The organism is Planctomicrobium aquicomposti, assembly GCF_051466325.1.
In the GTDB taxonomy this organism is placed as follows: Bacteria; Planctomycetota; Planctomycetia; order Planctomycetales; family Planctomycetaceae; genus Planctomicrobium.
In genome coordinates, this window is record NZ_CP195792.1 from 4,337,672 (window position 1) to 4,395,342 (window position 57,671).

38 protein-coding genes and 1 CRISPR repeat array (2 of these 39 running past the window's edge) are annotated in these 57,671 nt (G+C 59.1%); of the genes, 23 read left to right on the top strand and 15 right to left on the bottom strand.

The features are described 5' to 3' along the window. The 3 genes from SH664x_RS16780 to SH664x_RS16790 all read left to right on the top strand — a co-directional run. A protein-coding gene (locus tag SH664x_RS16780) for an MFS transporter (RefSeq protein WP_437202830.1) crosses the window boundary here: on the top strand, positions 1-1,116 show its 3' portion. The gene continues 150 nt to the left of window position 1, outside the view; only the last 1,116 of its 1,266 coding nucleotides appear in the window; its start codon lies off the left edge, out of view; it ends in the stop codon at positions 1,114-1,116. A gap of 77 nt (positions 1,117-1,193) precedes the next feature. Continuing rightward, complete coding sequence (locus SH664x_RS16785) at positions 1,194-2,291, top strand: sialidase family protein (protein ID WP_437202831.1); 1,098 nt, start codon at positions 1,194-1,196, stop codon at positions 2,289-2,291. A gap of 75 nt (positions 2,292-2,366) precedes the next feature. Then, a complete protein-coding gene (locus SH664x_RS16790; RefSeq protein WP_437202833.1) occupies positions 2,367-4,349 on the top strand; it encodes an FG-GAP repeat domain-containing protein in 1,983 nt (660 codons plus the stop codon). Between the two features lie 54 nt (positions 4,350-4,403). Here SH664x_RS16790 and tmk read toward each other — a convergent pair whose 3' ends face one another. From tmk to SH664x_RS16810, 4 genes are all read right to left on the bottom strand, one after another. After that, positions 4,404-5,099, bottom strand: a complete 696-nt coding sequence (tmk, locus tag SH664x_RS16795) for a dTMP kinase (RefSeq protein WP_437202835.1) — start codon at positions 5,097-5,099, stop codon at positions 4,404-4,406. A gap of 125 nt (positions 5,100-5,224) precedes the next feature. Next, positions 5,225-5,596: an STAS domain-containing protein gene (locus SH664x_RS16800; protein WP_437202837.1), complete on the bottom strand. Its 372-nt coding sequence runs from the start codon at positions 5,594-5,596 to the stop codon at positions 5,225-5,227. After that, a complete protein-coding gene (gene mtaB, locus SH664x_RS16805; protein ID WP_437202839.1) occupies positions 5,593-6,957 on the bottom strand; it encodes a tRNA (N(6)-L-threonylcarbamoyladenosine(37)-C(2))-methylthiotransferase MtaB in 1,365 nt (454 codons plus the stop codon). The genes SH664x_RS16800 and mtaB overlap by 4 nt, the downstream gene beginning before the upstream one ends. Before the next feature lie 10 nt (positions 6,958-6,967). Then, complete coding sequence (locus SH664x_RS16810; protein WP_437202841.1) at positions 6,968-8,272, bottom strand: leucine-rich repeat domain-containing protein; 1,305 nt, start codon at positions 8,270-8,272, stop codon at positions 6,968-6,970. A 237-nt stretch (positions 8,273-8,509) separates the two neighbouring features. Here SH664x_RS16810 and SH664x_RS16815 point away from each other — a divergent pair, with 237 nt between their 5' ends. The 4 genes from SH664x_RS16815 (at position 8,510) to thiO (ending at position 14,691) form a co-directional block, all read left to right on the top strand. Further along, on the top strand, positions 8,510-9,067 hold the full coding sequence (locus SH664x_RS16815) for a DUF1802 family protein (protein WP_437202843.1): 558 nt from the start codon (positions 8,510-8,512) through the stop codon (positions 9,065-9,067). A 261-nt stretch (positions 9,068-9,328) separates the two neighbouring features. After that, the gene (speA, locus tag SH664x_RS16820; RefSeq protein ID WP_437202845.1) at positions 9,329-11,248 is read left to right on the top strand and encodes a biosynthetic arginine decarboxylase; all 1,920 of its coding nucleotides are present in this window, start codon (positions 9,329-9,331) and stop codon (positions 11,246-11,248) included. A gap of 510 nt (positions 11,249-11,758) precedes the next feature. After that, positions 11,759-13,597 (top strand): c-type cytochrome domain-containing protein, encoded by a 1,839-nt coding sequence (locus tag SH664x_RS16825; protein WP_437202847.1) that lies wholly within the window; start codon positions 11,759-11,761, stop codon positions 13,595-13,597. Beyond that, positions 13,594-14,691: a glycine oxidase ThiO gene (gene thiO / locus SH664x_RS16830; protein WP_437202849.1), complete on the top strand. Its 1,098-nt coding sequence runs from the start codon at positions 13,594-13,596 to the stop codon at positions 14,689-14,691. The genes SH664x_RS16825 and thiO overlap by 4 nt, the downstream gene beginning before the upstream one ends. Here thiO and msrA read toward each other — a convergent pair. From msrA to SH664x_RS16855, 5 genes are all read right to left on the bottom strand, one after another. Then, positions 14,654-15,307: a peptide-methionine (S)-S-oxide reductase MsrA gene (gene msrA / locus SH664x_RS16835; protein ID WP_437202851.1), complete on the bottom strand. Its 654-nt coding sequence runs from the start codon at positions 15,305-15,307 to the stop codon at positions 14,654-14,656. The genes thiO and msrA overlap by 38 nt on opposite strands. Before the next feature lie 199 nt (positions 15,308-15,506). Continuing rightward, positions 15,507-16,958: a type I 3-dehydroquinate dehydratase gene (locus tag SH664x_RS16840; protein WP_437202853.1), complete on the bottom strand. Its 1,452-nt coding sequence runs from the start codon at positions 16,956-16,958 to the stop codon at positions 15,507-15,509. A 218-nt stretch (positions 16,959-17,176) separates the two neighbouring features. Next, positions 17,177-18,349 (bottom strand): MlaD family protein, encoded by a 1,173-nt coding sequence (locus tag SH664x_RS16845; RefSeq protein ID WP_437202855.1) that lies wholly within the window; start codon positions 18,347-18,349, stop codon positions 17,177-17,179. A gap of 68 nt (positions 18,350-18,417) precedes the next feature. After that, entirely contained in the window at positions 18,418-19,212 is a 795-nt protein-coding gene (locus tag SH664x_RS16850; RefSeq protein WP_437202857.1) for an ABC transporter ATP-binding protein, read from the bottom strand. Between the two features lie 62 nt (positions 19,213-19,274). Next, a complete protein-coding gene (locus SH664x_RS16855) occupies positions 19,275-20,111 on the bottom strand; it encodes an MlaE family ABC transporter permease (RefSeq protein WP_437202859.1) in 837 nt (278 codons plus the stop codon). Positions 20,112-20,364: 253 nt separating this feature from the next. On the opposite strand from SH664x_RS16855, the gene glgP reads away from it, so the two are divergent. Continuing rightward, complete coding sequence (gene glgP / locus SH664x_RS16860; RefSeq protein WP_437202861.1) at positions 20,365-22,512, top strand: alpha-glucan family phosphorylase; 2,148 nt, start codon at positions 20,365-20,367, stop codon at positions 22,510-22,512. A gap of 207 nt (positions 22,513-22,719) precedes the next feature. Here the strand turns inward: glgP and sppA are convergent, their stop codons facing one another. Further along, the gene (gene sppA / locus SH664x_RS16865; protein WP_437202863.1) at positions 22,720-24,591 is read right to left on the bottom strand and encodes a signal peptide peptidase SppA; all 1,872 of its coding nucleotides are present in this window, start codon (positions 24,589-24,591) and stop codon (positions 22,720-22,722) included. Positions 24,592-24,819: 228 nt separating this feature from the next. On the opposite strand from sppA, the gene SH664x_RS16870 reads away from it, so the two are divergent. From SH664x_RS16870 to ycaC, 5 genes are all read left to right on the top strand, one after another. Then, positions 24,820-26,676: a chloride channel protein gene (locus SH664x_RS16870; RefSeq protein WP_437202865.1), complete on the top strand. Its 1,857-nt coding sequence runs from the start codon at positions 24,820-24,822 to the stop codon at positions 26,674-26,676. A 187-nt stretch (positions 26,677-26,863) separates the two neighbouring features. Further along, positions 26,864-27,235, top strand: a complete 372-nt coding sequence (gene aroH, locus SH664x_RS16875) for a chorismate mutase (RefSeq protein ID WP_437202867.1) — start codon at positions 26,864-26,866, stop codon at positions 27,233-27,235. Positions 27,236-27,511: 276 nt separating this feature from the next. Then, positions 27,512-28,441 carry a CPBP family intramembrane glutamic endopeptidase gene (locus SH664x_RS16880; RefSeq protein ID WP_437202869.1) on the top strand — a complete coding sequence of 310 codons (930 nt, stop codon included), beginning with the start codon at positions 27,512-27,514 and terminating at the stop codon, positions 28,439-28,441. A 99-nt stretch (positions 28,442-28,540) separates the two neighbouring features. Next, positions 28,541-29,221 (top strand): hypothetical protein, encoded by a 681-nt coding sequence (locus SH664x_RS16885; RefSeq protein ID WP_437202871.1) that lies wholly within the window; start codon positions 28,541-28,543, stop codon positions 29,219-29,221. Positions 29,222-29,358: 137 nt separating this feature from the next. After that, complete coding sequence (ycaC, locus tag SH664x_RS16890; RefSeq protein ID WP_437202873.1) at positions 29,359-29,979, top strand: isochorismate family cysteine hydrolase YcaC; 621 nt, start codon at positions 29,359-29,361, stop codon at positions 29,977-29,979. Positions 29,980-30,140: 161 nt separating this feature from the next. Here ycaC and mqnE read toward each other — a convergent pair whose 3' ends face one another. Together mqnE and SH664x_RS16900 are read right to left on the bottom strand one after the other, a co-directional pair. Then, positions 30,141-31,295 carry an aminofutalosine synthase MqnE gene (mqnE, locus tag SH664x_RS16895; RefSeq protein WP_437202875.1) on the bottom strand — a complete coding sequence of 385 codons (1,155 nt, stop codon included), beginning with the start codon at positions 31,293-31,295 and terminating at the stop codon, positions 30,141-30,143. Positions 31,296-31,537: 242 nt separating this feature from the next. Then, on the bottom strand, positions 31,538-32,839 hold the full coding sequence (locus SH664x_RS16900) for a tetratricopeptide repeat protein (RefSeq protein WP_437202877.1): 1,302 nt from the start codon (positions 32,837-32,839) through the stop codon (positions 31,538-31,540). A gap of 489 nt (positions 32,840-33,328) precedes the next feature. Between SH664x_RS16900 and SH664x_RS16905 the strand changes: the two genes are divergently transcribed. The 7 genes from SH664x_RS16905 to SH664x_RS16935 all read left to right on the top strand — a co-directional run bounded on the left by SH664x_RS16905 (position 33,329) and on the right by SH664x_RS16935 (position 43,697). Then, on the top strand, positions 33,329-34,102 hold the full coding sequence (locus SH664x_RS16905; protein WP_437202879.1) for a hypothetical protein: 774 nt from the start codon (positions 33,329-33,331) through the stop codon (positions 34,100-34,102). Between the two features lie 171 nt (positions 34,103-34,273). Then, positions 34,274-35,959, top strand: coding sequence for a response regulator (locus SH664x_RS16910; protein WP_437202881.1), 1,686 nt, complete (start codon positions 34,274-34,276; stop codon positions 35,957-35,959). Between the two features lie 127 nt (positions 35,960-36,086). Further along, positions 36,087-37,004, top strand: coding sequence for a hypothetical protein (locus SH664x_RS16915; RefSeq protein WP_437202883.1), 918 nt, complete (start codon positions 36,087-36,089; stop codon positions 37,002-37,004). 475 nt (positions 37,005-37,479) lie between these two features. Next, positions 37,480-39,030, top strand: a complete 1,551-nt coding sequence (locus tag SH664x_RS16920) for an FAD-dependent oxidoreductase (RefSeq protein WP_437202885.1) — start codon at positions 37,480-37,482, stop codon at positions 39,028-39,030. A 63-nt stretch (positions 39,031-39,093) separates the two neighbouring features. After that, entirely contained in the window at positions 39,094-39,954 is an 861-nt protein-coding gene (locus SH664x_RS16925) for a Ku protein (protein ID WP_437202887.1), read from the top strand. Between the two features lie 212 nt (positions 39,955-40,166). Then, positions 40,167-42,812: a DNA ligase D gene (gene ligD, locus SH664x_RS16930; RefSeq protein WP_437202889.1), complete on the top strand. Its 2,646-nt coding sequence runs from the start codon at positions 40,167-40,169 to the stop codon at positions 42,810-42,812. A gap of 99 nt (positions 42,813-42,911) precedes the next feature. Then, positions 42,912-43,697 carry an SDR family oxidoreductase gene (locus SH664x_RS16935; RefSeq protein WP_437202891.1) on the top strand — a complete coding sequence of 262 codons (786 nt, stop codon included), beginning with the start codon at positions 42,912-42,914 and terminating at the stop codon, positions 43,695-43,697. A gap of 312 nt (positions 43,698-44,009) precedes the next feature. Here SH664x_RS16935 and SH664x_RS16940 read toward each other — a convergent pair whose 3' ends face one another. Further along, entirely contained in the window at positions 44,010-44,519 is a 510-nt protein-coding gene (locus SH664x_RS16940; RefSeq protein WP_437202893.1) for a ferritin-like domain-containing protein, read from the bottom strand. A gap of 267 nt (positions 44,520-44,786) precedes the next feature. On the opposite strand from SH664x_RS16940, the gene SH664x_RS16945 reads away from it, so the two are divergent. Next, the gene (locus SH664x_RS16945; protein WP_437202895.1) at positions 44,787-44,921 is read left to right on the top strand and encodes a hypothetical protein; all 135 of its coding nucleotides are present in this window, start codon (positions 44,787-44,789) and stop codon (positions 44,919-44,921) included. A 514-nt stretch (positions 44,922-45,435) separates the two neighbouring features. On the opposite strand, the gene SH664x_RS16950 is transcribed toward SH664x_RS16945, so the two are convergent. Continuing rightward, the gene (locus SH664x_RS16950) at positions 45,436-46,938 is read right to left on the bottom strand and encodes an FG-GAP repeat domain-containing protein (protein WP_437202897.1); all 1,503 of its coding nucleotides are present in this window, start codon (positions 46,936-46,938) and stop codon (positions 45,436-45,438) included. 287 nt (positions 46,939-47,225) lie between these two features. After that, positions 47,226-48,209 (bottom strand): DUF1559 family PulG-like putative transporter, encoded by a 984-nt coding sequence (locus tag SH664x_RS16955; protein ID WP_437202899.1) that lies wholly within the window; start codon positions 48,207-48,209, stop codon positions 47,226-47,228. A gap of 421 nt (positions 48,210-48,630) precedes the next feature. On the opposite strand from SH664x_RS16955, the gene SH664x_RS16960 reads away from it, so the two are divergent. Both SH664x_RS16960 and SH664x_RS16965 read left to right on the top strand, forming a co-directional pair. After that, positions 48,631-49,143, top strand: a complete 513-nt coding sequence (locus tag SH664x_RS16960; protein ID WP_437202901.1) for a sigma-70 family RNA polymerase sigma factor — start codon at positions 48,631-48,633, stop codon at positions 49,141-49,143. After that, positions 49,140-50,528 (top strand): FecR domain-containing protein, encoded by a 1,389-nt coding sequence (locus SH664x_RS16965; RefSeq protein ID WP_437202903.1) that lies wholly within the window; start codon positions 49,140-49,142, stop codon positions 50,526-50,528. The genes SH664x_RS16960 and SH664x_RS16965 overlap by 4 nt, the downstream gene beginning before the upstream one ends. 97 nt (positions 50,529-50,625) lie before the next feature. Then, positions 50,626-57,671: a CRISPR direct-repeat array (repeat unit 36 nt; unit sequence GCTTCAATGGGGCCGCGCGTTTTCAGCGCGGAGAAC); it runs 4,240 nt beyond the window's last position.

Here is a 57,671-nt window from a genome sequence, read left to right on the forward strand (position 1 = left end):
CAGGCCAAATGGGGCGTCGTGCTCGGCTCGTTCAAGTGGGTCTATGCGCTGCTGAGTCCGGTTGGCGGTTACCTCGCAGACCGGCTCAGCCGCAGGCATGTGATCGCCGGAAGCCTGTTTGTCTGGTCGGCCGTCACCTGGCTGACGGGACAGGTCCACAGCTATCACGAACTGGTTGCCGCCCGGGCACTGATGGGAATCAGCGAAGCCTTTTACATTCCCGCAGCGCTCGCTTTGATCACCGACTTCCACCCCGGGTCGACCCGCTCGCGGGCAGTCGGTCTGCATCAGCTGGGAATTTTCGCCGGTGTGATCATTGGCGGCTTTGGAGGATATGTCGCGGCGGCCCCGCAACTCGGCTGGCGGTTTGCGTTCGAGTTCTGCGGACTGGTCGGCATTCTGTATTCGCTGCCCCTTTTCTGGATTCTGAAGAACCCGCCACGTGATGTGCATGCACCGGCACATGTCTCTCCTTATGCAGCTCTGCAGCAGCTGTTGACTAACCGGGACTTCCTGCTGCTCGTGCTCTATTTCACACTCCCTGCCCTCGCCGGCTGGGTGGTGCGGGACTGGATGCCTCACATCCTGCTCAAGGAGTTCAACCTCGGACTCGGACAGGCGGGTGTCTCTGCCGTCCTCTACGTTCAGCTCGCCTCGATGGTCGGCGTCGTTCTGGGTGGCTGGCTCGCCGATTCGTGGATGAAGACATCGCTGCGCGGACGGATCCGCGCCAGCGCTCTGGGTACTTTTCTGCTGATCCCCGCGCTGTTCGGAGTGGGCAACGCCACCAGCCTGGGGATGGCCATCGCGTTTCTGATGCTGTTCGGCCTCGGCTGGGGATTCTTCGATTGCAACAACATGCCGATTCTGTGCCAGATCACGCGGCCGCATCTGCGCGCCACCGGCTATGGTCTGATGAATCTGGTCAGCATCAGCTGCGGAGGCTTTGCCGACTGGGGATTTGGTATTCTGAGAGATCGAAACGTCCCCTTGAACGTGATCTTCGGTGCGTTCGGAGCGGTGGCACTCCTCTCGGCAGCCATCGTGCTCATGATCCGCCCCCGCCCTGTCAACGAACTGGAGCAAGTCCCCACGGAGCAGACCGCTTCCGTCTGAACAGGAATGCGGCAACAACAGCGCCAACGAAGTTACCTTCCTGATGTCATCCCCGAGTCTTACCGAGAACCATCGTGATGAAACTCGCTCGTCCTGCTCTCCCACTGATTCTGATCGGGCTCTGCCTGTCTTCCGCTGTCGCTCAGGCGCAGCCAGCTTCTCATCCGGCCGTGGTCCGTTCTGAATTTCTGTATGAGAAGGCCCCGTTCCCCAGCGTGCATGCCTCGACGATCGCAGAAACTTCCGACGGCCAGCTGGTCGCGGCGTTCTTCGGCGGAACCGATGAGGGAGACCCGGACGTCGGCATCTGGCTGACCCGGCTGGTCAACGGTCAGTGGACCGCTCCGGTCGAAGTGGCGAACGGCATTCAGGCAGACGGCACTCGCTATCCCTGCTGGAATCCGGTGCTGTTTCAGCCCCGCACCGGCCCGATGCTGCTGTTCTACAAGGTCGGCCCCAGTCCACGTGAATGGTGGGGAATGCTGCGGCCCGCCGATGCCGACCCCGTCACTGTTGCTTCGACGCGGCTGCCCAATGGGATTCTGGGTCCGATCAAGAACAAGCCGATCCAGTTGCCCAACGGCGACCTGCTCTGCCCCAGCAGCACCGAATACAACGATTCCAATTCCAAAGGGAAAGATGAACGGGTCTGGCAGGTCCACATGGAGCGGAGCAGTGATCTCGGCAAGACATGGGAATCAACCGGTCCTCTGAATGATGGTGTTGAGTTTCAGGCGATTCAGCCGAGTCTGCTCATCCTGCCGGACAACACGTTGCTGGCTGTCGGCCGGACACGCAATCAGAAGACGGTCTTTCAAATCGCCTCGAAAGATCAGGGGAGAACGTGGGGACCGATGTCCGCCACAATGCTCCCCAACCCGAACTCCGGAACGGATGCCGTCACGCTGAAAGATGGTCGGCAGCTGATCGTTTACAACCACACCCGCGATCGGAAGCGAACCCCGCTGAACATCGCCGTCTCTGACGATGGACAGCACTGGCGGTCGGCGCTCGTTCTGGAAGACGAGCCGGGAGAATACAGCTATCCCGCTGTCATTCAGACCGCGGATGGTCTCGTGCACGTGACCTATACCTGGAAACGCGAGAAGGTGAAACATGTCGTCATCGACCCCGCGCGACTGCAGCTGACGGAATTCACTGACACGAAGCCCTGAGTCCTGTACTGATGCGGGCAGCCGAAAGAGGAGGTCTGCACGCTGTTGAGTTCGTTTCTTTTCCAAGGTTGGTCCATGAAGTTCCTCACCTCTCTCTGCTGCCTGTTTCTGCTCCCCGTGGGTGTCGGCGCGCAGGTGCTTGAACCGCTGAGCTATAACAATCCCGGGCTGGTGGTTGATCTGGGTGTGGGACTCTGGGCCTGGCCGGTTCCCTGCGACGCCGATGGCGACGGTGATTTCGATCTGATCGTCTCCTGTCACGACAAACCATCCAACGGCATCTGGCTGTTCGAGAACACGAGCGGTGATACGGCTCAGAACAAATTCCCGGTCTTCAAACCGGCCCGGCGGCTGAGCTCCACCGTCAAGTATGTCACTCCGAGTTACCCCGACGGAGAGCTGAGAGTCCTTTCGCCAGCCGTGGAGTACCTGCGGTTTACGGAAACCGGAACAGAACGGAAGCAGCGGCTCCCGCAAATCAAACGCTATGAGCCCCAGTGGAAGCAGCCGAAGGGGCCGAAGCTGCGGCACGATCAGTGGAGCTATGCCGACTACGATGGCGATGGCCTGCTGGATCTGATCGTTGGCATTGAAGACTGGAGTGACTATGGCTGGGACAATGCCTGGAACGAGCGGGGAGAATGGACCAACGGTCCGCTGCACGGGTTCGTCCTCTGGTATCGCAACACCGGCAGCAACGAGCACCCGCGCTACTCACCGTTTGTCTTTGTCGAAGCAGCGGGACAGCCGGTCGATGTTTATGGCTGTCCTTCTCCGAACTTCGGTGACTTTGACGGAGACGGTGATCTCGATCTCCTTTGCGGATCTTTTCTGGATGGCTTCACCTACTTCGAGAACATCGGGTCGCGGACTGCTCCGAAGTATGCGGCCGGGGAGACATTGAAACTCGCCGACGGCACACCGCTCACGATGGAACTGGAAATGATTGTGCCGGTCGCCTTCGACTGGGATCGGGATGGCGATCTGGACCTGATCGTGGGGGATGAAGATGGCCGCGTGGCGTTCATTGAAAATCTGGGAATGCACCGCACAACCGCAGAGAATCTCACTCCCGGCACGCAGCGCGGGGCTCCGGCCTTCGCTGCTCCCCGTTATTTCCAGCAGGAAGCGGACAAACTCAAATGCGGGGCACTGGCCACTCCCGTTGCTGTCGACTGGGACGGAGACGGAGACTTCGACATCCTCTCCGGCAACACTGCCGGGTTCATCGAGTTCTTCGAGAACCTGAGCGGAGCGGGCACATCCCAGCCGAAGTGGGCGGCCCCACGCAGATTGGAAGTCGAGGGGCGTCCCTTCCGCATCATGGCCGGCCCGAATGGAAGTATTCAGGGCCCTGCCGAAGCCAAATGGGGTTACACCACATTCAGCGTGGCGGACTGGGATGCCGATGGTCTGCCCGATATTGTGTTGAATTCCATTCTCGGCCGGGTGCAATGGCTGAAGAATGTCGGCACCCGACAACAACCTGAACTTGCTCCGCCACAGCCCATCGAAGTCGAATGGACCGGCCCCACTCCGAAGCCGGCGTGGACCTGGTGGGGACCGCAGGGGAAAGAACTGGTCACGCAATGGCGGACCACTCCGGTCGTCCACGACTTCACCGGTGACGGCCTTCCCGATCTGGCTGTGCTGGATGTGGAAGGTTATCTGGTGCTGTTCGAACGGCAACGTGTCGGCGACCGGCTGATGCTCCTCCCCCCGCAGCGGGCATTTACCAACGCAGAGGGTGAGCCGTTGCAGCTGAATCCGTTAACCGCTGGAAAGAGCGGTCGTCGCAAGCTCACTGTCGTCGACTGGGACGGAGACGGCATCTTCGATCTGCTGCTCAATTCCGCCAATGCCGACCTATATCGTGGACTGGGGAAACAGGCGGGGAAGTGGCGATTCGAGCGGGTCGGCTCCCTGGCGAAACAGAACATCGAAGGGCACGATGTCAGTCCGACCACTGTCGACTTCGACGGCAACGGAGTTCCCGATTTTCTGGGCGGAGCCGAAGATGGACGATTCTACTTTCTGACCAATCCCCGCCAGCCGTAGGCATTCACGCGGGGAACAACTCCCCGCGCCAGCGGATGCGAAGAGGTCCTTTGCTCAGCCCCGGGGGAGCAGCGGCTCCGCAGCAGCGCGCACGTCGGCCTGAATCTCCTCCACGGACCGCAGCCCCGCCGCAGTCGCGATGGGAATGACCTTCCAGTTCGGCCGGGAAGCTGCCAGTTCCAGATACACCTCACGGACCGCAGCCAGATAGCCGGTATCCGCTTCCTGCAGGTCGGCCTGTTGATCGGTATAGCTGCGGCGAGCCTTGCGGGCAATCAGCTCCTGAGAATGCTCGACAGGGATATCGAACAGGAACACGAGATCGGGCCGGGGGAGTTCATACAGTCCGTATTCGATGTGCTCAATCCATTGCTGCAACGTTGTGCGTGCGGCTCCCGATTTCTTCGCCGACTGGTGCGCACAGTTCGAGGGGATATAGCGATCACAGATCACGACATCGGAAGACTGCAACGCGGCCTGCAGCCGGGAACGCGATTCAAAGCGGTCGCCTGCGTAGAGTAGTGAAATCAGAAACGGATCGAGGTCGGCCAGAGAACCGAAATCGCCGTTCAGAAACTCCCCGATCCGCGCACCGAAAAATGTCTCCTGATAGCGGGGAAAGCTGAAGAGGGTCGCATTCCGCTGCTGAGCCTGCAGCCAGGAATGGAACAGCGCGGACTGGGTTCCCTTCCCGGCACCGTCTATTCCTTCGAAGACAATCAGCGGGGCCAGCTCGGCAGAACGGGACATTAAAGCAGAACCTGTCGAAAGCAGAAAAATCACATCAAAACGACCGGCAGCAATCCGTTTCGCAGCGCTGAACCGGTCGAGGTCTTCACGATCAACCTGTGCGGGCGAACCGTGACAGATCGATTTCAACTCAGCAAGTCTCTCGCCGACGTTGAAGACGAAGCGACTGTGAAAAAGCTGAGCAGATGACTGGTCTGCAGGATTTTGGCGACGGTCGGCTGCAACCCGCACAGAACCAGTCGACCGTTGACATCCTGCAGCTTGCGATGGAGATCGATCAGCGTGGCCACCGCGATACTGGTCAGATAGCTGACCGAGCTGAGGTCGAGAATCATGCGACGAACGCCGCAGGTTTCGATCAGCGTGTTCCAGTCCTTCTCGAGTTCGACCAGATTCTGCGTCTCCGTCAGTTGGGCCCGGGTCATCAGGACGGTGGCCAGGTCTCCTTCCTGATTGTATCCGAAGAACTGAGACTCGAATTCTGAGGGTTCAGTCATCGTTCCGCCTGCAGGTAATCAGTGAGGGGGAGCTGCCCACGACACGCAATCATCCGGCCGATCTCCTCCGGCGTTCCCGGAAGGACAACCGGCATGTAGTAGCGATCGGTGCCTTGCAGCCAGCCGGGACGTTGGGGGCAATTCCCTTCCACCATCACTTCCAGCGGCTGGCCGACATGCTGCTGATAGTAACGGACCGCCAGTTCCCGTTCCAGAACCGACAGTTCCTGACAGCGGCGCTTACGAACTTCCGGGGGAACCTGCTCCGCGAAGCTGGCTGCGGGAGTGTTCCGCCGGGGACTGAAGGGGAAGATGTGCATCTTCATGAAACGGGCCTGACGGCAGGTTTCCATCGTTTCTGCGAACTCTTCCTCGGTCTCTCCCGGAAAGCCGACGATCACGTCGGTCGAGAAAGCAACCTGCGGAATCACCGCCCGCATCCGCTCCAGCTTTTCGAGAAACCGGCCGGTCCGATAGCGCCGCCGCATCCGTTCCAGCACGCTGTTTGATCCACTCTGCAGCGCGGGATGGAACTGCGGGCAGAGATGTTCGCAATCGGCGGCCGCATGGATGAAGTCATCATCCACCTCGTTGGCTTCAATGCTGGAAAGCCGCATCCGCCAGTTGCCGGGAATGCGATCGAGCCGCCGGAAGAGATGCCACAGCCGAAACGGATCGCGTCCCGATTTCTGGCGGGTTCTTTCCACTCCGTAGTGCCCGACATGAATGCCGGCGATGACAATTTCCTGATAGCCGTTGTCAACCAGCCGACGGACTTCGTCTTCAATTTCTTCCGGCGGTCGGCTTCTGAGACCCGGCCGAACCTGAGGAATAATGCAGTACGTGCAACGTAGGATGCAGCCATCCTGGACTTTGACGAACGCCCGTTTGCGACCTTCGAAATAACTGATCCCGGCGGGAATGTCGTGCACCCCCTGCCGTGCGAGCACATCGGGAAGCTCACGTTTGTCGGTAACCACCTCGAACACGCCCGGCAACTGCCGGACCGCATCGGGATCGCGCGTCGCATAGCAGCCCATCACCAGCGTGCGGGTCCCGGGATTCTGCCGCGCCAGGGCGCGAATGATCTTCCGGGACTTGTAGTCCCCTTCGTTGGTCACCGTACAGGTATTGACGACACACAGGTCGGCCGACTCATCCTCTCCTGCTTCCCGAAAGCCGTTCTGCTCCAGCGCCTCCTTCACCAGCTGCGTCTCGTACTGGTTGACCTTGCACCCCAGCGTCACCAGCCGACAGGTGCGCAGCCCCCCCTCAGAGTCAGGCGCACTGGCTGACGTCGGCTCCGGTTCGCAGGCGCAAGGATCAATCAACTGCAGTCCGGATGAGGAGGAGAGTTGCATAACAGAGGGCCTATTCCACCACTTCGCAGTCCGGGCGGGCTGCGCGGAATTTCTGCAGACCTTTGTCACTGACCTGCGTCTGTGACACGCTGAGGACCTTGAGCGATTTCAGACCGGCCAGCTTCTCCAGACCGTCGTCATCGAAGCCGGTCTCCGCCACATTCAGATTCTTGAGCTTCGTCAGTTTCACAAAAGTGTCGGCGGTGGCGGAGGTCAATTCGGGACAGCCGTGCAGATCCAGTTCGGTGATTTCCGGCAGCTCGGCCAGCTGGGCAACCCCTTCATCGGTCATCGAGCCGTTCCACAGGATCAGCACCTCGAGTTTTTTAAACGGCAGGAGATGCGACAGGCCGTCGTTGTCAATTAGCACTTCGCTCAGATCGAGCCGCGCCAACGTCGGAATCGACTTCTGCAGAGCGTCGAGTCCCGGCCCGCGGACCGCACTCTCCCGCAGCCGCAGATCTTCCAGACTGGAGCCAGCGAGATGAGCCAGCCCTTTGTCGCTGATGTAGGTTCGCATGGCGTTCAGCACCCGAAGTTTGCTCAGACCGGCCAGTGCCGCCATTCCGGGATCGCCCACCCGGCAATCCTCCAGCGACAGTTGTCGCAGGTTCTGCAGCTTGCCGACCGATTCCATTCCGGCATTGGTCACACCGTCGGACCGCAGTTTGAGGTCGACCAGGTCGCTCAGCACTTCTAAATGCTTCAGTCCGGCATCACCGACCTCGGTGCATCCGCGGAGGTCCAGCACCTTCAGTTTCTTCACTCCGGCCAGATGCGCCAGCCCGTCGTCGGTGGTTCGGGTATAGAGCAGGAGCAGACGCTGCAGGTTCGGCTGCGCTTTCAGATGGGCCAGTCCAGCCGCTCCGATCTGGCTGCAGCGGCGAAGACTCAATTCCACCAGCGGAGGAAGGTCTTTGAGGATCTCCAGCCCGGCGTCGGTGATGACTCCATTCTCCAGACTGAGGACCTGCAGACTGGGGAGCCCCTTCAGCAGCGGCAGCTGTGCGTCGGTGATCGCCATTTTCTGACAGTCGATGGCAATCACATTGCCAGCGGCATCTTTCCTGAAGACCGCTCCGGCAGCCGCCAGCGCTTCAACCGCTTGGGGATCATCCTTCAGCGCAGCAGCGGGTGCCTGTGCGACTTCTCCAGCAGGTTGGGTGGCCGGTGCCTGTTCGGTCGTCGGCTTTGCCGGTCCGTCGGCCAGTTTGGGAGGACAGCCACAACATGTCAGCAGGGCTAAGGCAGCCAATACGACCGGGGATTTGGAGGCGGGCATCAATCGGACCTCGTGGAAAGCGGGTTCAGTCATCCAGCTTCCGCATGGTAGAAGATGCCACTCCGGCTGAAAAGAATCGACGCAGTGGGCTCCCCGGTGATTCAGGGTGATTCAGAAGGTGATGTGCCGCGAGCGTTGCCACTCGCCGGAAGGCTGGTCCGGCGACGAATTCACCGACCGGTGACACTCCAGAAGCCGCAGCGACGGAACTGAAGGAATCGGAGGTTTTCAGGGCTGCCACATTGGTGCGGCAGGCACTATCATTCCGGTATGAAAACTTCCAACAACGTTGCGCTGAAAGAATGGGATGTCGTCTGCTCCGCTCTGGCCGCAGGTCAGCAACGCATCTTGTTTCGTAAAGGAGGAATCCACGAGGGCCCCGATGGCTTTCAACCGGAACAGACGGAATTCTGGCTCTACCCGACGGGCTTCCATCAGGCGGAGGAGAAAGTCCGTCCCGAGTTTGCCGCAGCCTCGGCGTCTCTTCCGCAGGCGTTGCCGGAAGGACTGGTTCCGATCCGCCATTACGCGGTCGTGGAAGCGGTCCACTGGATCGACGATGAATTCCGGCTCCCGCTGCTCCGCCCGTTCCACATTTTGACGGACGCGACGGTCTCGGAGCGCTTTCACTACAAAGAACCGGGCGTTTATGTGTTAGTCGTGTCGGTTTCTTCACTGCCGGCACCTGTCCAGCTTCCGCACGATCCCGGCTATGACGGCTGCCGCAGCTGGGTCACCCTGAACGAGGCCATTCCGACTGAGAACCTGAAGGCAGCCCGCAGGAATTCCGACATTACCGACGATGTGGAACGACTGTTGAACAAGTAGGCCAAGGACTGCCCTGCGTAAACAGTTCGCCCCCCGAAAGTCGCGCGGGTGCGAATTCGTGAGAATTTTTGCCCGGAATCCTTTCCGAACGGACTCCGTTCGAGAACAATGCGACGTTTCTGATTCTGCCGCCACTTTGCAATCGGGGCTGACCGGGAAATCCGGCTGAACCACCCGCGAACGTCCATTCGCGATTCTGTCTGTGCGTCGTGACCACAAGTCGATTTCGATTCGTCTCCCTTATTTTCTGCGAAGCGCCCGATGATTGATCCAGTCAACACGTGGAACCTTTCGGATTCTGTCGATCTCTACGAGATTGAACGTTGGGGGAACGGATTTTTCTCAATCGGGGCCAACGGCAATGTCCAGGTGCACCCGGACCGGGATCGTTCCCGCTCGATCGACCTGAAAGATCTCATCGACCGGCTGCAGGCCCGCGGACTCGATCTGCCGATTCTTGTCCGGTTCAACGGAATCCTGCAGGAACGCCTGCGGGAACTGCACGACGTGTTCGCCAAGGCGATCAAGGATCACGACTACAAAGGAAATTACGCCTGCGTTTACCCGATCAAGGTGAACCAGCAGCGGGAAGTCGTGGAAAAAATCATTCAGTACGGCCGTGACTACGGCTTCGGACTGGAAGCAGGGAGCAAGCCGGAACTGCTGGCGGTGGTCGCGATGACCGAACCGCACATGCCGATCATCTGCAACGGCTTCAAGGATGATGAATTCATCGAAATGGCTCTGCTGACCCAGAAAATGGGTCGCACCGTGATCCCGGTGGTGGAGAAGTACACCGAACTGGAACGGATTCTGGTTTTCGCGAACAAACTGGGGGTTCGTCCGCAGATCGGAATGCGGGTCAAGCTCGCAGCCCGTGGAGCGGGGCGCTGGCAGTCGTCGGGGGGCTACCGCTCCAAATTCGGACTGACCGTCGCCGAAATCCTGAAGGCACTCGAGCTGCTCGAAAGCCGCGGCATGGCCGACTGCTTCAAGCTGCTGCATTTCCATCTTGGCAGCCAGATCACCAACATTCGACAGGTCAAAGCGGCCATCAACGAAGCGGTCCGGGTGTACGTCGATCTGAAACGGCGGGGCGCTGGACTGGAATATCTCGACGTCGGAGGCGGACTGGGGGTCGATTACGACGGCTCACAGACCAACTTCCAGTCGAGCATGAACTACACGCTGCAGGAGTACGCCAATGATGTGGTGTATCACATCCTGACCGTCTGCGACGAAGCGGGCGTGCCGCATCCGAACATCATTTCGGAAAGCGGCCGCGCCGTGGTCGCGTTCCACAGCGTGCTGGTGTTCGGCACACTGGGAGTCACTCATCAGGGGGAACTGTCGGAGATCCCGGCGACCATTCCGGATTCCCATGAACAACCGCTCCACGACCTGATGGGCACGTATCAGGGGGTCACGCCGCGCAACGTCCTGGAAAGCTTCCACGATGCTCAGCAGGCCCTCGACATGACGATGAACCTGTTCAGCACCGGCTACCTGCCGCTGGAACAGCGGGTGCTGGCAGAGAATCTGTTCTTCGCCATCTGCCACAAGATCCGCAAGCTGACCGAAGACATGGAATATGTTCCCGACGAGCTGACCGGTCTCGACCGGATGCTCTCGGACCTGTTCTTCTGCAACTTCTCACTGTTCCAGTCGATGCCCGACAGCTGGGCCATTAAGCAGCTGTTCCCGGTGATGCCGATTCATCGGCTGCGAGAACAGCCGACCCGGCACGGGGTGTTGTGCGATATCACCTGCGACTCCGATGGCAAGATCGACACCTTTATCGATCGCCGGGACGTCAAACGGACGCTGCTCCTGCACGACCACAAAGAAAACAGCCCGTACTACCTGGGAGCCTTCTTGATCGGAGCCTATCAGGAAATCCTGGGGGACCTGCACAACCTGTTTGGCGATACGAACACCGTGCATGTCGACCTCAAAGAGGGGGAAGTGGTCCTCGAAGCGATCATCAAGGGAGAAACCGTGTACGAGGTGCTCGACTACGTCCAGTACCGGGTCCGCGACCTGATCGACAAACTCCAGATGCACGTGGAACACGCCGTCCGGCAGGGTCGCATCGGGAACGAAGAGGCGGGACACTTTCTCAAGTTCTACGAGGAAAGCCTGAACGGCTATACTTACCTGGAAGGGGCCCGTGCTCCGTAATGCAGGTGGCGGCTTCCTGTGACAGTTCAGCAAATTTCCATGGTGGGACAGCACGGCCACCACGGCGAGGAGGGCTCGTCCGCCCATCAGGTATTTGCAGCCCACTGTCGGGGAGTTAACAGGGTGCGATCGTCTGTGGAACGGGTGAAGGTTGCTCCGTGAGGAACTTCGGCCGGACGTCTGGCGAGGCTATGGTTCAGCAGCCCCGCAACTTGCGGCATACTGCAGGGTCTCACTGCAAAGATTCCCTGCCGAATTCCCTGCTGCGGGCCTCGACCTGAACGTCGGTCGCGGGGGACTGGAGAACGCGTGATGCTGCAGGAATCTCACTTCTTTCCGGCGAACAGAGTCCGCAGCGGGGAGGTTTGTCTGAAGCAATCGGAGTCGATTCCCCACTGTCCGTCCCCACCTGGAACTCAGCAATTCCCTGATCAGACCGGGGGCGACACGGGAAGTACCGAATTCCCAAGGTTGTCAACGACCGTTTCTTCCCCTTTCGTGGGTGTCGCGATGTCCCGACTGTGGCTGATCATTGCCTGGGGCTGTCTGATTCTGGTGAACACGTTCCCGGCATACGCCGAACTGACGCCGGACCATCGCAAAGAACTGCGCGAGCTGTCGACCCGCTTGCAGCAGGTCCCCGTGCACATCCGCAAAAAGGAGTACACGGAAGCGGACGCATTGCTGAAAGATGTGCAGAAGAAAGTCGACGACATCGTCGCTGCAGCCGGCATCGACTCCAGCGACCGGGCGCTCAAACCACTTCTCACAGCACTCGAACGTCAGAAGATCGCGCTCTCGAAGGCACAGGGAGCGGGCAAGGCAGCAGCCGGAGTCGACTTTGCTGCGGAAGTTGCCCCCATCATCAGCAGTCGTTGCCTCGACTGTCATGGTGCCGACAACCCGCGTGCCGGACTGCGGCTCGATACGTTCGCCAACTGGCGGCGGGGAGGCAAAAGCGGCATCCTCCTTCGTCCCGGCGCAGCGGATCGCAGTCTGCTCATCGCCCGACTGAAAGCCCCTGAAGACCGGGGACGGATGCCGCGCGGCAAACCGGCTCTCAGCGAAGAAGAGATCGACAAGATCGCCGCGTGGATCAATGGAGGGGCCAAGTTCCAGGGAAGCGACACCGCCAACCTCTCCGATCTGGCGTTTGAAGCGGAAAAGAAGACGCTCAATGTCAAACTCCCGGTCGCGACCGGCAATGAGAAGGTCAAGTTCACCCGGGACATCGCGCCGTGGTTCACAACCCTCTGCCTCAACTGCCATAACTCGAATCGCAAGTCGGGAGGACTTTCAGTCGAATCGTATTTCGACATCATGAAGGGGGGAGAAAGCGGCGAAGTCATTATCCCCGGTGATGCGGAAAACAGTCGGCTGTTCCGACTGGTCGGGGGGCTGGAACTCCCTCGCATGCCACAGGGGCAGGCACGCATCACGCGCAAGAACTATGAAGACCTGAAGACCTGGTTTCAGGAAGGGAACACATTCGACGGTCGCGACCCGCGGACCTCGATCCGGACCTTCGAAGCCCCGGCTGTCGATACCGAAGCAGCCAAGGCTCTTGCCCTTAGCGACGACGATTTCCGCAAGGCGCGACTCGACAAGACCCGCGAGCAGTGGCGACGCTGGATGGGCCGCGAAAAAAGCGAAGAGCTCCAGACAGAAGACTTCGCACTGATCGGCAATGTGACGGCACCCCGACTGCAGGAACTCTCGCAGCTGGCCGGTTCGCAATGGGCCGCGATGCGTCAGGCACTCGACGCCCCTGCCCACCCCTGGCGTGGGCGGCTGGCAATTTTTGTCCTGAACACCCGCGACGCCTATCAGACGGTGCATGAAGCCGCTTCTGAGAAGCGTCCGGATCGCGAGCAGCATGGCACGTTCCGGGTGACCGGGGGTCAGGCAGACGCCTTGATCGTCATTGAGGACACTGCGGATGACGAGGTCGGACAGACGCTCCTGCAGCAACTGACCGGCGCCTACCTGTCGCAGTCCGGCAGAACGGCCCCCCGCTGGCTGGTCCAGGGGCTCGCACTGGCGATGGATGACTCGCAGCTGCCCGAGGATCAAAAGCGGAAGATGCTGCAGACGGCGGCTTCGATCATCCCGACCGTCGCCTCTCCCGAAGAAGTTCTGGCAGACTCCTCGTTTTCGGCAGCGACGATGGACGCGGTCGGGTATGCCCTCGTCAAGTTTCTGCTGGCGAACGGGGGCTGGCCCAAACTCAAGCAACTCACCGCCGAGATCAGCGAAGGCAAGCCCCAACTAGAGGCCTTCAAGACCGTCTACGGCAAAGACAGTGTCGCCTTCGCACAGGCCTATCTTGCGAGCCTGAAGCAGAGATGACTCCGGACTTTTTCATTGTCGGCAGCGGTGCCATCGGACTGACGATCGCGTGGGAACTCGCCCGCACGGGAGCGTCCGTCACCGTCATCGACAAGGGGGCACTGGGACGCGAAGCCTCGTGGGCCGGCGCTGGAATGATCCCCCCCGGTGAACTGGGAACCGCTCCCGGCGGCCATCATCTGGCAGCTTACAGTTCCTCCCTTTGGCCCGAATTCACGGCGGAACTTCTGTCGCAATCGGGAATCGACAATGGCTATCGCCGTTGCGGCGGGATCACCATTGGAACCCCTGAAGAGGTCGCCCCGGCAGAAGCTGCCTGGAGCGATTTGCAGATCCCCCTGCAACGAGTGGAGGGACCAGAACTCCGCACGCTGGCCCCGGAACTCAACTCAGATTTTGAGTCCGCTCTCTGGTTTCCGACGTTTGCACAGGTCCGGAACCCCCGACAGCTGCAGGCTCTGACGGCAGCCTGTCGTCAGCTCGGCGTTCGCTTCGTCACCGGGGATGCCGTGCGGGAGTGGCAGCTCTCGGGCGAAACGATCACCGCCGCGATGACGGACAATTCAACGTATCACGCGGGCCGGTTTATCGTGGCGACCGGAGCCTGGACGACCCCACTGCTGCAGCCGCTCGGCTGGACCCCGCGCATCGAACCGGTGCGAGGGCAGATTGTGCTGCTCCGAACACCGTCACCGATCCTGAAGCAGGTGATCGAACGGGGAACCCGCTATCTCGTGCCGCGTGATGATGGTCGCGTACTGATCGGAGCCACAGAGGAACGTGTCGGCTTCGTGAAAGAGAACACGCTCGAGGGGATTCGCCTGCTCCGGGAGTTTGCCTGCAACGTCATCCCCGCGCTGCAGCAGGCGGAAGTGGAAATGACCTGGTCAGGACTGCGTCCATGGTCGGAAAGCAGACACCCCTGGATTGGCCGACATCCGGAAAGGTCCAACCTTTACGTGGCCGCAGGGCACTTTCGCGCAGGGCTGGCCAACTCGGTCGGCACAGCCCGGCTGCTGCGACAATGCATTTTCAATCAGTCGACGGACATTCCGCTCACCGACTTTTCGCCGGCGACGGGCTCTCCGTCTTAAGCTGGTCGTGGAAGACTTTGCGGAACTTGTCGAGCTTCGGCCGAATCACCGCCTGACAGTAGGGCTGGCTCCCGTTCAATGCGAAGTAATCCTGATGGTAGTCTTCCGCCGGATAGAACTCCTGCAGCGGCGAGACTTCAGTCACGATCGGATTCGCAAACGCACCCGCTGCGTTCAGCTTGCGGATGATCTCGTCCGTCGTCTTCTTCTGCTGTTCATTCTCGTAGAACACGACCGACCGGTACTGTGTCCCTTCATCGTGCCCCTGTCGATTCAACGTGGTGGGGTCGTGCGTCGCGAAAAAGACTTCCAGCAGCTTCTCGAACGGAACCACCTCCGGGTGATAGGTGATCTGGATCACTTCGGCATGTCCCGTCTGTCCTGTGCAGACCTGACGGTAGGTCGGATTCTTGACGACACCTCCGGAATAGCCGGAGACGACCTTGTCGACCCCCTTGAGTTCACGAAAGACCGCCTCGGTACACCAGAAGCAGCCTCCGCCAAACGTCGCCTTCGCTGTTTCCTTCGTCGGTTCTGCTGCCATTGCGTTCTCCCCTTCGAAGCTGAGAATCATCGTCGAAACCGCTGCCAGTGCGATTACGCTGAACCACCGCATCGAGAATTCTCCCTGTTGAATCTCTTCTGACAACTCCGGTCGCTGTCCGCTGCCTGATCGCGGAACAAATACCCATGCCAGAAAACATTTTGACTGTTGATTGCCCGTTCTGATGGGCCCATTCCCGTCACGCGGGCGTGGGCCGTTCCTCTTTCGGAGCCCCGCGGACCGGAGACTGGAACGAGCGACCCGTGCTATTCTACTCAGCCAAGCCGGCTGCGAACGCGGATTCCGGCAACTCCTTACCGGTAATCGCTTTAAATTGTGCATTGAGCTGGTCCCGAAAGATGCCGGTGACGTCGATGGTCCGGCAGCCGCGTGAGCGCGCTTCCAGCAACAGACTGCTTTCCACGGGAACATCGCTCAGGTCCAGCACCGTCATGGTCGGACGGAACAACGATGGATTGATCTGCCCATGACGGGTCCCCGCCTCGAGACGGGGATCGGCCAGCACAACGACGTCGGTCAATGTCTCGTACAGCTTCTGGAACGGGACATGACGGCATTCGCAGGCAGCGGCGATGCGCTGGGAGTCCTTGTCATCGGGTCCGACAATGCTGACCAGACCTTTCCGCTGCGTCACGGCATGGACCATCGACTGGGCCAGTCCTCCATTGCCAATCACCATGACATTCTGACGGGCAAGCGGTCGGTCTCCACTCCCTCCTCCCAGTGCCGCTTCCAGCGCTTTCAGCCCACTCCGCCAGAGCGTGTTGTAACCATGCCAGCCGTCGTCGCGTTTCAGCAGCAGGTTGATAAACCCACTGGCGCGATCCTGAGGATCGACGTGCTCGGCCAGTTCCAGAAATTCCCGACCCTGGTCCTGAACGATGATCGCCTTGATTTTCAGGACATCGAGCATCTTCTTCAGCTGCTTGATTTCCCCCAGCTGAATCGGCAGACAACGGACGTTGACATTCAACTGCTTGAAGGCCGCATTGAGAACTCGTGTCACCTTGGTCTGGGCAGGACCGAAACCGGCGATGGCGACAAACACCGTTTTCGAATTGATCTCATGGCAATGGTACGTCTCGTTGAGTTCAAAGACGGTCGCCTGCCCGGGATGGGCCTGCATCCCCTGCTCCAGCGCTGCGTAGATCCAGGGGGAACCATATTTGGTTCCCAGCAGCGAGAAGGTCAGTTCCGCGCGCCCCATGCCCATACCGACGACCGGCAGCCTCCGCTTCTGGCTGACCGCTGCGAGCAAGGGCCACGCTGCATCCAGATTGGGTGTCGGCCAGGTGAACTTCACGACGTCTGCCTTTGCGGCGGCCGCTTCATCGAAAACCGTTTCGAGATCCGACTCGGGGCGGTCGAGCCGCGTGAAACTGATCACTCGCTGTGTCTTCCCGAAGCGTGGCACACCGGGTGCGATGTCGAGATCGAGCTCCACATACGCCGGTCCGGCGACGATCGCCTGCCGCAGCAGAAACAGACGTTCTTCCTCCGTCCCCTGCCACTTTCCGCCATCCTGCGGACGCCGACAGGAAACGATGATCGGCTTGTCGACCGCAGTAACGAGGTCTTTGACATCCGGTTCTTTATGAAAGTGATCGAGACACAGCTCGATGATGTCCCCCATGCGGGCGGCATTGAGTAAATCGGCTTTCGCCAGCGTGCGGGATGTCGGAGTGACGGTAATGCAGATCATGGCTCAACTCCGGGAGCGAACCGAACAGACGGGGGGAAAGGAGCGCGCTGATGATAATCATTTCCACGATGCTTGTCGCGGAGCACATGGCCTGACCGTCAACGCATTTTCTTCCGAGCGCGGTCGCTCCGGTCCGCCTGTGCGGACTTTCAGCAATCGTCCGCGCAAAGTGGCTCACACGGGCAGGTACGCTGGCATCCCCTGCCGCGAGTTGGGAGCTACCGCTGCGGGATGGTGGAATGCCCGGCCGGTTGCACTTCGGGTGCCTCCTTAATGCCTGAGCTTCCTCGCAGGGCGCCGCTGAAGCCCAGCACTTCCGGATGGCGGGCCACTTTATCCGTAAAGACCCGCACGTCACGCAAAATCAGGTCGAGGTTCCCCATCAACACCGACATCGATGCCGCCGAACGGTTGAGATTGCGGTACAGCTCCGGATCTGACGCAAACTTCTGCAGCGAGCCATCGTTGGTGTTTACCGCAGTGGCGAACTTGTTCAGTTCGCGGAGCAGTGACTCGAGCTGAATCAGACTGCCGGAGAGCTTGCGGACAATCACGTCACTTTCCGCAGCCAGCGGCGCAGTCGCCTGCTGAATAACATCAAGATTGCGACCGACGTGTTCGATGGAACCCCGGGCCGCGGCGATCGTCTGGCGGGTTTCATCAGCGATCAGCGGGAGCGCTGCCGCAGTCCGTCGCAGGTCCTGCTGCAACTGGGGATCAGCGATCAGGGCATTGGCGTCAGCCAGGGTCTTGCTGGCCACTTTCAGCGTGTTCCCCGCCTCGGCAAAGGTCGTGGTCGCGGTCTCCATCGTGTGATTGAACTGGTCGAGTGCGAGAGCAGTGCGCTCAATGACTTCATCCAGCGTTCCGCGATTGGTCTCCATCAGGTTGTTCAGATTCCGACCGACCTTCTGCCATTCGCGGCTGGTCTCCTGAAAGGAGGCGAGTGACTGGTTGACGGAGGCCTCCATCCGCTGCACCACTTCCATCGGATCGCTGCCCGCCATTCCTTCCAGCCGCGACTGGGGAGGAATGAATTCCGTTGCTCGGCCCGATGTGAAATCGACCTTGGAGTCACCGAACAGTGAGCGGCTGATATGAGCCCGGCTGTCGACTCGCAGTTTGTGGTCGCCGTGAATCTCGACCACCACGAGCACCCCTCCATCACCATCATCGAGCAGAATCTCCGCCACCCGGCCGATCGTCAGACCGTTCTGCTTGACGGGGCTACCCGGCTGCAAGCCCGGCACTTCCTGAAAGTGAATCGCCAGCTGATATGTTTCTTTCCAGAGATCCTTCAGGTCGCCGAACTGGAGAATCAGCGCTGCCCCGACCCCGAGCGCGAGGACGACAAACAAACCGACCCGGAGTTGAAGTTGTCTTTCATTCATGAGGGGGACACCCATTCTCTCGCTGGCAGTTCTCACAGGGAGTGACCGACCGTGGCTGTTCGCTGCCGTCAGGCGGCGGCCAGTTCCGAAAGTCGCTCACCCGCTTCTCCACGAACAAACTGCGATACTCTGGAATCATCAGAATCGAAGGCAGCCTCGGCAGTGCCATCGTAAATCAACTGGGGTTCATCCGGTTCGAGCCGGGACAACGGATAGAACATCACGACGCGATCGGCGACCTTGCGGACGGTCACCATGTCGTGTGTCACCACAATACTGGTCACCCGTCTCCGCTCGCGCGTGCGGATGATCAGCTCGTTGATCACGTCACTCATAATCGGATCGAGACCCGTGGTTGGCTCGTCATACAGCATCACCTCGGGATCCAGCGCCAGAGCCCGGGCGAGGCCGACTCGCTTCCGCATCCCTCCAGAAAGCTCCGCCGGCATTTTGGGCCCCACAATCCGGGAATCGAGGCCGACATCCCGCAAACGGTCATGCACAATCTGACCGATTTCCGCAGGGGCGAGGCGGGTATTCTGCCGCAGTCCGAAGGCGACATTCTCGAAGACAGTCAGACTGTCAAATAGCGCCGCTCCCTGAAACAGGTAACCGAACTTCAGCCGCTGCTGGATGATTTCCCATTCACTGAGCCGACTGACGGGGCGGCCGGACCAGAGCACCTCACCGCTGCTCGGAGCGAGGAGATTCATCATCAGCTTCATGGTCACGCTTTTGCCACAACCCGATTCGCCGATGATCACCAGTGTCTTGCCCGCTTCCACCTCCAGATCGACATCCCGCAGGATCGGCTGCGAGCCGAACTGTCGCGAGATGTTCCGGAATTCGATGATGGCGGACATGGTCAGAAGGGGCTGGCAACGACAGGGGACGCTGTGACAGGCAACTCGCCGAGGGGTGACAATCAGATTGAAAACGACTTCTTCCAGAGCAGCGAATCGACCTCCATCAGCACCACCCCCAGCAGGAAGTCGAGTGCCAGAATCGCCACGAACGAATAGACAAAGGCCTCCGTCGCCGCCTGACCGACCCCCTCCGCACCGGCCCGGCTGTGAAAGCCGCGATGGCAGGCAATCAGCGAGATGGCCGCTCCGAAAAAGACGCTTTTGATAATCCCGCTGCAGATATCAAAGCCGGTGACGAAATTGCGGGAGTGGTACCAGTAATAAAATGACTCGACATCCAGCACCTGCGTGCTGAACCACCAGCCGGAAAGACAGCCGATGCCATCCGCGAACAGCGTCAGGAGTGGAATCAGGAGGAAACAGGCCAGAAACCGGGGAACCACCAGATAGGCGACCGGGTTCGCCCCCAGTGCCGTCAGGGCGTCGATCTGTTCGGTGACCCGCATTGTTCCCAGTTGGGCCGCCATGGAACTGCCGACCCGTCCCGCGAGCATGACCGCCGCCAGCACCGGTCCGAGCTCCTTCACCAGCGTCACATTCACCACAGTTCCCAGCTGGCTTTCCATGTGCATCAGCGCGAACTGCTCATACGCCTGCACGGCCAGCACCATCCCGATAAAGCCGCCGGTCACCAGAATGACCGGGACACTCTGCACCCCGATCTGGTACATCACCGGCCACAGCACATTGCCGCGGGGCCACCCGGGCAGCAACCAGCGTGCTGTCCGCAAAGAGAACAAGGTCAGGTCTCCCGCCAGCGCAATAAAATCGATGATCATCTTGCCGAGGCAATGAATGATCGTCGGGCTGCGATGCACTGTGGCGCCTGCGGACATAGCAATTCAGATGTTGTTCAGGTCTGTGAAAGCGGCCGATCCCGCGTCAGCTGGAGATCGAACGGGGCGGACTTTAGTCCAAATGCTGAAAATGGGTCGAGACCGATTACAGGCCGCAGGGGCCAGCTCCTCGACAGCGAGAAATATCGCCCTTCTCGCCCCCGGAGAAAAATCTCGACCGATTTCCCCCACCTTGCTTATACTCGCCGCCAACTGACAGAAGTGCATCAATGCCGGAAGGACGAATGCGACGATGGCCCGCCAAAAAACGATTCATGAAAAGCTGATGGAACTTGCGGGGAATCTCTGGTGGAGCTGGCAACCGGACGTGACGTCCATTTACCGCACGATCGATCCGAAACTGTGGTCAAAGCTCGCGCACAACCCCATTCTGCTGCTGCGGGAATATCCCCCGGACAAACTGGAAATCCGCGCGCGGGAGGAGGTGCTGCATTCGCGGATCAATGCTGCCTACCGCGACTGGCAGGAGTACTTGCAGTCGAAGAGCACGTGGGGCGATACGCACGCCGGGGTGCTGGGGTTCCGCCCCGCTGCTTATTTTTCAGCCGAATTCGGGCTCCACGAATCGATCCGCATCTATTCCGGCGGCCTGGGTGTGCTGGCGGGGGATCACCTCAAAAGTGCCTCCGATCTGGGGATTCCGCTGGTCGGAGTCGGTCTCTTCTATCACGAGGGTTACTTCAGCCAGAAGGTCGACGAGAATGGCTGGCAGCAGGAAGAGTATGTCGTCGCCGACCCGGCAGATCTGCCGATCACGGAAGCGACGACCAAAAACGGCACGCCGGTCGTCATCTCGCTGCAGACGCGGACCGGAACCATCCACGCCAAAGTCTGGCAACTGGAAGTGGGGCGGGTCACGCTGTACCTGCTGGACACCGATATTCCCCAAAACTCCGCCGAAGACCGGCGGCTGACTGCGCGTCTGTACGGCGGTGACCAGCGGACGCGGATTCGTCAGGAAATGCTGCTGGGAGTTGGCGGCGTCAAAGCGCTCTCAGCACTCGGCATCAAGCCGCGTGTTGTGCATATGAACGAAGGACACTCGGCATTTGCTCCGCTCGAACTGATCCGGATGCGGATGGAGGACGACGGACTTTCGTTCGACGACGCCCTGCGCGAAACGTCGGCGATGGGGGTGTTCACGACGCATACGCCAGTCCCGGCCGGGCATGACCGCTTCGACGGCGGACTGGTGGAAGAGCATTTCGGCCCGCTGCGGGACTCGTTGGGTCTCGACTACGAAGGCTTCCTCGGGCTGGGACGGGTTGATCCCCACAACCACGGAGAAACGTTCTGCATGACCGTGCTGGCATTCAAGACCAGCCGCCGCGCGAATGCCGTGTCGAATCTGCATGGGGTGGTCAGTCGACGGATGTGGCGGAATCTTTGGCCCTGGCGCAGTGAAGAAGAAATCCCCATCGGGCATATTACCAACGGCGTCCACGTGCCGACATGGCTCGCGCAGCAGATGCGGTTTCTCTATGACCGGATGCTCCCCGCCAACTGGTCGCAGAAAACCGGTGAACCGGAAGTCTGGGCCGAGTTCGAAAAAGTGAAATCGACCGAGTTATGGGAAACGCATCAGTCGTTGAAGAATCGCCTGATTCTGCATGCCCGCATGCTGCTGGCCAAACAGGCCCGGCGTTACGGCATGAAAGACGAAGTGGTCGAGGCGTTTCAGAACGTGCTCGATCCCCAGCACTTGCTGATCGGTTTTGCCCGGCGATTTGCCCCCTACAAACGGGCCGACCTGCTGATGCGGGACCTGGACCAGCTGGAAAGCATTGTCGCCGATACCAAGCATCCCGTGCAGTTCGTCTTCGCTGGCAAGGCCCACCCGGCCGATGATTTCGGCAAGCAGATTATGCAGCGGATCTATCGTCTGTCGCAGGAATCGTCGTTCAAGGGAAAGATCGTCTTTCTGGAAGACTATGACATTAACCTCGGCCGTCATCTGGTGCAGGGAGTCGATGTCTGGCTGAACAATCCGCGTCGGCCGCTCGAAGCGTCGGGAACCAGCGGACAGAAAGTGGTGCTCAACGGCGGGTTGAACCTGTCGGTGCTCGACGGCTGGTGGGCGGAAGCCTACGACGGCCAGAACGGCTTCGCCATCGGCGACGGCCTGATTCATGTGAATCAGGAAATCCAGGATCAGCGCGATGCGGAATCGCTGATGCACGTGCTGCTGAATGAAGTCATTCCGCTTTACTACGACCGCGATCAGGATGACCTGCCGGTCGAATGGATCCGACGAATGAAGCGGGCCGTCCGCACGATGGGCTGGCGATTCAACGCCGACCGGATGGTGATGGACTACGTGCGGGAATGTTACATCCCCGCATCGGGAAGCACCTCGCATGCGATGACGATCATTCCGTGATCCGCTGCTGACGTTGCTGCCGGATTGAATGGTTCTTCAAAATGACACACGCAGCGTCCATTTCTTAAACGGACGCTGCCTGTGGTTGTGATTGGCGATGCGGTTGAGGGCATTTTGACTTTTGATTGCCCCGTTTTCGCCATGCGAAAGTCAGCTTTTCACTAGCCGACCTCACACAGCGCGGGGACCGGGAAAGAGCAACCTGCTCTACCGGTCGTGAATGGAAATGACCGGCATCGTCAGAATGACGTTCTCCTGCTGCAGCAGGTCCAACTGCTGCAATGCGGCCTTCACCGACTTCACCCGCTGCGGGTCCAGCCCCTTCAGCATCGGTTCGATGGCGGACCACATGTCGGTCGACAGGCGGCGATCGTCCAGATCTTTCTTGGTCGCGACGTCTGCAAACAGTTTTTCCAGGAACGTGGTCTCTTCCGGGAAGGTCCGGACGTCATAGTCCTGCTTCAGCTCCGCCTTCTCAGCGGCATAGGCGATTGCATCATCGAGCGTCCCGATCTGGTCGATCAGCCCGAGTGCCAGCGCCTGCTCTCCGGTGTAAACCCGTCCGCCGGCGATCTCATCAATCGGCTTGGTCAGCTTGTCTTTTCGTCCTTCTTCCACATGCTGCTTGAAGACGCTGTATACGTCGTCCATCCACTTCTGCAGCTCCTCTTTGTCACCTGCGGTGAAGGGCAGTGAGGACTTCAGCAGTCCTGCCCGGGCTCCGCGCTGAATCGGATCGAAGGTAATTCCGATCCGCTCCCACATCTGCCGGGTGGCCAATTTGCCGGCGACGACACCGATCGAACCGGTGATCGTGGTTTCATCGGCGAAGATCCGCTCGCCACGGCAGGAGACATAATACCCGCCACTGGCTGCCAGTCCCCCCATCGAGACAATCACCGGCTTCTTCGACTGGACGTTCTCCACAGCACGCAAAATGATTTCACTCGCGGTGGCGGATCCCCCCGGGGAATTCACACGCAGCACCACCGCCCGGATGCGAGGTTCATCCGCGACTTTACCGAGCGCTTTGCGAATCTCCTCACTGAACGCCCCCTCTGCGGTGCCGAAGGCGCTGACCGCCGGCTTCCCCAGCATGATCGGCCCATCCACGTGCACAATCGCCACGGCGTTGCGCGTCGGCTTCGTCGGCTTGGGACCGGAGATCAGTTGTGCCCATAGCTGCAGCGCGGCAAAGGGATTATCCACATCCAAATGGGGACCCGCTTTCTTCCCGTAGCGGCGATCCAGCTTCACCGTGGCGCCATGCGTTTCCTTCACAAAGGCCCACAGCTGTTCGCGCGTCTCGACAGCGTCGGTCAGCCGGGCTTCCTGTGCCGACCGGGCGGAAAACATTCCCTGATCGATCCACTTCCGGACCTGTTCCTCATCCACGCCACGTCCCGAGGCAATCATTTTCTGAATGCTGCTGTACATGCTGTCGAACAGCCATTTGTACATCTCCGCGGATTCAGGGCTGGGCCCTTTCCGCATAAACATTTCCGCAGCGCTCTTGTAGCTGCCGCAGGTGAGAAAGTCGGGCTGCACGCCAAGCATGTCGAGCAGACCCCGCACGAACATCTGTTCGCCATAGATGCCGTTCACCCAGGCATCACCGACCGGCGAAAGACTGATGCGGCTGGCATTCACCACCATCAGATAACTGCCGGTCGTCAACGAATCGGCATGGGCATAGACCGGCTTCTTGTCTTTCAACCGCTTGATGCACTGCTGCAACTCTTCCGACTGGAAGGTGCTCATCGACGGGCTGTCGAGCAACAGCACGACGGCCGCCACGTTGTCATCCTTGCCTGCTTTATCGAGCCGGGAAATCAACGCCCGCAATGATTCTCCCGTCGCGGTCCCGAACAGACCATCATCGGACTTCGGCTGATCGGTGATCGGGCTGTTGAATTCAAAAACCGCCACCGTTCCCGGAGTGGTCGGCTTCTCGTCGGCGGCACGGGCCGTTGCGGCAGATCCGAAGATGAGCCAGGCGAGCGCGATTGCGGTGACCAGGCTGCAGACCCGACCGGTTCGGCGGGCCCAGACGTTCTCCAGTCCGTGATGGCTGCACATGTCACTTTTCTCCATACAAGTTCATTTCCAGACGTGACTTTACTCTACCGCTTCCGGATGTCGACCGCTATCAAATGGAGCAGCTCGCAACTTACCACTGCCCTGTCGGTTCTCCGTCGACTTGGGGAGCGATGCTTCCGCCCGCCCTCTTCGCAGCCCACGGTCGCAGCCTCCGGGAAGCGTTCCATCCAGTTTACGAAATTTCCCCCAACGAAGCGGAACGAATCTGTGAACTCGATTCTGAAGCGATTCACATCCATCGACTGGATGACCGCCGGAAAATGGACCGGACTCTCCGTGCTGGTCGGTTTGATTTCCGGGTTGGGGGCAATTGTCTTTCAGTACTTAGGGCAGTTCGTCACCCACATTTCACTGGCCCGATTCGCCCGGTTTGCCCCCCGTGAGGCGGCGGGGGAACATTCACTTTTTCACAACGGAGAACTCACGGACCCCGATCCCCTCATGATGATTCTGATCATGACGATCGGGGGTCTGCTCTCGGGTCTGCTCGTCTATACGTTTGCGCCCGAAGCCGAAGGACACGGCACTGATGCCGCCATCGACGCGTTCCACAATCGTCGGGGAAGGATTCGCGCCCGCATTCCGTTCGTCAAGACCCTCGCCTCAGCATTGACGCTGGGAACAGGAGGTTCGGGGGGACGCGAAGGCCCGATCGCCCAGATTGGGGCGTCGTTCGGCTCGTATCTGGGGCACCTGCTTGATCTCTCGGCCCGCGACCGGCGCATTCTGCTGGCAGCCGGAATCGGTGCGGGGATCGGCTCCATTTTCCGGGCTCCGCTCGCCGGGGCAATCTTCGCCTCCGAGATTCTCTACAGCGAATCGGACTTCGAGGCGGAGGTCATTATCCCGGCAGCCACCGCTTCGGTGATTGGCTATTCCGTCTATACGCTGGCCTTACCGGCATCGGTCCGCCACCTCCCTCTCTTCGGGACGGCACTGCAGGACTATACCTGGTCTTCGCCGCTGGAACTGCTCCCCTATGCGATCCTCGCCTGTGCACTCGTGCTGGTCGCGGCTTTCTACATCAAAACGTTTTACGGCGTGCAGAAACTGTTCGGGCTCCTCCTGTTCACCAAGAAACTGCGTCCGGCACTGGGGGCTGCTCTCGCCGGAGGGATCGGCCTGGGGCTTTATTTTGCGAGCAATCGCAATCCGCAGTCACTGGCAGTCCTGGCGACCGGCTACGGCACGCTGCAAGATGCCTTGACCGGCGCCGCCGACCTCGGTGTCGGCTTGTTGCTCACGATTGCCGCTGTGAAGATCGTGACCACGTCCCTGACAATTTCTTCTGGCGGTTCGGGCGGTGTGTTCGGTCCGTCGATCGTGATCGGTGGCTGCGTCGGCGCTGCGCTGGGTCTGCTGTTGCAGCAATTCTTTCCAGACCTTGTCAAACAGCCGGAAGCCTATGGACTGGTCGGAATGGCCGGCTTCTTCGCCGCCTGCGCTCACGCCCCCTTCTCCACGATCATTATGGTTTCGGAGATGACCGGCGGCTACGGACTGCTGCTGCCGACGATGTGGGTCTCCACCATTGCCTTTGTGCTCGGGAAGCCGTGGAAGCTCTATTCCCGACAGGTGCCGACCCGACTCGATTCCCCTGCCCACCGGGGAGATTTTCTGATCGACATTCTCCAAGGGATCCGCGTCAACGAGGTCGCCGAACCTCTCGCTTCATTGCAGATCGTTCCGGAATCGATGTCGTTGCGGGAGATCGTTCAACTGATTGCCGGCACCACGCAGAAGTGCTTTCCGGTCGTTGATGCGAACGGAAGCATGATCGGCCTGTTCAACGATCGGGATGTCCGGGCCTATCTGTTCGACCAGTCCCTGTGGGCATTGTCCAACGCCCGGGATGTGATGCACGATCACGTGCCCAGCCTCACGCCCGACGATGACCTGAATGTCGCGATGCGGACGATGGTCGCCACCGGTGCCGAAGAATTGCCCGTGGTCGATGCGCAGAACCGCAGCCGGTTACTGGGAAGCATCCGTCAACAAGCGATCATTGCCGCCTATCATCAGAAACTTTCCGAACTGGAGCAGTCCGTGGCGGAGACCCGGTGACCTGACGCCGGAAATCGTTTCGCCCCTTAACTGCAAACTTCACGGCAGAACAACCGACTTGCGATACAATCGTTCCGGTCTCTCCCCTGTCGGGGAAAGGGGGCCTCCCGGGGCGTGAACCACCGCACCTGATTCTGTACAATTCGTCCTCAGTCCTTTCCTGACTCAGACCAGATTCGGAAGTGATATGCCTGTTCGCGGCGTGCGCGGTGCCATTACAGTTGAAGAAAACAGCACCAGTGAAATTCTTGCAGCAACCCGGGAGTTGCTCGCCGAAGTTCTCGCGCGGAATGAGCTGCACGATTTTTCCGAGATCGTGTCGGCCATTTTCACCACGACCCCCGACCTGAATGCCTGCTTCCCGGCTGAAGCAGCCCGCGAACTGGGAATGTCACAGGTGCCGCTCCTCTGTGCTTCGGAAATTGCGGTACCGACCGGACTGCCGAAGGTGATTCGCGTCCTGCTGCACGTGAACACCGACAAAACCCAGGCGGAACTGCAGCACATTTACCTGCGTGAAGCCCGTCGGCTGCGCAAGGATATCGCCGGGGCCCAGTAATTGGGCACGCCGCATTCCCGGTCCGTAACCCCTCCCGACTCCGCTGAAAGTGGCTTCTCGCATCGCCCTGTGGATTTCCGTGACGGAATTCCGTTTAGGTGAGTGCGAACTGCGTTGTTGACCTGCGAACGCAGCACTTTTAGAGTCAGGAGAGAGTGATTTCCCCCTGCAGCTCCCGAGGAATCCGAATTCCTGCGGCGAAATGCCTCCGCTCCACGTGAAGAGGCGAGGGAGAATCTGGCTCCAACGGCTCCCAGGCAGACCGGAGAGCATCTCATGCGACATCGCTGGCGACAGGCTGTCTCGCGAGCCCTGAAAAGGTCAGGAGCCGGCAGCTGGTCCGAGAACCGGTTCTGCCTGCTGCTCGAAGCGTTCCTGTGGACGATCGGCTACCTCCTGGGGCAGGGATTCATTCTGGTCGGCCTGGTCGCCCTGTTTCTGACAGCCGCTTACGGTCTGCACTGGCCCGACCGCGACTCGATCATCTCACTCATTCTGGAAACGGATCTCGACCGTTCGTTCCTGCTGGTCGGGGCGACCAGCCTGGGGGTGATCCTGCTCCTGATTCCGGCGATTCGACTTCGTGAAGGACGAGAATTCCGCGAACGGATCGGCTGGCGGTACCCCTGCCGGGAAGAGATTGTCTATTCGCTGGCGACCGTGATTCCCATCGCCATGCTGGGCGACCTGATCTACGACGCCAGCAGCGCCTGGTGGCAAGGGGCTCGTCCGGTTTGGCCCTTCGCTGCCGCTCTCCGGGAGTCCTCTCTCGAACACCTTTACAGCACGTTCCAGGGTGTCCCTTATCATGTGTTAATTGTGGCAATGGCACTGGGACCGGCTATCGGTGAAGAACTGGTCTTTCGGGGAATTCTCGGGCGACGGCTGGTGGCCCGGTTCGGCCTCCCGGTGGGAGCCTGCCTCTCAGCGATCTGCTTTGCAGCTGCCCACGGTTCTCCTCCTCACGCAATTGCGACCTTGCCGGTCGGCGTGCTGCTGCAGGTCCTGTACACGCAAACCCGCACGATCTGGGTGCCGATTCTGGTCCACTTCTGCAATAACCTGCTCGCGATTTCACTGGTCCGATTTCAACTCGCGACCGACGCTCCCCAGCATCCGCTGCTGATTATCTCCCTGTCGGTGTATATGACGATGATTCTGCTGCTGATGCGCACACGTCGGAACTCCTGGATCATTGTTCGATAGCGACCCGGAACATTGAACAAGGTCCTGTGCGGCCTGTTCCGTTCGGATGGTTCGTCACCCCTCAACCATTTCATTCCGTTCCCTATCAGCCGTCAGCCAATGAGTGCCAGAAACAAGCTCACGCTGGCGATGCTGCTTGTCGTGGCGACGACACTGGTTGGCTCACTTGTCGCTGCGCTGCGGGAGTTCCGGACCATCACAGCCCAGAAGGAGTCCAGGAACACTCTGGTCCTGTTCAAACTGGCAAAGGATGCGCTGGCTGCTGCGGAATGCCCTGAAGATTACTGGAACGACACGGGAACGACTTCGTGGCGGTATGGGTTCGCCTGTGCGTTGTTCGACAGTGAAAACCGCTTTCGCACCGAATACCCCGAAGCCGTCCAACCGGTCGACGTCTTATTCCCCTATCCCTGTCAGAGGCCGGTCTTCTACGGTCGACAGGGACTCCGCGTGGCGGCAATCCGGCACGTTGATGATGTCCAGACGGCCGCCGATCTTCCTCCCGCACGTCCCTCAATCTTCTATTATGGGAAGATGCCTGCGGTCGACTGGACCACCTGCTGCGATCTGTATTACGACAACCAGAAGGTCTGGTTTGGACAGCCTGATCAGGTCCTTGAACCGGTCGACGGACTCGGAGAATTTCTGGTTCTCACCCCGGACGGGACAATCGATTCCATTGGGGAGCGGCAGCCTGCCCGCCGCCTGATCGAGCTCTTTGAACGTTCTCGCCAGGTCGATGCGCGAAGAGCAACGCCGATCAGGAACCTAGGGAGTTGACGAAGGCGACACGCCTCCCAGCATGACATCGACGTCTCCACGAGTTGCGTCCGGATTGCATCTTGAGATCCGGACAACTTGCGGTACAAGTAGGAGAGACTCGTCTCCCACTCTCTGATCACGGAAAACCAAGAGCTATGAGCCATTTCCAATACCGCCGTCTGGACAAGAAGAACGCCGCCGTGTTGCTGGTCGACCATCAGTCGGGGCTGTGCAACATCGTGGGGGATTTCGGTCCCGACGAATTCAAGAACAATGTGCTCGCGCTGGCTCACGCCGCCAAGTATTTTCAGCTGCCAACGATTCTGACCACCAGCTTTGAACAGGGGCCGAACGGGCCGCTCGTTCCTGAACTGAAAGAACTCTTTCCGGACGCGCCCTACATCGCTCGCCCCGGCCAGATCAACGCCTGGGACAATGACGATTTTGTGAAAGCGGTCAAAGCGACCGGCAAGCGACAGCTGATCATCGCCGGTGTGGTGACGGAGGTCTGCGTCGCCTTCCCGGCGCTCTCCGCACTGGAAGAGGGCTACGAGGTTTTCATCGTGACCGATGCCTCGGGAACGTTTAACCTGACAACGCGGAACGCTGCCTGGGAGCGGATGCAGGCTGCGGGGGCGCAGCTGATCAGCTGGTTCGGCATGGCCTGCGAGCTGCATCGCGACTGGCGGAACGATATCGAAGGGCTCGGGACACTCTTCTCGAACCACCTGCCCGCCTACCGGAATCTGATCACCAGTTACAACGCGAAGAAATAGAGCTGGTGCTCGATCCAGCGCCCGCGCAGCCAGCGTTTTGTATGGTGCAACGCTGGCATCCGCGTGGCGACGACGGGGCAGTCAACAGGCTTGAGCGTTGCCGCGAAACTCTGACGAGCGGGCCCCTGCCCTGGGGCCCGTGACTTCCGGGCTGATCAGATCTACGGGGAAACAGAATTCGCCGTGGCGCTGCGGGTACCGGTCATGGTATCGCCCACGGTCCACTCGGCCCCGTTGCGGATGACCCGACGATACAGCGTGTCCCGTTCCACCGGTTCGCAACCGGCTTCGCGAATCAGGCGATGCAGTTCCGAGACCGTCAGCCCTTCGGGAGTCTTGGCACCGGCATCGTGGTAAATCAGCTCGTGGACCACCGTGCCGTCCAGATCATCAGCCCCAAAGCCGAGCGCGACCTGTGCGGTCTTCTCGCCCAGCATGATCCAGTACGCCTTGATGTGGTCGAAGTTATCGAGCATCAACCGCGACAGGGCGATCATCCGCAGATCCATATGCCCGGTCGGCTTGGGGATGTGGGACAGCCCCGTGTTTTCCGGATGGAATGCCAGGGGAATGAAGGTCTGGAACCCTCCGGTTTCATCCTGCAGGCTGCGCAGCCGGCAGAGGTGATCGATCCGGTGCCGGGCCTCTTCGATATGCCCGTAGAGCATCGTAGCATTGGAGCGCAGCCCCAGTTCATGAGCAGCGCGATGAATCTCAAGCCAGCTGTTGGAATCGGCTTTGTGTTCGCAGATTTTTGAACGGACCTCTTCGTCGAAGATCTCCGCTCCGCCGCCCGGCAGGCTTCCCAGTCCCGCCTCCATCAGCTGTTCCAGAATCCAGCGGTAGGGCTTTTTCGTCAGGTGCGCAAACCAGCTGATCTCCACGCCGGTCCAGGCCTTGATGTGAATCTCCGGCCAGGTGTCACGGATGGTGCGGATGACATCCACATACCAGTCGAACTTTTTCAGGTGGTGAAGGCCGCCGACGACATGAATTTCCGTCGCCCCGTTGGCCTTGGCTTCCAGCACACGGGCCCGGATGGCATCTCCCTCGAAGATGTAGCTCTTTTCTGCTTTCAGGTCAGACCGGAACGCACAAAAGGTACAACGGTAGACGCAGACATTCGTCGGATTGAGATGGACGTTGGTGTTGTAGTACGCCACCTGGCCATGCCGGCGAACCCGGTCCCGATGCGCGAGGGCTCCCAGCGTCATCAGGTCGGCATGCTGATCGAGATACAGGCCGTCATCAAAGGTCAGCCGTTCGCCTGCTTCAAAGCGTCGGGCAATGTCCTGGAGGCGGCGGTCCGTCGTCATGATATCCATGGCAGTCACAGCAATTCAGGGAAGGCGTTACGGCAGAGAAACCGCAATGACCTCATCAGATTAACAGGTTCTCTTTTGATTCAACAGCAGCCCGTCAGGCTCCAACTCACGACCGAGTCAGCATGTCTTCCCGCTGTTGTGTCCCCTCCAGCGGCGACTCGTTAAACGAACAGGCGACCTGACATTCCCGCCAGATCGCCTGCCTCCTGGTCTCGTCGCGGCAAAAAGCGGAATCAGTCGTTCCGCAGCTTGACGCCCATTTCCGCGAGCTTGTCGCGAATTTCGTTCAGCGAGGTGACGCCGAAGTTTTTGGCTGACAGCAGTTCGTCCGGAGTGCGGCTGGCGAGTTCGCCCACGGTGGCAATTCCAAGGCGGGTCATGCACTTGCGACTGCGGACCGAGAGATTGAGCTCGGAGACCGGCAGCGACAGCTTAGCCTGCTCTTCGGGAGACAGGTCGCGAGTGTCGAACGAAGGCTCGCGGGCCTTCTCGTGCATGAACTGACCAATGGTCAGCGAGTGCAGCCGCATCAGCTCCCGCACTTCCGTCAGCGATGTCTCGCCGAAGTTCTTGCCGGAGAGGAGCTCCTGTTCGCTGATGCGGGTCAGGTCGCCCAGGGTTTCGATTCCCATCGTCGCCAGACAGTTCCGGCTGCGAACGGAAAGTTCGAAATCGGTGACCGGGCGGCTGAGCAGCTGTTCCAGCCGCTGCTGCTGCTTCAGCGAGTCTTCATCGTAGTACATGTCGCTCGTGGCTTCGATGTCCTTCATGTACAGCAAGGCACGAGCGTTGGTCGGATCGAACTTCAGAATCCGTTCAAAACAGTATTGTGCGGCCGCATAGTTTTCCCGGTCTTCATAGAGCAGACCCAGATTCAGCAGTGCCCCTTCGTAAAACGGAGGACGGGAGAGGCAGCGTTCGTACAACTGCACGGCTTCTTCATCATCTCCATGCCGGCTGTTCTGCACCGCCAGTGCAAACAGGGCCCGCTGGTGATGTGGATCCATATCGACGGCACGTTCGAAGTATTCAATCGCTCCGAAGGTATCGCCCCGATCGGCCAGAATACACCCCATCTGATAGGAGTATTCCGCGAGCCGCGCCCCTTCCGCACCGGTGCTGCGAATCAGCTTTTCGGCTTCTTCCAGCTGGCCGAGTTTTCGCAGGCTTCCAGCCTTGCGAAGCGTCGACTCTGTCGGGTTATAGCCAGCCTTCGCAGCCGCCTCGAATTCGCGGGCCGCCTCTTCGTACCGCCCTAATGACTGCAAGGACTGTGCGAGATAGAACCGACCGATTCCTTCCTTGCAGCCGGTCAGAGCCTTCTCAGCCTTTTCGGGCTGACCGAGGAAGAAGAGCCCGATCCCGGCACGTGAATTCAGTGAGGGATTGCTTTCCGCTTCCTGGTTGAGCTGCTCGACCGCTCGACGGAATTCCGAAGCCCCTGCACCAATCGCAGCGGAGAGCATGTTACGCATCTCTTCCTGGGAAATATTGGGCGCATCGCGAAGGGTGGCGAGAAAATTATAGTTCTGCATGGGCTGCAAAAGTTCCGTCAATAAAGAATGAAGGCCTCCTGTTGGCAAACAGGAAGCATCCGCGAACCAGCCAGTTTAACAGGAGTTGCGTTCAGATCAAATGACGGGTTTTCAATGTCCGGTGAGAGACCGCACAGAGATCGGCAACTGCCGATGCGACCACTGCGATCTCCACCGCATTTCCCCCCTCAGCGGCGACGAGGCGTTGCATTCGGGAAACAAAGGTTGAGAGAAGAACACATCACCAGTCCACCGGAACTGGACACACCGCCTAGGCCACAGCGGCATCCACAAACAACACAAGGCAATAGACTCTTTAGATTTACAACAGGACTAGGCAGTACATGAACCCTTCTCGAATTCCCCCGTGGCCTCCAAGCGGGCAATCGCGACACCTCGGCACCCGGTTTGCCTTCAGGGTCTCAGTGGGGTCGGCAACCACTGAGGCTGCCCCGGGCCGACTGTTACTTCGTATGGGATACGTTGCAAGTGAACTTACGCGATCTCGCTGATCTCACCATTCTCGTGTGCTGGCATGGTACGGAAGCCTCCAGCCCGCTCCATCACGCCGCTCCCGGCATCGCCACCGAGTTCTGGAAATACTCCAGATTCCTGGAACATTCGTACCATAAGACATTTTCCGCCAGCCACTTACACGCTCGCACCCACACTCCCACAGACCTGATCGAAGAACTCTTCGTGGTCGGAACGTACCTTGAGACCCTTGCCGCCTGCCTGGAGGTCGCCGAGCGGCGTGACCCTCGCACTCCTCTCCCGGAGGGGGAAACCTCACTCCGGGAGCGAATTCAGCAAGCGTGGGGTGGCCTGCTGATCACCTGCCGCCAGCAACTCTTATCCGTACCGACGTTGTTGAAGTTTCAGCGATTGGAGCGCCGATTTGATGAGTGGAAGGGGATGATTGTCGGACGAGTCCTCAATCCCCGGAACGGCACCGTTGCGGAATCAGCCTCGGGGCGGGGGCCGGAAGACGAATTTCAGCGGTCGGCACACTATGAAGGGTTCCTGTTGACCCTGGAGCTGGCGGCCTATCGGCGGATGATTTCGAATCAATCATTGCAGCACCCGGTCCGCGAGGCGGTCTACGCCCAACTGTCGCGGCTGGGGTTGTCACTGATTTCACCTCGAGCGTTTGACGGACAAGGGCTGCTGCGCAGCCGACTCCATCGACGCATCGAGGAAGGATGTGTCGCAGAACGAGCCGCCCGGCCCGGATCGGGGTGCCAACTGATCAAAACGCGTTGAAGCGATGCAGTCCGAAACAGGAGAACGTTCCAGCATTGTCTGGACTCCCCCTGAAAGCGTGGGTACAACCGCAGAAAGCGGACGAACGTTGCGGGGAATTCACGTTGTCCGCCTGGCCGATTCCACCTACGATTTCCAGACGGGGTTGAATCAATAGGGGGTCGCGGGACCGTGGCAGAGCAGCCTGAAGTACTGGTATTTGGCGTCGAGGAGGAGACACTGTCTCCTGTGCTCGCGGGTTTGAAGAGCAGTTGCAAACTGACGCCGGCCGAGTCGCTGGGCGATGCTCTCGAGAAACTCAAGGGGACCTCCCCTCCCGGTCTCTGTCTGGTCGGCAACGACGCTGCCAGCGCCGGCTTTCTCCTCGAAGCGGCGGGAGTGCTGGAAAAGTTTCCCGAAGCGATCGTGCTGATGAACGAGCACGAGGAGATCATCTGGTCGAACGAGATGGCGGAAAAAGTCCTCGGCCTGGCCGACAACTGCGGCTGTCCGAAAATGTTCGATATCTGGGCCGGTGCTGAAATCATCGGCCCCAATTTTTGCCCGTTCAACACCGTGCTCGCCACCAACGCCCAGGTGAAGACCCGCATCCGGGTGAACGACAAAACCTTCTACGACCTGACAGTCAATCCGGTTGCCACGCCGGCTGTGAACGGCGAAACCCTGCTGCTGGCGACCTTGCGGGACACCTCTGAAGAAACGCTGCAGCAGCAGAAGCTGAACGCGATTTATCAGGCCGGGCTGGCGCTGGGAGACCTGCAGCCGGAAGACGTGCTGGACCTCTCCACTCACGACCGGATCGAACTGCTGAAGTCCAAGCTGCAGCATTACACACAGGATCTGCTGGAATTCGAGACCGTCGAAATCCGGATTGTCGATCAGGAGTCGGGCCGCCTCACTCCCTTGCTGGCCATTGGCATGGATCCCACCGCCGAACAGCGGGAACTGCGGGTCAATGCCGAAGGAAACGGAGTCACCGGCTTCGTGGCAGCCACCGGGCGCAGCTACCTCTGTGAAGACACCACCAAAGACCCGCTGTATCTGGTCGGAGCCACCGGAGCACGCAGCTCACTGACCGTACCGCTCACGCGACACGATCAGGTACTCGGCACCTTCAACGTGGAGAGCTTCAAGCCCGGCGCATTTTCACAGACCGACCTCCAGTTCCTCGAACTGTTCTGCCGCGAAGTCGCGGTCGCCCTGAATACGCTCGATCTGCTGATCGCGGAGAAAGCCACCACGGTTGAAGAGAGCACGCAGCGCATGCTCTGCGAAGTCGCCGACCCCGTCGACGACATTCTGAACGACACCTCGTGGATTTACGAAAAGTACGGCGATCAGGATCCGCAGGTCCGAGAACGGCTGAAGCGGATTCTGCAACACACACAGGATATCCGCGAACTGATTCGCCAGTGCGGTTCCTCCATTTACACAGAATCGGGAAGCCAGTTCGTCCGCAAATCGACACACCCCAACATCGCCGGCAAACGGGTGCTGGTGGTCGATCGCGAGCGGGAAATCCGCCATAGCGCCCACGAAATTCTGGAACGGTTCGATGTCGTTGTGGAAACGGCACGCGACGGAGAGCAGGCATTGCGGATGGCCCGCACCTTCCACTACGACGTTGTGATCTGTGACATCAAACCGGCGGATATGAGCGGTTCGGAACTCTACCGTCGACTGCGAGAAACCCACGAGCATGTGCCGATCGTGCTCATGACCGGCTTCGGCTATGACGGCGAGCATACGCTCGTGAAAGCACGCCAGCTCGGACTGAAAACGGTGCTCTATAAACCGTTCATCCTGAACCAGCTGCTGAAAGCCATTGAAGATTCGGTCACACCCACCGCAGCCTGAACGGACCCGACGTCGTGAATCCTGTCGCTGCGGCATCAGAGGCGACGGCCCCTGATCCGGCCCCTGTGCCGATTGGTCACGACGACCTTCTGCTGAACTCTGTTCGCCTGACAGTCGAAAGTTCTCTATGAGCCTTTTGCCCTTCGCACAAAAACTGTTTCAGAGTGCCGAAGAGCCGATTGGAGAATCCGGGAAAGAGCTTCCGTCCCAGACGGTGGTCTGTGCAGAACAACCGTTGTCGAGGGAACTGGAAGAGCTTCTGCAGCAACACGTCCCTCAGTTTCAGCAGTCAGAACGGAAGGTGGCAATTCTCCCCTGTGGTCCGGCAGGTCGGCTGCAGTGGGAACGACTCCCCTGGCCTCTCGCCCGGCTCTGTGCCTCACCGACGCAAGACGCCCTGGTGCTGGTCCAGGCGAAAGTTTGGGAGAGTCTTCCGGCATCTCAGTCGTTGTGGCAGTACGTGCTCCGCCTCCCGGACGCAGAAATTCAGATCCTGTCGGCAGCCCCTCAGGAACTCTCCCAGCCGCGACGCCCCGAGCTGGCCCCTCGCCCCCGCCGTCTTCCCGACTGGCTGCGGAGCAGCATGGAATCGTTCTCTCCCAAGGTATCATCGGCTGTCGAGGAAACAGCCCTCTGGGCCGGGATTTATCAGGTCCACGATCAGCTCGATCGCAGCCACAGCTTTTCCCAGTCCATCGAAGGTGAAGGACTTCACCATGCGGGTGATTACTGGCATGCCATCATGCATCGGCGCGAACCCGATTACAGCAATTCGAAGTACTGGTTCCGTCATGTCGGCCAGCACCCGCAGTTCGCCGAACTCGCGGAACTGGCGTCGGACGTTCTGATGAAATCCAGTGCCGCCGAAGTCCGTGACTGGCAATCGCGGCTCTGCAGACGAACGTGGCAACCCACCGAGTTTGTCGACCTCTGCCAGCAGGCGGCCCGACAGGCAGGATCCCCACTCGCTGCGGCTGCACGGGAAATCCAGTGGCAGGAAATGTTGCTGCTGCTGAAGTCAACCTGGGATGACGCCACAGGCTGACCCCTCGCACCGGTCGCCACGCGGAACAAGACCACTGCCCCGCGCAAATTTCTTGACTCGCTCGGTCCAGAAGATCGTCAGTCGCTCGCTGACTAACGGGGAACGCGCCTCAAGGGTATCGATTTTGCACAGTCGATCTCTGCACTCGCGCGATCGCCAATCAGCTTTGCAGTAGACATGACACGCTGCTCTGCGCATGCGGACTGACGTGATGGGTCGCATCGCAATCCCAGACGCTTGAGCAGACGTGGTGCGTGTTCGGCAAAGTTTTGCAACACGCGTTTAAGAGACGTTGTTAATGTGGAGTGAGAGGCCTATCGAGAGAGTCTTAGCACAACGGCTGATCGTCGGGCGCCCACGCTGATCGTTCAATGCCCAAGAATCCTCCGAAGGCCGCTCACGTGGAAAACTCTCAAGAGACGCTGGCAGGCGAGTCCCACTCGTCCCAGCGCCTGACAAGTAGGGAGCGAAACTGATGAATGTCACATCGCTGGAAAGTCTACCCGTCTGGCTGGATCGTGAACCGACCCATTTCCCAGCCCTCGAGAATCCCGCAAATTATGACGTTGCAATTATCGGCGGTGGGATCACCGGTCTAACCGCTGCCTATCTGATCAAGCAGACGGGAAAGCGGGTGGCGGTCTTTGAGAAGTCAAAGATTTGTCGGGGAGACACAGGGCATACGACCGCGCACCTGGTCTACTTCACCGATCGCCCGATCACGATGTTGGCACAAACGTTCGGCGAAGAAACGGCCAAAACGGTCTGGGAAGGGGGCCGGGCGGCCATTGATCTCATTGAAGAGATTGTTCACCGCGAACAGATTGACTGCGGATTTCAACGGGTGCCGGGCTATTTACATAGCTCGCTCTTCACCCCCCGCGATGATCGCTCCCGACTGCAGGAGGAGGCAGCCCTCGCCAGCAAACTCGGATTCCAGGCGGTCTATCGAGAGCAAATTCCGCTGGGGAATGCCCCCGGCGTGGAGTTCACGAATCAGGGACTGTTCGACCCGGTCGCCTACCTCCGCACGTTGGCGGATCGCGTCTGCGGGGATGGGTCGCAGGTCTACGAACAGAGCGAAATGACCGAAGCGAAGGATGACCGTCCAACGCTGCGGGTCAACGGACATGAAGTTCAGATTAACCATCTGATCATCGCGACACATGTTCCGTTAACAGGACTCAACGGACTGATTTCCGCGATGTCATTACAATCAAAGCTGTTTAGCTATTCCACTTATGCGGTGGGGGGGCCGATTCCCAAAGGGACGTTGCCCTATGGAAGCTATAACGATACCGACGACCCCTACCATTATCTGCGCATCACCCCTCAGAACGGAATGGATTACGCAATCCTGGGGGGAGAAGACCACAAAACCGGAAAGACACGAGATATCGAGACCCGTTATGCACGGCTGGAGCTCAAGCTGAGAAAGCTGATCCCCGATGCAACCATTGATCATCGCTGGTCCGGTCAGGTTGTCGAGACGAACGATGGGTTACCGTATATCGGGCCATCCAATCCCCACCAGTTCATTGCGTCGGGATTCAGCGGAAACGGAATGACTTACGGGACGCTCTCCGCCATGATGGCTCGCGACTGGACCCTGGGAGCGGAGAACCAGTGGGCTTCGATCTTCCGCCTGAGTCGTAAAAAAGTCTGGGGGGGCCTCTGGGACTATTTGAAAGAGAACAAGGATTACCCTTATGAGCTGATTAAGGGATATTGGACCACTCCTGAAGGGGAAGAGCTGGCGGCTCTCGAACCGGGCGAAGGGAAGGTGCTGAAAGTTGACGGCCAGAGGCGAGCGGTGTACCGCGCTCCGGACGGAAAAATCCAGAGCTGCTCAGCCATCTGCACTCATATGGGGTGTGTCGTCAACTGGAACCCGGGGGAACAGACTTGGGATTGCCCCTGCCACGGCTCCCGCTTCAGTACCGACGGTCAGGTCATCGCCGGTCCAGCGGAGACACCTCTCGCCAGGGATGAGAACTCAGAACACCTTTCGCATAACCATTCCTGAGAGATTCGGCGGTCGCGTCTTCTGAAACACCGGCATTCACCCCCAGTCGAGTACGAGGCAATCATGGGACGACCTGTCTGGTCAGGCCAAATCTCCTTTGGGCTCGTGAATATTCCAGTGGCCATTCACGGCGCGGAACGTCGGTCCGACTTGAGCTTTAAGCTGATCGACAGCCGCAACTCCGCGCGGGTCCGCTATGAACGGGTGAATGAAGAGACCGGAAAAGAAGTGCCGTGGAGCTCCATTGTCAAAGGCTTCGAGTACGACAAGGGAAGTTACGTCCTGCTCACGGAGAAAGATCTCGAGTCTGCTGCGGTCGAAATGACGAAGACCATCGAGATTGAAACCTTTGTGGATCCGGAAGAAATCGAGAGCGTTTATTTCGATCGTCCCTATTTCATTATTCCTGGAAAGGGAGCGGAGAAAGGCTATGTCCTGCTGCGGGAAGCGATGGAGAAATCGGGACGTGTCGGTATCGCCAAAGTCGTCATCCGGACACGCCAGTACCTTTCTGCCGTCATCCCGGATGGCAATGCCCTGCTGCTGGAGTTGCTGCGATTTCCGCAGGAAGTTGTCTCTGCCAGTGAGTTCAACTTTCCCGGTCGGGACCTTAAGAAGCTGAAGATCTCTCCGAAAGAAATTGATCTCGCCAGGCAATTGATCGAAGGAATGAGTTCCCCCTGGAATCCGGACGACTATCACGATGAGTACCGTTCGGCCTTAATGGAAATGATCGACCGGCGAATCAAGGCGGGAAAGACGGAGTTGATTGAAGACGAGGAGGAGCCCGAGGAACAGGCGCGGACACCCCGGACGATTAACTTCATGGATGTCCTCAAGCAGAGCGTTGAGAAGACGACTCCCCGCAAAAAGAAGAAAGCAGCTGCCAAACGCCGGCCAGCCAAGCGTAAGCGGGTCAGTTGATTTTCAGACAACGGTGGAGTCCGCACATTCCTTTCCCGCGCAACAGGCTCGATGTCCTCAGCTCCCGGCGAATTCCGAGTACTCGAGCAGGTTGCTGTTTCCTGTGCCTGCGCCACAAGCGCCTCGTGTGATGAGATGCTCATTGCCGCGTGGCGGGGACAGGCTCACTAAAAGTGAAGATGCCTAATGCCTCATTGATCACAGGCGCGTGGATGAATCTCACCTCTTATCGCAAGAAACGAAACTTCCGCAAAACCCCCGAACCCAAAACCGGTCGGGGGGTCGCGCCCAAAGGCCGGCTGCTCTATGTCATTCAGAAGCATGCTGCCAGTCATCTGCATTATGACTTTCGGCTGGAACTGGGAGGCACATTAAAAAGCTGGGCGGTCCCGAAAGGTCCTTCGCTGGACCCGGAGCACAAACAACTGGCTGTGCATGTGGAGGACCATCCTGTCAGCTACGGTGACTTCGAAGGGACAATTCCGCAGGGAGAATATGGCGGCGGAACAGTGATGGTCTGGGATCAGGGAGCCTGGGAACCCCACGGAGACCCGGAGGAGGGTTATCGAAAGGGACACCTCAGCTTCACGCTTCGGGGAACAAAGCTGACCGGCGACTGGAGCCTTGTAGCGATGCATGGCAAGGCGGGTGAGAACCGAAAGAACTGGCTGCTGATCAAGAAAAAGGACGATTCCGCCCGCCCGAAGAAGGAATACAACATCCTTGAGGCAGAGCCGGACAGTGTGTTGACACATCGGGGACTGGAGGAGATCTCGCAGGACTCCGGTCGGGTCTGGAAATCCAGTCGTGTCAGAGCGAAAACAGGAGACACTCCCCCTCGCCCGGCTCCGGTGAAAACGAAGGGGACCCGAAACAAGGGGGCTGTCCCCTTCCCCGGCGAACTGAAAGAGAGCGTGAAACGGAAGCAGCCCCAAGCGCTGCGACCACAGCTGGCCACGCTGGTCTCCTCCGCCCCCAGCGGAGACGATTGGCTGCATGAGATGAAATTCGATGGCTATCGTCTGCTGGCCTTCCTGAGCGGAAACAAGGTTCAGCTCATCACGCGCAACGGGAACGACTGGACCAATCAGTTTCCGTCGGTGCGGGAGGCGCTCCGTCAGCTCGACCTGAAGGAGGGAATTCTCGACGGGGAAGTCGTCCTGCTCCGGGAGAATGGTGTCCCGGACTTTCAACGTCTGCAGAACGCGATCAAATCCGGCCGCGCGGAAGATTTTCACTACTACGTTTTCGACCTTCCCTACTGCGAGGGCTATGACCTGCGAAAAGTTCCGCTTGTGGAGCGCAAGCGCCTTCTGGAACAGATCATTACCCGGCAGTTTCCGGATAATGACGGGGCAATCCGCTATAGCGAACACCTTCTTGGTCAGGGAGCCGAGTTTGCGACGCAGTCCTGTCTCCACGATCTGGAGGGAATCGTCTCCAAAAGAGTCGACAGCCCGTACGAATCCGGACGAACCCGAACATGGGTGAAAACAAAGTGTCATCGGCGACAGGAGTTTGTGATCGGTGGGTTCACCCGGCCCCAGGGATCACGCAGCGGCTTCGGAGCGTTGCTCCTCGGTTACTTTGAGAACGGGAAGCTGAGGTATTGTGGCCGTGTTGGAACCGGTTTCACGCAACAGTCGCTGAAGGATCTGGAGAAGCGATTGTCTGCCCACCGGACGCGACAGTGCCCCTTCACCACTCGTCCCCCCGCGAGCCGGGATGTGGAGTCTTGGGTGGAGCCGGTGCTCGTCGCGGAAGTCGAATTCTCGGAATGGACCGACGAACAACAGCTCCGGCATCCCTCTTTCAAAGGACTCCGGCAGGACAAGCCCGCCACGGCGATCACGAAAGAAGAACCGCAATCGATCGGGACTCAGCGCGAGCGTCCCCGCGCCCGAACAGAACCTGGAAAAAGGACCGGTGATTCCCGCATGTCCTCCAACACCGCATCCCGGGCCCCCGTGCAGGTGGAGGGGGTCACGATTACCCATCCGGAGAGGATTGTTTACCCCTCGACCGAAATCACCAAACAGGATCTGGCGGAGTTTTATTCGGACATCTCAGAGTGGATCCTCCCGCACGTTGTCGGTCGTCCTCTGTCGCTGGTCCGTTGTCCCGGTGGTCAGGCGGAACAGTGCTTCTATCAAAAGCACTTTGATGGAGAACTTCCGGCTGGTCTTCGATCAATCGCCATCAAGGAGAAGTCCAAAACAGAACCCTATGTCATGATCACGAAGTCGAAAGGTCTGATCGCGCTGATTCAGCAGGGAGTGCTGGAGTTTCACCCCTGGGGGGCTCGGGGGGACCAGATTGAGCGTCCCGACCGAATCGTTTTTGACCTCGATCCCGGCGAGGGAACGGAATGGAAACAGATCGTGGAGGGGGTCAAAGAAGTTCGCAGCCGACTTGAGTCGTTGAAACTCACATCGTTCCTCAGAACTTCCGGTGGCAAGGGGCTGCATGTTGTGGTGCCGCTCGTCCGCCGGTCCAGCTGGGAGGACGCCAAGGAGTTTGCTCGTCTGCTCGCCAGTTCGATGGCTCAAGACTCCCCTCGCCTGTACACCGCCGAAATGAGCAAAGCCCGCAGAAAAGGACGCATCTTCGTCGACTATCTTCGCAACGGTCGGGGAGCGACCGCGATTGCATCCTATTCGACCAGAGCGCGACCGGGTGCTCCGGTCGCCACGCCGCTGCGCTGGGATGAACTTGTCGAATCCCTGCGACCCGATGCGTACACGGTGCTCAATCTGCGTCAACGGCTCGCCTCCCTGAAGAGTGACCCGTGGGAAGGTTTCTTCGAGCTGCGGCAGAGCCTGACCCGTCAGATGCTGGAGGGCCACAAACCTTCCTAGATCGCGGAGATTCTGTCACGGAACGCCGGACACCCGTAGCGATTTTCTAACGCACTCCCTCGACAGGGGAGCTGTGGCTTCAATTCAGGAGGACCATGCATGCAAAAGATGTTCGAGGGCCAGGTGGTGTTTATCACCGGGGGAAGTTCCGGGATCGGAAAGGAGACGGCCGCCGCGTTTGCCCAGGCAGGCGCCTGTGTCGCCATTTGCGGACGATCCACGGATGAACTCAATCAAGTCGCTGAAGAACTGGAAGATGACTGCGACCTCCTCACGCTGACCCTGGACGTCAGTCACGAGAACGAGATGCAGGCCGGCGTCGACAAGATCATGAAGCGCTGGGGCCGGCTGGACTTTGTGTTCGCCAATGCCGGGATCAACGGAGTCTGGGCTCCGATTGATGACCTGACCGCCGAAGAATGGGACCAGACTGTGAACGTCAACCTGCGCGGGACGTTCCTGACAATCAGATCTTGTACGCCGCACCTGAGACGCCAGGGAGGAGCGATCACGATTAACGCCTCGGTCAATGGCACCCGCATGTTCAGCAACACGGGAGCCACAGCCTACGCAGCCACAAAAGCGGCCCAGGTCGCCCTGGGCAAGATGCTGGCCGTGGAACTCGCCGGTGACGGAATTCGGGTCAACATCATCTGCCCGGGAGCCATCCAGACAGAGATTGAGGAATCCACCGAACGAAGAAATCTGCAGAAATTTGAACGCCGGGTGGAGTTCCCCGAGGGAGCTGTCCCGTTAACAAACGGGGCTCCCGGAACAGCAGCAGAAGTGGCGGACCTCGTCTTGTTCCTGAGTTCGCCGCGGGCACGGCACATCACCGGGACCGAGATCTGGATCGACGGAGCGCAATCGCTATTACAAGGTTGACCCGAGCCACCTCATTTTAGAAGCGGCGGATCGTCAGCACGATCTCAAGGAAAGAATGTGCGCTCAACACCCGATCGCCAGGAAATGCAAATGGGCTGCAACCCACACCAGCGGAGTAGGCAATAGGTGTTCGCGTCAAACACCTTCCCTGCATATGTGCCCTGTCATGCAGTGTCGGGGGGCATCAAGAATTCCGCCTGCACAGACCGACTCCCCGAAGAGATCGACCGACAATGCCAGCGAGTGCTGCCCTGCGACGAATCGGGCGGGCCTGCTACAGGCCAGCCCGATCCACAACAGGGGCCATCCAGCTCAGACTTGTTCTTCTTCAACCGGAGCCAAAGCAGCCTCGTTCACCGTCACCGAAATTTCAGAGAGCTTTTTATCAGCTGCTTCTTCTTCCCCCATAATCTGCTTCAGCAGCTTCAGGGCCTGCGTATGCCCCAGCGCCCTGGCCCATGTACAAAGGGTTCCATAGGTCGCGATTTCATAGTGCTCGACCTTCTGAGCGGCTGCGATGATCAACGCATCGAGAACTTCAGGGGCAGCGTCTTCCTCCAGAATGGAAGAGCCTTCTTCCAGTATCCCTTCCATGGCCTCGCATTTCTTGGACCTCGGCTTGAGGTCAATCGACTCGAAGACCGCTTCGACCCGCTCCACGTGGGTTTTCGTTTCTTCCAGATGGAATTCGAGTGCCTCCCGCAGCTGATCGCTGGTCGCCCCCTTCGCCATCTTGGGAAGCGCTCTGAGAAGTTGCTTCTCAGCACTCAGGACATCGCGAAGTTCATCAACGAAAGCATCTTCTAAAGAATTTAGAGGCATCGTGGCTTCTCCATTTCAGCAGGTGAAAAGGTGGTGTCAGCATCAACAACTGGGCGATGCATTTTCTGTGCCACGGGAAGAACCTCGAAGACTCGCCGCTGACGGTCTCCTCACGGACTGACATCGAACAAATTTCGCGGAGGCAACTGCGCGACGAATGGCTGATCGCCCGTCAAATCGCAGCGTCGCTCCGTCAGGCGAACTCTGAGCACAGAGCGGGAAGAAGACGCCCACCCCAGGCGGTGTCTGGGACGCAGCCGCAGAGGAATGACCACCAGACTGAACTGCGTGGTGAGTGGTTGGAGACGACTCCTGCATCTGCTTCTGACGGCTGGCCAACGAGGAGATGCTCCTCAGGCACAGGGGCTGCTGAATCAGGGGTCTCCCGGAGCGACCGATTAATCAGTCAACTCGATGTCCTTGACGATCGGCCCGGAATCGGGCGGAATGGAAGCGGTCAATTCACTTGTGCTAGACATGGAATATCGCTTGGGGATCGCCCATTTCCACTGAGATTCAGGTGCTTCGAAGGTCTGATTTCCCTTCAGGGCAAAAATTCGAATCCGGAATTCTCCCGGCACAGCCCCGTCACCTCGGAGAAAGGTGGAGAGCTCATACCGCCCGTCCTGGCTGATGATTCCCACAGCAGGACGGTTAGGATAACCTGGGGCCGGTTGTACCATTTCGAACGTGATGTCACCGTGATCGAGCGGTACGCCATTATATCGCACAATTCCCGTAACGGGGATTGTTGAGGGAGGTTCCTGGCGATTGCAACCGCTCAACAACAATGCGGCCAGCAGTAACGTCGCCCAAGCCGAACATCGCAACATAGGTCTGCCCTTGGACTCCTTAGGAACATCGCCTGTGGAGGTCGTAATCGACAACCCTGCACAAGGCGAGATCTGCCTGACAACTATTTTATCTTCTGCGATTCGAGGTCGACAATCTCAACAAGGATAATCCAGGGGGCCGTCTCGATATAGGCCTCTTCGATGCCATTCTTGTCAATATCATAGCGGCGCACTGGGTTCACAAACTGCCGCATCTCCCATTGCGAGACGCCCCACTGAATCCCGGTTTCGGTCGGGGTATAGAAATTCCAGTACTGCAGCAGTTCTCCATCGCCCCGATAGGCAGCGACGCCGATCGTCAATGCCTGAGCCGTATCGGGCTGCAGTTCGAGCCTGCCCTTCCTCGCGAGTTGCCCTGCTTTGGGGGTCGTGTAGGTGAAGATTTCCGGGACACCATCGCCATTTGCATCATGGGCGGCGCAATTGTACATATCGAGTCCGTTCCAGACTCTCAACGTCGGATCTTCGGGGGCGCCAATGGGAAATCTCAGGTATTCACCAGTCGTTAAATCAAGAAGTCGGAGAATGGACATATTAATTGTCGTGATCGCAAGCTGGCGACCTTTCAGATTCGGGCGAAACTTACCAGTGACGAAGTTCTGCACTTCACTCGCGGGAACGACAGGGACTTCCCGAATCACTTTTCCGGTATCGGCGTCAAGGACGAAGAATTGCCCCTTGGCTCCGTTCATCTGGACGACAACTTCCAAATTCCCGTCGTCGTTCACATCATCGATGCAGATCCAGTCGGAATGTTGCGGAGTGGGGCCGCGCCCTTCAAGACGCCACCGTTCCTCCCCGTCATGATTCAGACAGACCAACCCTCCATTCGAAGAATGAATGACTTCTTCGAGGCCGTCCCCATCCAAGTCGTGCAAGCGGATTTCATGTCCACCGCCAGAGTAGTTCTCACCAGCATGCTTATAATGCCAGACAATTTCACCCTGCGCGTCATAGCACATTACCTGAACGCCGCCTGTCGGATAATAGCTTCCCCCCTGCTTCCCATTCGGCGCATAGCCGTTAGCAATCACAACATTCCATTTGTTCTTGTCCGTACAGTGACCGATGCGATAGGGATTGTCGAGGCGAAACTTTTGCAGTCGTCCTTTCTGATGCCGGGGTTCGATAAAATCATCGTAGATGTTCCGTTGACTCAGAATCTTACCCGTGGCCGCATCGAGGAATGTGAGTGAATTTCCAACAGAAACGACTTCAAATGTGCCGTTGCCGTCGAGATCTTCACACTGCACCCCATTGTTGTCGTGCGTCGAGGCAGGAACCGGTGTTTGCCATCGCACAGTACCATCCGCGTCGCGACACCAGAACATGGAATGGCCCGGCGCGGCATCTCCACCCTCTCCGTAAAGTTCGTAGATGCCATCTCCATCTGCATCCGCCAGAACTGTTTTTCCTCGGATCGCCGGGGATTTCTTCCATGCCGCCTTCACGCCGGGAACCCGGAGCCAGTCTTGCGGAGTTTTGGCTTTATCAAGATTTACAAGCAGGGCTCGGTCTCGGATGACATACAGGCTGTCGCACAATTCTGAACGTGGAATAGCCATGATCGTTTCGGGCGTTGGCCCGGCATCCGCACGTTGCGGGGCAGTCGTTTCCGCAGCTTTTGCGGCGAGCGAGAACATCAACGAGAGAAGTCCAATGCCGGTAGCCCGGTAACAAGTCAACATGAATAATGCCTCGCTTTTCGAAGAGCAGCGCGGATAACCGATATCGATTCCGAGAGCCAGTGACGAGTTGCCGCAGTGATCGCGTGTACCGGCAAATCAACCTGCATTGACGCGGTCGCTGGAGACTGGCCGTCAATACGGCAGAATCTGATTCTGCCGCGTTCCTAGAACTCGCCGACGGTATTCCCGTCAGCTTTGTCACCAAGATTCGTCCAGGTCTTGTAGTCGACTGTTTCGCCCACAAAGCGAACGCTGCCGTCGGCCATCAGCATCTGCACGCCCCCCGCGTGATCGCTTTTGAAACCAGCCATGTAGTAGGTGCAGTTTGTCACCCCACAACGCGCGTTAGATGAACAGGCCTTTGTGCACTGGGTCATCACCTTGTGATAGTTAGGGGGAAGATTCGTAGAAACATTGACCATTGCGTGCGAAATGAAATACATCGACCAAGAGTTATAGACAGGCAGCTGCTCCCCGAGCAGGAAGGTATTGCTGAGACCGTCGGTGCAATCCCGAAATCCATAGACGACACACCCCATCGCAAACATTCCGGGACTGACCGGGTCGGCGCTCAGGCCGTAGATGGCACGGCAATCACCACCTCGCTTGCTGTAACAGGGGCTGGAGTAGCCGCAATAGCCATCCAGGTGACTGATATTTCCGCCGCAGGTGGCATAGGACTGCCCCAACGAGAACGATGGACTGGCGTCGGTGTCCGAGGGGAGGTAGCTAGCCTCCCGGCGATTGGGGAAAAGGCCGGCATCGGCGTCGGAGGGACAGACCAGCATGTTGCTCGTCCACCGATTCAGGGCTGCCGCATTCGTAGCATGGTTCGTCGGCTTGTTGAGGTCCAGCTGGTTGTAAAGCGCTCCCTGATCAATGAATGGGAGGAGCATTTCCAGCCAGACATGGCACCGCGCGTAAGCCTCCTTGGCACAATGAGCCCCCCCCATGAGGGTTCGGTGCGTTTCGTGATAATTGTGCAACCCTAATCCCAACTGCTTGAGATTGTTCTTGCACTGGGAGCGCCTGGCCGCTTCGCGTGCCTGTTGAACCGCCGGCAACAACAGGGAGACGAGGACGCCGATGATGGCGATCACCACCAGCAACTCAATGAGAGTGAATGCCCGACGAAGACGCGGAACCATGCCAAGCCTCCTGATTTGTGCGGCCAATGACGTTGATGGGCAGGCTAGAATACCCGGAAAACTGAGAGAAACAGCCTCCCACAAGTAGCTCAAAGCCCAACGCCGCAATCTTTCCAAATATTTTCACAATTTGATGCGATTGACAAAAGAATCTGCTATCGTCCAAATCAAAGACTGCCTCGGGCTGCACGACCGGTTAAAACGTGAAGGACACTTCTCCAAAAAATCGGTAAGTGTGGCGACAGATTTCCGTTCGACATGCGGAAGATGTTGGCCGGACTTCTGGTGTTCACTCTGTATGGTCTTCATGCAGTATGTGAAGAGCTGTCGGAATCAGTCACTGTCATCCTCATAGACCGTGAACATGAGAGATCTGGCCAAGACTGAGCCTCCTCGTGCGCATCTCCGGTGCGATTGTTCATTGAATGCTGATCAGGTCTTCGTTGAGCAATTCGCTGCCGCCAAGGGCCAATTGCGTGCCTACATCACCTCCCAGGCGACCGGCGCAGACGCGGTGGATGAGATCTATCAGCGAACATCCATAGCCTTGTGGCTGAAGCGGGAACTGTTTGACTTTCAGCGCCCTTTTATCGCCTGGGCGATGGGTTTCGCAAAGATCGAAGTGCAGAATTATTTGCTCGAGCAAAGACGGCAGATGGCAACACTGAGCGCGAGTGCCCTGCAAGCCATCGAAGAATCGTTTAATCGGAACCAGTCGGAAATCGAAGAGCGGATCGCGGCATTGGAACAGTGTGTCACCAAGCTCTCTCCCAGCCAACAGGAACTGCTTCGGAATTGTTATGCGAATAAAATCCAGCTGCAACAGATTGCCCACAGACAAGGGGTGACTCCAAATTCCTTGTACCTTCAACTGAAGCGAATTCGCCACCTGCTCTGGAAATGTGTCACGACCAAGATGGCTGCGGAATCATGACTGAACAGCACTTCTCCTCTCCCAACTCGCAGCTGACAGAACTAATTGATGCGGTTCTGGATGATCGTGCGACATTGGAAGACTGGGACAGGTTAAGTGAGATCATTGCACACAACCCGCAAGCCAGTGACTACTTTGCGATCCAGGCATCTCTGCATGTTCGGCTGCAAGAGTTGGCAGCCACCCTTCCTGCCGGTCGACAGGTCTCGCCGGCGGTTTTTCAGGATGCACTTCAGGAATCGTCCGCGCGCCGAACAGCCACGGGAAGGTCGCGTTGGCTGCGAGGGAGTTCTCTGGTCATAGTGATCATCCCCGTCATTTTTGCTTTGTCTGTCATTTGGCGGCCCCGAGGGACCCCTCCTGGTCAGGGGCATCTCGCCTCGACCGAACCGCAGATCGCAGAACTGCGTTTTCTCAATCCAGAGCGGGACCAACCACTCGAGACGCCGCCGCGTCCGCTGCGTCGAGGCGAGCATCTGTCGCTCAAGGAGGGCCTCGTGGAAGTTCGTTTTGCGAATCGCATCGTGATGCGGTTATCTGCTCCCTGCGAAGCGACACTGGAAGACGGGATGAATTGCATCCTGCATCGGGGGAAAGCGTTTGTCACCGTACCGAATGGGATTTCCGGCTTCCGTGTTCGGGTCGCTGAAACAGACATCACGGACTATGGCACGGAGTTCGGCGTCTCTATCAATGAGGATGCCGTGGCGGAAGTCGCGGTGGTGAAGGGGAAAGTGGGCGTACGGTCGGAGCAAACCCGAGGGGAAACCCAATTGGTGACCGGTCAGGGAGTGACGATTGAAGCAGGGGTGCTGAAGCGTCTCTATCTTGTCACGGATGACAGCTTCCCGTCCAGCCCCGTCCGCGTGCAGCGATCACGAACAATCGTCGACGTGCGTGACAACCTTCGCGATATCGATTCACTCAAGTATTATCGCGTTGTCCCGGGAGCCTTCCGGGAGGATGCAAGAATCTACGTCGACCGACTTCATGAATTCAATGGGATGACGGCAGCTGGTCTCCCAGGCTACTTGCGGGATGCCGACTATTTAATGACTTTCAACGGAGATCGCCAGGAAGACCTCCGGTTGCTCATCACCCTCAGCCAGGCTGCCGATTTGTACGTTCTTTTCGATCATCGGCTGGAAATCCCTGATTGGTTACAGGAATACCAGCGTCTGCCCGAATTTATCGGCGTTGACGAGCAGACCATCTCTCAGGGACCAGAACGTTTAGGAATCGGTGCGGGAGTTTCGGTTGATCGGAAGCTTTCCATCTGGAAGAAGCATGTCGATGCACCAGGAACGGTAGCACTGGGGCCAGTCGGCGCCATCACGGGCTACTCATTAATGTATTCCATTGTCGTCGTACCGCATGAGAAATGACGATTTCCAAGGGGTCCGTCCGCAAATCACTTTCGCAATCAATTGCTAGCACCGATTGGATCCTCTGCGGAACGGCACTGTAAAACAGCCGGCAGCCGCTTCAATGTGGCCGCGCGTTTTCAGCGCGGAGAACCTTCATGATCGCTGCGGGCCGTTCCTGCTTCGCGAGGCTTCAATGTGGCCGCGCGTTTTCAGCGCGGAGAACACGGTCAGGCCGACAAGTGGTCCGACGAGGCCCGTGAGCTTCAATGTGGCCGCGCGTTTTCAGCGCGGAGAACGCCGCAAAGGACGTGTTGGGCAGTGTGGTGGCTGGAGGCTTCAATGTGGCCGCGCGTTTTCAGCGCGGAGAACTTGAATCTCGAATTGGTGGTAGTGACCAGCCGCGTTGCTTCAATGTGGCCGCGCGTTTTCAGCGCGGAGAACGGAATCTGCGGTCCAAATCTCCTTGGGGCCACAACCTGGCTTCAATGTGGCCGCGCGTTTTCAGCGCGGAGAACCACCTGCTGAATTGCGCCGTCCGGCTGAATACGAAGGCTTCAATGGGGCCGCGCGTTTTCAGCGCGGAGAACACGCTCTCTCATGGGGTCAACCCCTCAGCGTTCACGATGGCTTCAATGGGGCCGCGCGTTTTCAGCGCGGAGAACGGTGCGTGCGTAGCTGTAAGCCATCGACCAGTTGAAGACGCTTCAATGGGGCCGCGCGTTTTCAGCGCGGAGAACGGCGTTGGATTGCACAATGTCTGCGACTCTGTCGCCTATGCTTCAATGGGGCCGCGCGTTTTCAGCGCGGAGAACGGCAGGATCTTTTTCCGAGGCGTTATCGCGTTCACCGAGCTTCAATGGGGCCGCGCGTTTTCAGCGCGGAGAACGCTCCATGGCCCAGACGGGAACGTTGAGTCGGTTCCGCTTCAATGGGGCCGCGCGTTTTCAGCGCGGAGAACCATAGAGGAGCTGACGCATTGAACATCCTTAAACTGAGCTTCAATGGGGCCGCGCGTTTTCAGCGCGGAGAACGTCGGAGCAGCGAGAGCAGCGGGAGCAGTCGGAGCAGCGCTTCAATGGGGCCGCGCGTTTTCAGCGCGGAGAACCGGTCTAAGGATTATCGTGAAAGAATAATATGTCACACGCTTCAATGGGGCCGCGCGTTTTCAGCGCGGAGAACGCTGTAACACGACTTACTTCGCCGGATTCAGTTTCGCTTCAATGGGGCCGCGCGTTTTCAGCGCGGAGAACGCCGCTTCATCGATCTGATCGAGCCACTCCTGAATGTCGCTTCAATGGGGCCGCGCGTTTTCAGCGCGGAGAACCGGCCACGGGGGATGAATGAATCACGCGCCGGTCCGGCTTCAATGGGGCCGCGCGTTTTCAGCGCGGAGAACGCCAAGCACAGATTGACGCTGCGACCACAACCACGGGCTTCAATGGGGCCGCGCGTTTTCAGCGCGGAGAACTGTGCAGTTGACCATTGACCTGATTGACGGCACAACGGCTTCAATGGGGCCGCGCGTTTTCAGCGCGGAGAACAGCGCCGGGTTGACTGCGCCGTCGTAGAGGTTGTACCAGCTTCAATGGGGCCGCGCGTTTTCAGCGCGGAGAACCTGCCGTAAAACTCCGGCGTCTCTCGGCATCAAATCGCTTCAATGGGGCCGCGCGTTTTCAGCGCGGAGAACACACCAACGTCTATTCCCGTCGTTGAAGACATCCACAAGCTTCAATGGGGCCGCGCGTTTTCAGCGCGGAGAACTTCCGCCAGCGAGTCCAACGCCTGCTGGTTAACGGCGCTTCAATGGGGCCGCGCGTTTTCAGCGCGGAGAACGGGCGATTAGAAACAAAGTCCACCATAAAACAACAAGCTTCAATGGGGCCGCGCGTTTTCAGCGCGGAGAACCGCATCCGTTGTTCGCACCGCGCGCCGAACCGTTGATTGCTTCAATGGGGCCGCGCGTTTTCAGCGCGGAGAACCATGGAAACGCGCTTCCTTAAGCACCTGGTGAGTGATGCTTCAATGGGGCCGCGCGTTTTCAGCGCGGAGAACGATCGAGCGAAACTCGTGATCAGGCTGGCGAACCAAGCTTCAATGGGGCCGCGCGTTTTCAGCGCGGAGAACAAGTAACTCAGGAACGCCAGGGTGACGCAACTCCCCGCTTCAATGGGGCCGCGCGTTTTCAGCGCGGAGAACTACATCGCGGAAGACTTTGAGAAGAAGTCAGAGGGGCTTCAATGGGGCCGCGCGTTTTCAGCGCGGAGAACGGCAGGAGACACTCCGCGATGAGCTCACGAACACGAGCTTCAATGGGGCCGCGCGTTTTCAGCGCGGAGAACGGCTATTGACGCTGCAGACCGCGATGCGATTTACGCGGCTTCAATGGGGCCGCGCGTTTTCAGCGCGGAGAACCCGCCGGGCGGCTCACACCGCTCCGCACATTTCTGGCTTCAATGGGGCCGCGCGTTTTCAGCGCGGAGAACAGTATCACCGCGACGCCATCGAACGCTTCGACGCGGCTTCAATGGGGCCGCGCGTTTTCAGCGCGGAGAACCCCTGTACGCCACGAAACAATCACTCGGAAACGCTCGGCTTCAATGGGGCCGCGCGTTTTCAGCGCGGAGAACGGAACCGAGCATCTGTTGCTGGCGCTGTTGAAGGCGCTTCAATGGGGCCGCGCGTTTTCAGCGCGGAGAACCCCGCACCAGACGTGGGCCCGCTGGCAGGAAGAGACCGCTTCAATGGGGCCGCGCGTTTTCAGCGCGGAGAACCCCGATTTGGCGATCGAGTTACTTGACGACGGCGAGCTTCAATGGGGCCGCGCGTTTTCAGCGCGGAGAACGCCCGGCCCAGCCCCGCCAATCCCTGCCCTGCCGTGCTTCAATGGGGCCGCGCGTTTTCAGCGCGGAGAACTGAACGCGCTGTTCGAATATCACCGCGACGCCCTTGCTTCAATGGGGCCGCGCGTTTTCAGCGCGGAGAACACTACGTCGTCGCCGAGCTGGGCTCGCCTCCCAACTTGCTTCAATGGGGCCGCGCGTTTTCAGCGCGGAGAACGTCTCGGTGATGATCCGGTATTCCGCCAGGCACTGGCAGCTTCAATGGGGCCGCGCGTTTTCAGCGCGGAGAACCACGAATCGGACGTGACAGGCACAGTGAGAGAGTTAAGCTTCAATGGGGCCGCGCGTTTTCAGCGCGGAGAACCTGAGCGCAACCGGTCAATCTGCTCCCTGTTGACATCGCTTCAATGGGGCCGCGCGTTTTCAGCGCGGAGAACTGGAAGCTGAAGAAAATGGCCGTCAGTTATGCCATCGGCTTCAATGGGGCCGCGCGTTTTCAGCGCGGAGAACATTTTTATTCCAAGCCCTCAATCCCCAACCATCATTTTGCTTCAATGGGGCCGCGCGTTTTCAGCGCGGAGAACTCTGAAACCACTCACGAGGGCATTGCTATGAGCTACGCTTCAATGGGGCCGCGCGTTTTCAGCGCGGAGAACTTGCCGGGCACGTATTCCACGACACGGAGTGCGTGCGGCTTCAATGGGGCCGCGCGTTTTCAGCGCGGAGAACCAGGCGTGCACTGCACATGCAAGCACTCGGGGGAATGCTTCAATGGGGCCGCGCGTTTTCAGCGCGGAGAACGTTGATGCGTGTTGGCGCGTAACGCTCGCGGACGAACTGCTTCAATGGGGCCGCGCGTTTTCAGCGCGGAGAACAAGCCGACACTTGTACTTGCGGAATCTTCACTCATGGCTTCAATGGGGCCGCGCGTTTTCAGCGCGGAGAACTCCGTGCGAGGACTTCATACGGGGAGCCGGCACCGTGAGCTTCAATGGGGCCGCGCGTTTTCAGCGCGGAGAACCAGTCGCCGAAGTTTGCCACGACGGCGCCGATTCCGTCGCTTCAATGGGGCCGCGCGTTTTCAGCGCGGAGAACTGCACCAGCTCGGGCATCGGCGGTTCGTAGATTTCGCTTCAATGGGGCCGCGCGTTTTCAGCGCGGAGAACCCGTCAAGCACTCCCTTGTGGTCGTCGGGGATGCCGCTTCAATGGGGCCGCGCGTTTTCAGCGCGGAGAACGTGCCGCCGTGCCGCCCCCGGATCTGGAGTTGGGCATTGCTTCAATGGGGCCGCGCGTTTTCAGCGCGGAGAACAAGCCTGTGAGTGCATCAAAACTCGCCCCCTCTGTCGCTTCAATGGGGCCGCGCGTTTTCAGCGCGGAGAACCCCCATCGCGGGTGACCTGGTGTGCGATCGCCAGCGCGCTTCAATGGGGCCGCGCGTTTTCAGCGCGGAGAACCGGTCGCGGAACGACTTCCAGGGAGCGCCGAGGAAGCTTCAATGGGGCCGCGCGTTTTCAGCGCGGAGAACGGGAGGTCGACATCGGGCACGCCGGCACTCTCCGCGCCGCTTCAATGGGGCCGCGCGTTTTCAGCGCGGAGAACAACAGGAGCGTAGACCGATGCCACGCACAGGACGCATGCTTCAATGGGGCCGCGCGTTTTCAGCGCGGAGAACCCTATCACCGCGACTCGTACAGTTACCTCCGACTCACGCTTCAATGGGGCCGCGCGTTTTCAGCGCGGAGAACATTGCGAGTGCCAACTCCCCGGTGTTCACAGCCTTGCTTCAATGGGGCCGCGCGTTTTCAGCGCGGAGAACGCCCCGCAGCCGCAGAGCAGCGGCCACGGGGGATGAAGGCTTCAATGGGGCCGCGCGTTTTCAGCGCGGAGAACCCGCCTTTGGCTTCTTTGGGCCCCCAAAGAATCGATCGCTTCAATGGGGCCGCGCGTTTTCAGCGCGGAGAACTTGACCTGCAAGCCCCGCCATCGGAGCGGCGACCGAAGCTTCAATGGGGCCGCGCGTTTTCAGCGCGGAGAACCCGCTGCTCCGACTGCTTTCGCTGCTACAACTGCTCCGCTTCAATGGGGCCGCGCGTTTTCAGCGCGGAGAACCTGATCATGCAGCCGTTGCAGTCGCTCCCAGACTTTGCTTCAATGGGGCCGCGCGTTTTCAGCGCGGAGAACCGCCCCCTTCCGGCATCGGAAGACGGGATAGCAAGCACGCTTCAATGGGGCCGCGCGTTTTCAGCGCGGAGAACTTCTTAGAGAAAATCTCTACGCAATACGCTAGATCAGCTTCAATGGGGCCGCGCGTTTTCAGCGCGGAGAACGCTTTCAAGGCACGTTTCCTTGCTGCCATTACCCCAGGCTTCAATGGGGCCGCGCGTTTTCAGCGCGGAGAACTTGCCCTCCATGCAAAGATGGTCTGGCAACAGGCTGGCTTCAATGGGGCCGCGCGTTTTCAGCGCGGAGAACCGTGGGACCGGCACAGGCTGGGACCAAGCGCACTACGGCTTCAATGGGGCCGCGCGTTTTCAGCGCGGAGAACCTTCATGTCAGCTAAGGCAGCTTCATTGCTGCCGAAGCTTCAATGGGGCCGCGCGTTTTCAGCGCGGAGAACGATCCTGTCGAGCGGCACGCGATTGTTGGCGAGAATGAGCTTCAATGGGGCCGCGCGTTTTCAGCGCGGAGAACGGGAATTTCGTGGCGACGATGGGTGGGCAGCGGAAGCTTCAATGGGGCCGCGCGTTTTCAGCGCGGAGAACAACAGCCTGACACTGGACTCCAAGCACGTGGATTCAGCTTCAATGGGGCCGCGCGTTTTCAGCGCGGAGAACCCCTTCGAGCTATCGCCGGACCTACTGGCACTGATTCCGCTTCAATGGGGCCGCGCGTTTTCAGCGCGGAGAACCACGGCACGACGGGGCTACCGATAAGCACTCATCACGCTTCAATGGGGCCGCGCGTTTTCAGCGCGGAAAACGAGAGAGCGCACGAGGAGCCAGCACAAAGGCTCTACTGCTTCAATGGGGCCGCGCGTTTTCAGCGCGGAGAACGTGGCGGCAACAGAGCGGCACGTCGGCTCATTCTATCGCTTCAATGGGGCCGCGCGTTTTCAGCGCGGAGAACCGCCAGTCTCATTGCGAGTCGGAGATCGGCGTCGGCTCGCTTCAATGGGGCCGCGCGTTTTCAGCGCGGAGAACCGCCAGTCTCATTGCGAGTCGGAGATCGGCGTCGGCTCGCTTCAATGGGGCCGCGCGTTTTCAGCGCGGAGAACCATACGTGGTACGGGACGGCTACCATCGTCGATGGCTTCAATGGGGCCGCGCGTTTTCAGCGCGGAGAACGCAAGTTGTCAAAGATAGATAAGTTTCTGTTGAGAGCTTCAATGGGGCCGCGCGTTTTCAGCGCGGAGAACAGGGCAACATGGCCGAAGAATGGGACGACTGGATCAAGCTTCAATGGGGCCGCGCGTTTTCAGCGCGGAGAACGAACCGCGAAGACCTGGTCCCGGCGGATGGCCATTGCTTCAATGGGGCCGCGCGTTTTCAGCGCGGAGAACACTAATGCCCCGCGCACCCAGAGAATGGACCAAACAAGCTTCAATGGGGCCGCGCGTTTTCAGCGCGGAGAACGACGAAAAGGAGCGGGACAAAGCGCGTCAGCTGGCGCTTCAATGGGGCCGCGCGTTTTCAGCGCGGAGAACACCGCTGAGTACAACGCCGCCGCACTGAAGATCCTGGCTTCAATGGGGCCGCGCGTTTTCAGCGCGGAGAACTCGAGAAGAGCGGTCCATACGTGCTGAGTGCGGCCTGCTTCAATGGGGCCGCGCGTTTTCAGCGCGGAGAACCCGCCCGGCGGCGAACGCACGAGCCAGCGCTCGCACGCTTCAATGGGGCCGCGCGTTTTCAGCGCGGAGAACAGTCCAGTCGGGCGCATTTGCGGCGTAACGAGTTACGTCGCTTCAATGGGGCCGCGCGTTTTCAGCGCGGAGAACACCTTTCTTCTGCGGTCGTGGCACGGCTGGCATTGCTTCAATGGGGCCGCGCGTTTTCAGCGCGGAGAACCAGCTCACCCCTCATCGAGGCATCTGGTTTGCCTGTGCTTCAATGGGGCCGCGCGTTTTCAGCGCGGAGAACGATCTGACCACAGCTACAGGCGTCGACATCATCCTGCTTCAATGGGGCCGCGCGTTTTCAGCGCGGAGAACAAAATCAACGCTTTGCGAAGCCGTTTCTGTAGCAAGCTTCAATGGGGCCGCGCGTTTTCAGCGCGGAGAACCCGGAAGCAAAACGGGCACCATTGCAATCCTCGCATAGCTT

Bases quoted from the DNA above. Each gene is read 5' to 3' on its own strand.
- SH664x_RS16935 (WP_437202891.1), top strand. From the start codon at position 42,912: ATGCAAAAGATGTTCGAGGGCCAGGTGGTGTTTATCACCGGGGGAAGT.
- thiO (WP_437202849.1), top strand. From the start codon at position 13,594: ATGACTCCGGACTTTTTCATTGTCGGCAGCGGTGCCATCGGACTGACG.
- SH664x_RS16945 (WP_437202895.1), top strand. From the start codon at position 44,787: ATGACCACCAGACTGAACTGCGTGGTGAGTGGTTGGAGACGACTCCTG.
- SH664x_RS16825 (WP_437202847.1), top strand. From the start codon at position 11,759: ATGTCCCGACTGTGGCTGATCATTGCCTGGGGCTGTCTGATTCTGGTG.
- SH664x_RS16880 (WP_437202869.1), top strand. From the start codon at position 27,512: ATGCGACATCGCTGGCGACAGGCTGTCTCGCGAGCCCTGAAAAGGTCA.
- SH664x_RS16840 (WP_437202853.1), bottom strand. From the start codon at position 16,958: ATGATCTGCATTACCGTCACTCCGACATCCCGCACGCTGGCGAAAGCC.
- SH664x_RS16800 (WP_437202837.1), bottom strand. From the start codon at position 5,596: ATGACTGAACCCTCAGAATTCGAGTCTCAGTTCTTCGGATACAATCAG.
- SH664x_RS16785 (WP_437202831.1), top strand. From the start codon at position 1,194: ATGAAACTCGCTCGTCCTGCTCTCCCACTGATTCTGATCGGGCTCTGC.
- ligD (WP_437202889.1), top strand. From the start codon at position 40,167: ATGAATCTCACCTCTTATCGCAAGAAACGAAACTTCCGCAAAACCCCC.
- SH664x_RS16925 (WP_437202887.1), top strand. From the start codon at position 39,094: ATGGGACGACCTGTCTGGTCAGGCCAAATCTCCTTTGGGCTCGTGAAT.
- SH664x_RS16885 (WP_437202871.1), top strand. From the start codon at position 28,541: ATGAGTGCCAGAAACAAGCTCACGCTGGCGATGCTGCTTGTCGTGGCG.
- SH664x_RS16920 (WP_437202885.1), top strand. From the start codon at position 37,480: ATGAATGTCACATCGCTGGAAAGTCTACCCGTCTGGCTGGATCGTGAA.
- mtaB (WP_437202839.1), bottom strand. From the start codon at position 6,957: ATGCAACTCTCCTCCTCATCCGGACTGCAGTTGATTGATCCTTGCGCC.
- SH664x_RS16900 (WP_437202877.1), bottom strand. From the start codon at position 32,839: ATGCAGAACTATAATTTTCTCGCCACCCTTCGCGATGCGCCCAATATT.
- SH664x_RS16815 (WP_437202843.1), top strand. From the start codon at position 8,510: ATGAAAACTTCCAACAACGTTGCGCTGAAAGAATGGGATGTCGTCTGC.
- SH664x_RS16790 (WP_437202833.1), top strand. From the start codon at position 2,367: ATGAAGTTCCTCACCTCTCTCTGCTGCCTGTTTCTGCTCCCCGTGGGT.
- SH664x_RS16855 (WP_437202859.1), bottom strand. From the start codon at position 20,111: ATGTCCGCAGGCGCCACAGTGCATCGCAGCCCGACGATCATTCATTGC.
- SH664x_RS16940 (WP_437202893.1), bottom strand. From the start codon at position 44,519: ATGCCTCTAAATTCTTTAGAAGATGCTTTCGTTGATGAACTTCGCGAT.
- SH664x_RS16810 (WP_437202841.1), bottom strand. From the start codon at position 8,272: ATGACTGAACCCGCTTTCCACGAGGTCCGATTGATGCCCGCCTCCAAA.
- sppA (WP_437202863.1), bottom strand. From the start codon at position 24,591: ATGTGCAGCCATCACGGACTGGAGAACGTCTGGGCCCGCCGAACCGGT.
- glgP (WP_437202861.1), top strand. From the start codon at position 20,365: ATGGCCCGCCAAAAAACGATTCATGAAAAGCTGATGGAACTTGCGGGG.
- tmk (WP_437202835.1), bottom strand. From the start codon at position 5,099: ATGTCCCGTTCTGCCGAGCTGGCCCCGCTGATTGTCTTCGAAGGAATA.
- aroH (WP_437202867.1), top strand. From the start codon at position 26,864: ATGCCTGTTCGCGGCGTGCGCGGTGCCATTACAGTTGAAGAAAACAGC.
- SH664x_RS16955 (WP_437202899.1), bottom strand. From the start codon at position 48,209: ATGGTTCCGCGTCTTCGTCGGGCATTCACTCTCATTGAGTTGCTGGTG.
- SH664x_RS16845 (WP_437202855.1), bottom strand. From the start codon at position 18,349: ATGAATGAAAGACAACTTCAACTCCGGGTCGGTTTGTTTGTCGTCCTC.
- SH664x_RS16850 (WP_437202857.1), bottom strand. From the start codon at position 19,212: ATGTCCGCCATCATCGAATTCCGGAACATCTCGCGACAGTTCGGCTCG.
- mqnE (WP_437202875.1), bottom strand. From the start codon at position 31,295: ATGACGACGGACCGCCGCCTCCAGGACATTGCCCGACGCTTTGAAGCA.
- SH664x_RS16965 (WP_437202903.1), top strand. From the start codon at position 49,140: ATGACTGAACAGCACTTCTCCTCTCCCAACTCGCAGCTGACAGAACTA.
- speA (WP_437202845.1), top strand. From the start codon at position 9,329: ATGATTGATCCAGTCAACACGTGGAACCTTTCGGATTCTGTCGATCTC.
- ycaC (WP_437202873.1), top strand. From the start codon at position 29,359: ATGAGCCATTTCCAATACCGCCGTCTGGACAAGAAGAACGCCGCCGTG.
- msrA (WP_437202851.1), bottom strand. From the start codon at position 15,307: ATGCGGTGGTTCAGCGTAATCGCACTGGCAGCGGTTTCGACGATGATT.
- SH664x_RS16950 (WP_437202897.1), bottom strand. From the start codon at position 46,938: ATGGCTATTCCACGTTCAGAATTGTGCGACAGCCTGTATGTCATCCGA.
- SH664x_RS16915 (WP_437202883.1), top strand. From the start codon at position 36,087: ATGAGCCTTTTGCCCTTCGCACAAAAACTGTTTCAGAGTGCCGAAGAG.